Origin of the sequence: Microbacterium sp. (assembly GCF_052102115.1) — a bacterium.
Taxonomy (GTDB): Bacteria; Actinomycetota; Actinomycetes; order Actinomycetales; family Microbacteriaceae; genus Microbacterium.
This window is the reverse complement of record NZ_JBQDVP010000003.1, coordinates 1-54,726: the sequence shown is the minus strand read 5'-3', so window position 1 is coordinate 54,726 and position 54,726 is coordinate 1. Positions and strand designations below refer to the sequence as shown.

At 67.2% G+C, this 54,726-nt stretch carries 58 protein-coding genes, 1 tRNA gene and 2 pseudogenes (1 of these 61 only partly in view); 29 read left to right on the top strand and 32 right to left on the bottom strand.

All coding sequences use genetic code 11. The annotated features are described in order from the left end of the window. The 6 genes from pstA to ACTICP_RS01900 all read right to left on the bottom strand — a co-directional run. On the bottom strand, window positions 1-307 hold the start of the coding sequence (pstA, locus tag ACTICP_RS01925; RefSeq protein WP_441888964.1) for a phosphate ABC transporter permease PstA. The gene continues 782 nt to the left of window position 1, outside the view; only the first 307 of its 1,089 coding nucleotides appear in the window; its start codon is at window positions 305-307; its stop codon lies beyond the left edge, outside the window. A gap of 1 nt (window position 308) precedes the next feature. After that, a complete protein-coding gene (pstC, locus tag ACTICP_RS01920) occupies window positions 309-1,277 on the bottom strand; it encodes a phosphate ABC transporter permease subunit PstC (protein WP_441888962.1) in 969 nt (322 codons plus the stop codon). 150 nt (window positions 1,278-1,427) lie between these two features. Beyond that, window positions 1,428-2,531, bottom strand: coding sequence for a phosphate ABC transporter substrate-binding protein PstS (gene pstS, locus ACTICP_RS01915; RefSeq protein WP_441888960.1), 1,104 nt, complete (start codon window positions 2,529-2,531; stop codon window positions 1,428-1,430). 149 nt (window positions 2,532-2,680) lie between these two features. Beyond that, a complete protein-coding gene (locus ACTICP_RS01910; RefSeq protein ID WP_441888958.1) occupies window positions 2,681-3,643 on the bottom strand; it encodes an NUDIX hydrolase in 963 nt (320 codons plus the stop codon). Then, window positions 3,640-5,805 carry an RNA degradosome polyphosphate kinase gene (locus tag ACTICP_RS01905; protein WP_441889094.1) on the bottom strand — a complete coding sequence of 722 codons (2,166 nt, stop codon included), beginning with the start codon at window positions 5,803-5,805 and terminating at the stop codon, window positions 3,640-3,642. The genes ACTICP_RS01910 and ACTICP_RS01905 overlap by 4 nt, the downstream gene beginning before the upstream one ends. Window positions 5,806-5,857: 52 nt before the next feature. After that, complete coding sequence (locus ACTICP_RS01900) at window positions 5,858-6,541, bottom strand: response regulator transcription factor (protein WP_441888956.1); 684 nt, start codon at window positions 6,539-6,541, stop codon at window positions 5,858-5,860. Between the two features lie 91 nt (window positions 6,542-6,632). Here ACTICP_RS01900 and ACTICP_RS01895 point away from each other — a divergent pair, with 91 nt between their 5' ends. The 4 genes from ACTICP_RS01895 to ACTICP_RS01880 all read left to right on the top strand — a co-directional run bounded on the left by ACTICP_RS01895 (window position 6,633) and on the right by ACTICP_RS01880 (window position 9,562). Then, window positions 6,633-6,923 carry a hypothetical protein gene (locus tag ACTICP_RS01895; RefSeq protein ID WP_441888954.1) on the top strand — a complete coding sequence of 97 codons (291 nt, stop codon included), beginning with the start codon at window positions 6,633-6,635 and terminating at the stop codon, window positions 6,921-6,923. A 153-nt stretch (window positions 6,924-7,076) separates the two neighbouring features. Next, a complete protein-coding gene (locus ACTICP_RS01890) occupies window positions 7,077-7,679 on the top strand; it encodes an FABP family protein (protein ID WP_441888952.1) in 603 nt (200 codons plus the stop codon). Continuing rightward, entirely contained in the window at window positions 7,676-8,809 is a 1,134-nt protein-coding gene (gene ygfZ / locus ACTICP_RS01885) for a CAF17-like 4Fe-4S cluster assembly/insertion protein YgfZ (protein ID WP_441889092.1), read from the top strand. Before ACTICP_RS01890 ends, ygfZ begins: the two co-directional genes overlap by 4 nt. A gap of 9 nt (window positions 8,810-8,818) precedes the next feature. Beyond that, the gene (locus ACTICP_RS01880) at window positions 8,819-9,562 is read left to right on the top strand and encodes a phosphoglyceromutase (RefSeq protein ID WP_441888950.1); all 744 of its coding nucleotides are present in this window, start codon (window positions 8,819-8,821) and stop codon (window positions 9,560-9,562) included. Between the two features lie 62 nt (window positions 9,563-9,624). Here the strand turns inward: ACTICP_RS01880 and phoU are convergent, their stop codons facing one another. Continuing rightward, a complete protein-coding gene (phoU, locus tag ACTICP_RS01875; protein ID WP_441888948.1) occupies window positions 9,625-10,329 on the bottom strand; it encodes a phosphate signaling complex protein PhoU in 705 nt (234 codons plus the stop codon). Between the two features lie 198 nt (window positions 10,330-10,527). On the opposite strand from phoU, the gene ACTICP_RS01870 reads away from it, so the two are divergent. Next, the gene (locus ACTICP_RS01870) at window positions 10,528-11,748 is read left to right on the top strand and encodes a sensor histidine kinase (RefSeq protein ID WP_441888946.1); all 1,221 of its coding nucleotides are present in this window, start codon (window positions 10,528-10,530) and stop codon (window positions 11,746-11,748) included. Then, window positions 11,745-12,428, top strand: a complete 684-nt coding sequence (locus tag ACTICP_RS01865; RefSeq protein ID WP_441888944.1) for a response regulator — start codon at window positions 11,745-11,747, stop codon at window positions 12,426-12,428. Before ACTICP_RS01870 ends, ACTICP_RS01865 begins: the two co-directional genes overlap by 4 nt. 72 nt (window positions 12,429-12,500) lie before the next feature. Here ACTICP_RS01865 and ACTICP_RS01860 read toward each other — a convergent pair whose 3' ends face one another. Next, entirely contained in the window at window positions 12,501-12,998 is a 498-nt protein-coding gene (locus ACTICP_RS01860) for a DNA modification methylase (RefSeq protein ID WP_441888942.1), read from the bottom strand. Window positions 12,999-13,130: 132 nt separating this feature from the next. On the opposite strand from ACTICP_RS01860, the gene ACTICP_RS01855 reads away from it, so the two are divergent. Genes ACTICP_RS01855 through ACTICP_RS01835 form a run of 5 tightly spaced genes read left to right on the top strand, consistent with a single transcriptional unit; the run spans window position 13,131 to window position 17,866 of the window. After that, window positions 13,131-13,613, top strand: a complete 483-nt coding sequence (locus ACTICP_RS01855) for a CarD family transcriptional regulator (RefSeq protein ID WP_441888940.1) — start codon at window positions 13,131-13,133, stop codon at window positions 13,611-13,613. A gap of 9 nt (window positions 13,614-13,622) precedes the next feature. Then, window positions 13,623-14,837, top strand: coding sequence for a 2-C-methyl-D-erythritol 4-phosphate cytidylyltransferase (gene ispD / locus ACTICP_RS01850; RefSeq protein WP_441888938.1), 1,215 nt, complete (start codon window positions 13,623-13,625; stop codon window positions 14,835-14,837). Then, window positions 14,834-16,237: a cysteine--tRNA ligase gene (gene cysS / locus ACTICP_RS01845; protein WP_441888936.1), complete on the top strand. Its 1,404-nt coding sequence runs from the start codon at window positions 14,834-14,836 to the stop codon at window positions 16,235-16,237. Before ispD ends, cysS begins: the two co-directional genes overlap by 4 nt. Next, a complete protein-coding gene (rlmB, locus tag ACTICP_RS01840) occupies window positions 16,230-17,231 on the top strand; it encodes a 23S rRNA (guanosine(2251)-2'-O)-methyltransferase RlmB (RefSeq protein ID WP_441888934.1) in 1,002 nt (333 codons plus the stop codon). The genes cysS and rlmB overlap by 8 nt, the downstream gene beginning before the upstream one ends. Next, complete coding sequence (locus tag ACTICP_RS01835) at window positions 17,228-17,866, top strand: NAD(P)-dependent oxidoreductase (protein WP_441888932.1); 639 nt, start codon at window positions 17,228-17,230, stop codon at window positions 17,864-17,866. The genes rlmB and ACTICP_RS01835 overlap by 4 nt, the downstream gene beginning before the upstream one ends. 86 nt (window positions 17,867-17,952) lie before the next feature. Here ACTICP_RS01835 and ACTICP_RS01830 read toward each other — a convergent pair whose 3' ends face one another. Next, the gene (locus ACTICP_RS01830; RefSeq protein ID WP_441888930.1) at window positions 17,953-19,254 is read right to left on the bottom strand and encodes a DUF4032 domain-containing protein; all 1,302 of its coding nucleotides are present in this window, start codon (window positions 19,252-19,254) and stop codon (window positions 17,953-17,955) included. Window positions 19,255-19,320: 66 nt separating this feature from the next. Continuing rightward, window positions 19,321-20,427, bottom strand: a complete 1,107-nt coding sequence (locus tag ACTICP_RS01825) for an ABC transporter ATP-binding protein (protein ID WP_441888928.1) — start codon at window positions 20,425-20,427, stop codon at window positions 19,321-19,323. Between the two features lie 232 nt (window positions 20,428-20,659). On the opposite strand from ACTICP_RS01825, the gene ACTICP_RS01820 reads away from it, so the two are divergent. Then, complete coding sequence (locus ACTICP_RS01820) at window positions 20,660-21,598, top strand: DsbA family protein (RefSeq protein WP_441888926.1); 939 nt, start codon at window positions 20,660-20,662, stop codon at window positions 21,596-21,598. 42 nt (window positions 21,599-21,640) lie between these two features. After that, window positions 21,641-21,716 (top strand) — tRNA-Thr (locus ACTICP_RS01815). Between the two features lie 18 nt (window positions 21,717-21,734). On the opposite strand, the gene ACTICP_RS01810 is transcribed toward ACTICP_RS01815, so the two are convergent. Then, on the bottom strand, window positions 21,735-22,040 hold the full coding sequence (locus ACTICP_RS01810; RefSeq protein WP_441888924.1) for a hypothetical protein: 306 nt from the start codon (window positions 22,038-22,040) through the stop codon (window positions 21,735-21,737). A 63-nt stretch (window positions 22,041-22,103) separates the two neighbouring features. Here ACTICP_RS01810 and ACTICP_RS01805 point away from each other — a divergent pair, with 63 nt between their 5' ends. Continuing rightward, the gene (locus ACTICP_RS01805) at window positions 22,104-22,823 is read left to right on the top strand and encodes a tyrosine-protein phosphatase (RefSeq protein WP_441888922.1); all 720 of its coding nucleotides are present in this window, start codon (window positions 22,104-22,106) and stop codon (window positions 22,821-22,823) included. Here ACTICP_RS01805 and ACTICP_RS01800 read toward each other — a convergent pair whose 3' ends face one another. Both ACTICP_RS01800 and ACTICP_RS01795 read right to left on the bottom strand, forming a co-directional pair. Next, window positions 22,824-24,125 (bottom strand): cation:proton antiporter, encoded by a 1,302-nt coding sequence (locus ACTICP_RS01800; protein WP_441888920.1) that lies wholly within the window; start codon window positions 24,123-24,125, stop codon window positions 22,824-22,826. 32 nt (window positions 24,126-24,157) lie between these two features. Then, window positions 24,158-24,793, bottom strand: coding sequence for an SOS response-associated peptidase family protein (locus tag ACTICP_RS01795; protein WP_441888918.1), 636 nt, complete (start codon window positions 24,791-24,793; stop codon window positions 24,158-24,160). A gap of 76 nt (window positions 24,794-24,869) precedes the next feature. Here ACTICP_RS01795 and ACTICP_RS01790 point away from each other — a divergent pair, with 76 nt between their 5' ends. After that, window positions 24,870-25,808, top strand: a complete 939-nt coding sequence (locus ACTICP_RS01790) for a DMT family transporter (RefSeq protein ID WP_441888916.1) — start codon at window positions 24,870-24,872, stop codon at window positions 25,806-25,808. 3 nt (window positions 25,809-25,811) lie between these two features. Here the strand turns inward: ACTICP_RS01790 and ACTICP_RS01785 are convergent, their stop codons facing one another. Both ACTICP_RS01785 and msrB read right to left on the bottom strand, forming a co-directional pair. Further along, window positions 25,812-26,357 (bottom strand): nitroreductase family protein, encoded by a 546-nt coding sequence (locus ACTICP_RS01785; RefSeq protein WP_441888914.1) that lies wholly within the window; start codon window positions 26,355-26,357, stop codon window positions 25,812-25,814. Continuing rightward, window positions 26,354-26,764 (bottom strand): peptide-methionine (R)-S-oxide reductase MsrB, encoded by a 411-nt coding sequence (msrB, locus tag ACTICP_RS01780; protein ID WP_441888912.1) that lies wholly within the window; start codon window positions 26,762-26,764, stop codon window positions 26,354-26,356. Before msrB ends, ACTICP_RS01785 begins: the two co-directional genes overlap by 4 nt. A gap of 93 nt (window positions 26,765-26,857) precedes the next feature. Between msrB and ACTICP_RS01775 the strand changes: the two genes are divergently transcribed. The 4 genes from ACTICP_RS01775 to groL all read left to right on the top strand — a co-directional run bounded on the left by ACTICP_RS01775 (window position 26,858) and on the right by groL (window position 30,434). Next, on the top strand, window positions 26,858-27,850 hold the full coding sequence (locus ACTICP_RS01775) for a DUF2332 family protein (RefSeq protein WP_441888910.1): 993 nt from the start codon (window positions 26,858-26,860) through the stop codon (window positions 27,848-27,850). 9 nt (window positions 27,851-27,859) lie between these two features. Further along, entirely contained in the window at window positions 27,860-28,117 is a 258-nt protein-coding gene (locus tag ACTICP_RS01770) for a DUF3263 domain-containing protein (protein WP_441888908.1), read from the top strand. Window positions 28,118-28,126: 9 nt separating this feature from the next. Then, window positions 28,127-28,702, top strand: a complete 576-nt coding sequence (locus ACTICP_RS01765; RefSeq protein WP_441888906.1) for a LytR C-terminal domain-containing protein — start codon at window positions 28,127-28,129, stop codon at window positions 28,700-28,702. A 112-nt stretch (window positions 28,703-28,814) separates the two neighbouring features. Continuing rightward, entirely contained in the window at window positions 28,815-30,434 is a 1,620-nt protein-coding gene (groL, locus tag ACTICP_RS01760) for a chaperonin GroEL (protein WP_441888904.1), read from the top strand. A gap of 70 nt (window positions 30,435-30,504) precedes the next feature. On the opposite strand, the gene ACTICP_RS01755 is transcribed toward groL, so the two are convergent. From ACTICP_RS01755 to ACTICP_RS01730, 6 genes are all read right to left on the bottom strand, one after another. Next, window positions 30,505-30,792: a WXG100 family type VII secretion target gene (locus ACTICP_RS01755; protein ID WP_441888902.1), complete on the bottom strand. Its 288-nt coding sequence runs from the start codon at window positions 30,790-30,792 to the stop codon at window positions 30,505-30,507. Window positions 30,793-30,914: 122 nt separating this feature from the next. After that, entirely contained in the window at window positions 30,915-32,624 is a 1,710-nt protein-coding gene (locus ACTICP_RS01750) for a sensor histidine kinase (protein WP_441888900.1), read from the bottom strand. A gap of 18 nt (window positions 32,625-32,642) precedes the next feature. Then, the gene (locus ACTICP_RS01745; RefSeq protein WP_441888898.1) at window positions 32,643-33,329 is read right to left on the bottom strand and encodes a response regulator transcription factor; all 687 of its coding nucleotides are present in this window, start codon (window positions 33,327-33,329) and stop codon (window positions 32,643-32,645) included. Window positions 33,330-33,473: 144 nt separating this feature from the next. Continuing rightward, window positions 33,474-35,126, bottom strand: a complete 1,653-nt coding sequence (locus tag ACTICP_RS01740) for a DNA repair helicase XPB (RefSeq protein WP_441888896.1) — start codon at window positions 35,124-35,126, stop codon at window positions 33,474-33,476. Window positions 35,127-35,147: 21 nt separating this feature from the next. Then, a complete protein-coding gene (locus ACTICP_RS01735) occupies window positions 35,148-36,932 on the bottom strand; it encodes a helicase-associated domain-containing protein (RefSeq protein WP_441888894.1) in 1,785 nt (594 codons plus the stop codon). Between the two features lies 1 nt (window position 36,933). Next, entirely contained in the window at window positions 36,934-37,209 is a 276-nt protein-coding gene (locus tag ACTICP_RS01730) for a multidrug ABC transporter ATPase (RefSeq protein WP_441888892.1), read from the bottom strand. 94 nt (window positions 37,210-37,303) lie between these two features. Here ACTICP_RS01730 and ACTICP_RS01725 point away from each other — a divergent pair, with 94 nt between their 5' ends. Both ACTICP_RS01725 and ACTICP_RS01720 read left to right on the top strand, forming a co-directional pair. Next, the gene (locus tag ACTICP_RS01725) at window positions 37,304-37,684 is read left to right on the top strand and encodes a cold-shock protein (protein ID WP_441888890.1); all 381 of its coding nucleotides are present in this window, start codon (window positions 37,304-37,306) and stop codon (window positions 37,682-37,684) included. After that, entirely contained in the window at window positions 37,668-38,231 is a 564-nt protein-coding gene (locus ACTICP_RS01720) for a DUF3027 domain-containing protein (protein ID WP_441888888.1), read from the top strand. Before ACTICP_RS01725 ends, ACTICP_RS01720 begins: the two co-directional genes overlap by 17 nt. Window positions 38,232-38,236: 5 nt before the next feature. Here ACTICP_RS01720 and serC read toward each other — a convergent pair whose 3' ends face one another. Continuing rightward, window positions 38,237-39,349 carry a phosphoserine transaminase gene (gene serC / locus ACTICP_RS01715; RefSeq protein WP_441888886.1) on the bottom strand — a complete coding sequence of 371 codons (1,113 nt, stop codon included), beginning with the start codon at window positions 39,347-39,349 and terminating at the stop codon, window positions 38,237-38,239. Window positions 39,350-39,450: 101 nt separating this feature from the next. On the opposite strand from serC, the gene ACTICP_RS01710 reads away from it, so the two are divergent. The 3 genes from ACTICP_RS01710 to ACTICP_RS01700 all read left to right on the top strand — a co-directional run bounded on the left by ACTICP_RS01710 (window position 39,451) and on the right by ACTICP_RS01700 (window position 42,075). Next, window positions 39,451-40,152, top strand: a complete 702-nt coding sequence (locus ACTICP_RS01710) for a metal-dependent transcriptional regulator (protein ID WP_441888884.1) — start codon at window positions 39,451-39,453, stop codon at window positions 40,150-40,152. 355 nt (window positions 40,153-40,507) lie between these two features. Next, a complete protein-coding gene (locus tag ACTICP_RS01705) occupies window positions 40,508-41,254 on the top strand; it encodes a M23 family metallopeptidase (protein ID WP_441888882.1) in 747 nt (248 codons plus the stop codon). Window positions 41,255-41,577: 323 nt separating this feature from the next. After that, entirely contained in the window at window positions 41,578-42,075 is a 498-nt protein-coding gene (locus ACTICP_RS01700) for an HNH endonuclease (RefSeq protein WP_441888880.1), read from the top strand. Window positions 42,076-42,078: 3 nt separating this feature from the next. Here ACTICP_RS01700 and ACTICP_RS01695 read toward each other — a convergent pair whose 3' ends face one another. Then, window positions 42,079-42,693 carry a hypothetical protein gene (locus ACTICP_RS01695; protein WP_441888879.1) on the bottom strand — a complete coding sequence of 205 codons (615 nt, stop codon included), beginning with the start codon at window positions 42,691-42,693 and terminating at the stop codon, window positions 42,079-42,081. A gap of 54 nt (window positions 42,694-42,747) precedes the next feature. Here ACTICP_RS01695 and ACTICP_RS01690 point away from each other — a divergent pair, with 54 nt between their 5' ends. Further along, window positions 42,748-43,203, top strand: a complete 456-nt coding sequence (locus ACTICP_RS01690; RefSeq protein ID WP_441888877.1) for a MarR family winged helix-turn-helix transcriptional regulator — start codon at window positions 42,748-42,750, stop codon at window positions 43,201-43,203. A gap of 167 nt (window positions 43,204-43,370) precedes the next feature. On the opposite strand, the gene ACTICP_RS01685 is transcribed toward ACTICP_RS01690, so the two are convergent. The 3 genes and pseudogenes from ACTICP_RS01685 to ACTICP_RS01675 all read right to left on the bottom strand — a co-directional run. Continuing rightward, window positions 43,371-43,646 carry a hypothetical protein gene (locus tag ACTICP_RS01685; RefSeq protein WP_441888875.1) on the bottom strand — a complete coding sequence of 92 codons (276 nt, stop codon included), beginning with the start codon at window positions 43,644-43,646 and terminating at the stop codon, window positions 43,371-43,373. Between the two features lie 110 nt (window positions 43,647-43,756). Further along, window positions 43,757-44,954 (bottom strand): annotated as a pseudogene (locus tag ACTICP_RS01680) (IS3 family transposase). 69 nt (window positions 44,955-45,023) lie between these two features. Continuing rightward, window positions 45,024-45,221, bottom strand: a pseudogene (locus ACTICP_RS01675) (AAA family ATPase); the annotation flags it as partial. Window positions 45,222-45,274: 53 nt separating this feature from the next. Here ACTICP_RS01675 and ACTICP_RS01670 point away from each other — a divergent pair. Next, window positions 45,275-46,759: a recombinase family protein gene (locus ACTICP_RS01670; protein ID WP_441888873.1), complete on the top strand. Its 1,485-nt coding sequence runs from the start codon at window positions 45,275-45,277 to the stop codon at window positions 46,757-46,759. A 70-nt stretch (window positions 46,760-46,829) separates the two neighbouring features. On the opposite strand, the gene ACTICP_RS01665 is transcribed toward ACTICP_RS01670, so the two are convergent. Beyond that, a complete protein-coding gene (locus ACTICP_RS01665) occupies window positions 46,830-47,042 on the bottom strand; it encodes a hypothetical protein (protein ID WP_441888871.1) in 213 nt (70 codons plus the stop codon). A gap of 968 nt (window positions 47,043-48,010) precedes the next feature. Here ACTICP_RS01665 and ACTICP_RS01660 point away from each other — a divergent pair. From ACTICP_RS01660 to nhaA, 3 genes are all read left to right on the top strand, one after another. Then, complete coding sequence (locus tag ACTICP_RS01660; RefSeq protein WP_441888869.1) at window positions 48,011-49,222, top strand: glycosyltransferase; 1,212 nt, start codon at window positions 48,011-48,013, stop codon at window positions 49,220-49,222. 89 nt (window positions 49,223-49,311) lie between these two features. Continuing rightward, entirely contained in the window at window positions 49,312-49,716 is a 405-nt protein-coding gene (locus ACTICP_RS01655; protein ID WP_441888867.1) for a hypothetical protein, read from the top strand. A 109-nt stretch (window positions 49,717-49,825) separates the two neighbouring features. After that, window positions 49,826-51,169, top strand: a complete 1,344-nt coding sequence (gene nhaA, locus ACTICP_RS01650) for a Na+/H+ antiporter NhaA (RefSeq protein ID WP_441888865.1) — start codon at window positions 49,826-49,828, stop codon at window positions 51,167-51,169. On the opposite strand, the gene ACTICP_RS01645 is transcribed toward nhaA, so the two are convergent. The 5 genes from ACTICP_RS01645 to ACTICP_RS01625 form a co-directional block, all read right to left on the bottom strand. Beyond that, window positions 51,154-51,450 (bottom strand): hypothetical protein, encoded by a 297-nt coding sequence (locus tag ACTICP_RS01645; protein ID WP_441888863.1) that lies wholly within the window; start codon window positions 51,448-51,450, stop codon window positions 51,154-51,156. The genes nhaA and ACTICP_RS01645 overlap by 16 nt on opposite strands. A gap of 217 nt (window positions 51,451-51,667) precedes the next feature. After that, entirely contained in the window at window positions 51,668-52,492 is an 825-nt protein-coding gene (locus ACTICP_RS01640; protein ID WP_441888861.1) for an ABC transporter permease subunit, read from the bottom strand. Continuing rightward, window positions 52,489-53,415, bottom strand: a complete 927-nt coding sequence (locus ACTICP_RS01635) for an ABC transporter ATP-binding protein (protein WP_441888859.1) — start codon at window positions 53,413-53,415, stop codon at window positions 52,489-52,491. The genes ACTICP_RS01640 and ACTICP_RS01635 overlap by 4 nt, the downstream gene beginning before the upstream one ends. Continuing rightward, window positions 53,412-54,125, bottom strand: coding sequence for a TetR/AcrR family transcriptional regulator (locus tag ACTICP_RS01630; protein WP_441888857.1), 714 nt, complete (start codon window positions 54,123-54,125; stop codon window positions 53,412-53,414). The genes ACTICP_RS01635 and ACTICP_RS01630 overlap by 4 nt, the downstream gene beginning before the upstream one ends. A gap of 437 nt (window positions 54,126-54,562) precedes the next feature. Then, window positions 54,563-54,726: winged helix-turn-helix domain-containing protein (locus ACTICP_RS01625; RefSeq protein ID WP_441889090.1), on the bottom strand; the 164-nt coding region annotated here is incomplete at its 5' end.

Sequence of the window (54,726 nt, the reverse complement as noted above, 5' to 3'; positions counted from 1 at the left end):
CCAGCGGCAGCAGCGCGACCACGAAGGCCGCCGACACCAGAGCCGTCATCAGACGGTCGGTGGCGTGACGGCGGCTCTCAGCCACCGTCGAGACGACGAAGATCAGCACCATGTAGAGCACGATGCCGACCACGAGGGTCATCGCGATGTTGAACTCGGCGGGGTCGCGGCCGGTGTTGGCGAAGGTGAAGATCACCGCTGCGATAGCGAAGGAAATGACCAGCAGCGCCCACGGGGCCCACTTGGGCAGGTGGCCCGCGGTGTTCGACGAGGAGGCTGTGTCGGAGGCGATGGCTGTGGTGCTCATGTCAGTTGGCTCCCGAGAACTCGGCGCGGCGCGAGACGATCCAGCGGGCGACGAAGTTGACCGCGAAGGTCACGATGAACAGGATGAGACCCGCAGCGATCAGGGTGTTGACGCCCGAATCGTGCGCCTCGGGGAATCGCAGCGCGATGATCGCGGGGATCGTCGTGGGGTTCTCCGGGTTGAGGAGATTGAAGGTGACGATGCCCAGCGGCGAGAGGACCAGCGTCACCGCCATCGTCTCGCCCAGGGCGCGTCCGAGTCCGAGCATGGCGCCGGAGACCATGCCGCTGCGGGCGAAGGGCAGGACGGCCATGCGGATCATCTCCCAGCGTGTGGCGCCGAGTGCGAGGGCTGCCTCTTCGTGCAGCTTCGGAGTCTGGAGGAAGACCTCGCGGCAGATCGCCGTCATGATCGGCAGGATCATGACGGCCAGGACGAGGGAGGCCGTGAAGATCGTCTTGCCGGTTCCCGATGGCGTGCCGCCGAAGATCGGGATCCAGCCGAGGTTCGTGTTCAACCACTTGTAGAAGGGGACCAGCATCGGCGCGAAGGTGAGGGCGCCCCAGAGGCCGAAGACGACCGAGGGGACGGCGGCGAGCAGGTCGATGACGTAGCCGAGGAGGCCGGCGATCTTGCGCGGCGCGTAGTGCGAGATGAACAGTGCGATGCCGATTGCGAGCGGAGCGGCCACGATCAGTGCGATGGCGCTGGCGTAGAGCGTGCCGAAGACGAACGGCCACACCCAAGTGATGAAGGACTGTCCCTCGAGGATGTGGTTGTCGCTCGTGTCGGGCGCGAAGGCCGGGATCGACTGGACGATGAGGAACACCGCGACGGCGGCCAGGGTAACGAGGATGATGATGCCCGCACCGAGCGCCGTACCGGAGAAGATGCGATCCCCCGGTCGGAGCACTGCCTTGGGCGACGCGGGCGGACGGGCGTTTTCGGGGCCCGTCGTGGTTGTTGTCATCTGAGCGGCTCCACGGTGTTCACAGGACGTTCTGGGCTCTGAGGGATGTATCGGGGCTTTCACGCGGGTGCCCCCGCGGTGCTGGTTCGAACCGGTCGATCAGCGCCGCGGGGGCGTTGGTGACGTTCTCAGCCAGGGCTGAGAGTCAGGTTACTCCGTGACGATCGCGTCGATCGCGGTGACGACCTTCTCGCGCAGGTCGTCCGAGATCGGGGCGCTGCCGGCAGCCTCAGCGGCGGCGTCCTGACCCTCGGCCGATGCAACGTACTCGAAGTACGCCTTGACGAGGGTTGCGACCTCGGCGTCCTCGTACTCGACGCAGCCGATCAGGTACGAGACCAGGGCGATCGGGTAGGCGCCGGCAGGAGCTGCAGCCGGGTCGACAGCGAACGCGAGGTCGTGAGCCTCACGGCCCTCCTCGAGCGGCGAAGCAGCGACGAGCGCCGAAGCAGCCTCTGCCGAGTACGGCACGTACTCGCCCTCGACCTCGATGGCGACCTGTCCGAGGTCACCAGCCTGCGAAGCGTCGGCGAAGCCGATGTAGCCCACGCCGTTGGCGATGGCGTTCACGACACCCGAGGTGCCGTCGGCGGCCTCACCGGTCGAGAGCGGCCACTCGTCGCTGGCCTCGTCGGTCCACACGTCGGGCGCGACAGCCTCGAGGTAGGTGGTGAAGGTCTCCTGCGTGCCGGATGCGTCGGCGCGGTGGACGGGGACGATCGCCTGGTCGGGGAGCTCGACGCCCTCGTTCTGCGAGGCGATGGCCTCGTCGTTCCAGTTGGTGATGTCGCCGGTGAAGATGCTCGCGATGGTCGCACCGTCGAGGTTCAGCTCGTCGATGCCCTCAAGGTTGAAGGCGACGGCGACGGGCGAAATGTAAACGGGAACCTCGACGATGTCGTCCGTGGTGCAGGAACCGAAGCCGCCTGCGGCGAGCTCCTCGGCCTCGAACGCGCGGTCCGAGCCGATGAAGTTGGACGAGCCGGCGAGGAAGTTCTCGCGGCCGGTGCCCGAGCCGGTGGAGGTGTAGTTCACCGTGGCGTCCGGGTTCGCCGTCTGGAAGGCGGCGACCCAGGCCTGCTGAGCGGCTTCCTGCGACGAGGCGCCGGTGGCCTCGATCATGCCGGAGACCGAGGACGAGGTGTCGTCGGTGTTGTCGTCGGGGGCGGCGCCCTCATTCGCGGCACAGCCGACGAGAGCGAGGGCGGCGACGGCGCCGATGGCGCCGAAGCGAGCGATTCGGGAGATCTTCACTGTGGGATCCGTTCGATCGTGGATGGTTGAAGCCCGGTGCAGGGCACACAGCGACGCTAAGCGCGGCGGTTAACGAGACTCTCCCGGGCGGGTAAACAACGGGTGAACGGGAGTCGACCGCTTGGGGCGGTCCTGGCGCTTTGCCCAGGTCACACCTTCGGAACGTGCGTCTCGATCGAGATGATTCCGGAGCCCGGATTCGTTGCGGAGAGGTGGGCCACGGAGAAAGCGCCCACCTCGAGAGCCGAGGCGCTGCCCAGGTACGACCCGTGCATCGTGCCTGTCGCGAGGGCGAGCTCGGACAGGATGCCGGGCAGCACAGGACCGTGGCTGCAGATCACGGCGGGCTTGCCGGAGCGGACGCGTTTGCCGACGACCGCGCGCACATCGGCGACGCCGTCCTCCCAGGCATCCTGACTGATCAGCTCGGTCTGCACCGCGGTGCGATCGAGCGCTCGAACCAGCGGCGTCACCGTCTGCACGCAGCGCACGGCATCGCTGGTGACGACTCTGCGGATCCCGAAGGCGCGCAGCGGCGCCACGATCGCCTCAGCCTGCCGGAGCCCGCGCTCCGTGAGCGGTCGCGTGGCATCCGATCCGTCCCATGCCGAACGCGACACCGCCTTCCCATGCCGCAGCGCGACGACGGGGAAGGTGCGCAGCACACCGTCGGCGACCAGCCGATCGAATTCGTCGAGGATCTCGAGGTCGACCGGATAGCTGAGCTGCTTGCGGGCCTTCTTGAGCCCCACCCACTCCAGGGCCGCGATCTCCTGGTTCGGCACGAACGTGGAGTTGCGGATCGCCTTGTCGGTCGCCTCGGCCGCCCAATAGTGCACCACCTTCTGGCGCCCCGGGCGCATGAAGTAGCGGCTCACCCCGACCGGGACACCGAGGTTCACCCGGATGCCGGTCTCCTCATGCACTTCGCGCACGGCCGTCTGGGCGAGCATCTCGCCCGGATCGACCTTGCCCTTGGGAAGCGTCACATCGCGATACTTCGTGCGGTGGATGAGCAGGATGCGGAGCTTGCCCTCCGTCAGCCGCCACACCACCGCCCCCGCAGCGTAGACCGCCTTGTCGTCGCGCACGACCTGAACCGTCTGGGTCATCGCACCGAGCGGGAACGGCGGCGCCGACGGATCTGGTTCATGGTCCGATCCTGCAGGTCGATGAGGGGCTTGCCGTCAGCATCCACGGCGTGCCGCTCCCATACGCCTTCGGCGCCGAGGTGCCAGGAGCTCGTTCCGTCGTCCTGGGAGAGATCGAAGAAGTCCAGAAGCTGCTGGATGTGATCGGGGTCGGTGACCCGTACCAGCGCTTCGACGCGGCGGTCGAGGTTGCGGTGCATCATGTCGGCGCTGCCGATGTGCACCTGCGGGTCGCCGTTGTTCTCGAACGCGAAGATCCGCGAGTGTTCGAGGTATCGGCCCAGGATGCTGCGCACCGTGATGTTCTCGCTGATGCCGGGCAGGTCCGTCTTGATGCTGCAGATGCCGCGGACCCAGACGTCGACCTTAACGCCCGCCCGACTGGCGCGGTACAGCGCGTCGATGATCTCTTCGTCCACCATCGAGTTGACCTTGATGCGGATGTGCGCCGGCTTCCCGGCATCGGCGTTCTTGCGCTCCTGGTCGATGAGGCGCAATAGCCCCTTGCGCAGGTGCAGGGGAGCCACGAGCAGGCGCTTGAACTTCTTCTCGATCGCGTATCCGCTCAGTTCGTTGAACAGCCGGGTGAGGTCCTTGCCCACCTGGGCGTCGGCGGTGAACAGTCCGAAGTCCTCGTAGATGCGGCTGGTCTTCGGGTTGTAGTTGCCGGTGCCGACGTGCGAGTAATGGCGCAGCTGGCCCTCCTCCTCGCGGATGACGAGGGCGAGCTTGCAGTGCGTCTTCAGCCCCACCAGGCCGTACACGACGTGGACGCCGGCTTTCTCGAGCTTGCGCGCCCAGACGATGTTGTTCGCCTCGTCGAAGCGTGCCTTCACCTCGACCAGGGCGAGCACCTGCTTGCCCGACTCCGCGGCATCGATCAGCGCCTGCACGACTGGGCTGTCACCGGAGGTGCGGTACAGGGTCTGCTTGATGGCGAGCACTTGCGGGTCGCGCGCGGCCTGTTCGAGGAAGGCCTGCACACTCGTTGCGAACGACTCGTAGGGGTGGTGGACCAGTACGTCGCTCTTGCGGATCGCCGCGAAGATGTCGGCGCGGTTGTCGGAACCGGTCGGCTGGAAGGCGACCGGTGTGGTTGGCACGTGCGGCGGATAGCGCAGGTCCGGACGGTCGACCTTCGAGAGGGAGAAGAGCCCGCGCAGGTCGAGCGGGCTCGGCAGCCGGTAGACCTCCTGATCGGTGATGTCGAGCTCTTTGATCAGCAGGTCGAGGGTGACGTCATCCATGTCCTCGGCGATCTCGAGCCGGATCGGCGGACCGAACCGGCGACGCAGCAGCTCGGCCTCGAGCGCCTGGATGAGATTCTCGCTCTCGTCCTCTTCGATGACGACGTCCTCGTTGCGGGTGAGGCGGAAGGCGTGGTGGTCGAGCACCTCCATGCCGGGGAAGAGATCGCCCAGGTGGTTCGAGATCAGATCCTCGAGGGGCAGGTAGCGGGTGGTCTCGCTGGCGCCGGGCACCGCTACCAGGCGCGGCAGCATCGGCGGCACCTTCAGACGCGCGAACTCCTGCCGCCCGGTGCGGGCATTGCGGATGCGGATCGCGAGGTTCAGCGACAGGCCCGAGATGTACGGGAACGGGTGAGCGGGGTCCACCGCGAGAGGCATGAGGACGGGGAACACATGCAGCTGGAAGTACTCGGTGAGTCCGGACTGCTCGGCCTCGGTGAGCTGATCCCAGTCGGTGATCTCGATGCCCGCATCGGCGAGAGCGGGGCGCACCATGTCGGTCCAGGCGGCGGCGTGACGCAGCTGCAGCGCGTGTGCCTCATTCGAGATGTCGGCGAGCACGTCCGACGGCGCGCGGCCGACGTTGGTGGGGACGGCGAGCCCGGTGACGATGCGGCGCTTGAGGCCGGCGACGCGCACCATGAAGAACTCGTCGAGGTTGCTGGCGAAGATCGCCAGGAAGTTCGCGCGCTCCAGCTCCGGCAGCGTGGGATCCTCGGCGAGTTCGAGCACGCGCTGGTTGAACGCCAGCCAGCTGATCTCTCGGTCGTGATAGCGGTGGTCGGGCAGCACCGAGTCCGGAGCCTCGATGGCGTCGAAGTCGTCGTCTTCTGCGTCGCCCAGGCCGGCATCCGTGATTGCGGCATCGATCATGGAGTACATCTTTGCATCGTGAGGTGACGCATGTGTGAACGGCTCGTGCGCGTCACAGCACAGCGGCGCCGATCGCGTCTTCGTCGTACACGTTGAACCGGTAGCCGACGTTGCGCACGGTGCCGATGATCTGCTCCTGGTCACCCAGTTTGGCGCGCAGGCGCCGCACGTGCACGTCGACCGTGCGGGTGCCGCCGAAGTAGTCGTATCCCCACACCTCGCTGAGCAGTTGCTCGCGGGTGAACACGCGCGATGGGTGGGTCGCGAGAAAATGCAGCAGCTGGAATTCCTTGTAGGTGAGATCCAGCGGCCGACCGCGCAGCTTCGCCGAGTACGAGTTCTCGTCGATCGAGATGCCGGATGCCTGAACGCGGCTCGGCTCGGCGGTCGCCTCCGCACGCGCGATCGCCAGGCGGATGCGCGCCTCGGTCTCGGCGGGCCCGGCGTCGGCGAGCAGTACGTCGTCGATGCCCCAGTCCGCAGACACCGCGGCCATGCCTCCCTCGGTCACGACCAGCAGCAACGATGCGCCCGCCCCGCTCGAGCGCAATACACGGCACAGCGACTTCGCGCCGGCGAGGTCGAGCCGCCCGTCGAGGATCAGCACGTCGCTCTCGGGTGCGCCGATCAGCTGCGCCGGTTCGGCAGGTATCCTGCGTACCTCGTGGCTGAGAAGTTCCAGTGCAGGCAGTACCTGCTCCGGGGGAACCGAAGACAGAACCAGGATCGATGCCACGCGCATTCCTTCCGGGCGGCGGATGGCCCGCCCTGGGCGGCGACGAGCATGTCCCCGTGCGCCAATAATAGCGATGGGTGACAATGGAGGCATGTCCGAACCCGCCCTCGCCCCTCGCAACGCCCTCGGCGGAGTCGTCATCGTCTGGGTGGCGGCGCTGATCGCCGCCCTCGCCATCGGCATCTTCGTACCCGAGGAATGGCGCGTGCAGTGGCTGCTGGTCGGTTTCGGCGCCGCTGTGCTGCTCTCCTTCGCGCTGCAGCTCGGCTACGCGCAGACCAAGGGCTTCACCTTCCGGGTCGCGGCCAGCGCGATCGGTGCCCTCCTGCTGCTGGGTGTCGTCTCGGCGGCCTTCGGTCTCGCGGCGCTGATCCCGGCCTGAGGGGTAGAGTGGTGACCATGGATCTCGTCGCCCTCGAATTCTTCTTCATCGGCCTGCTGGGTCTTGCGAGCCTCGCGATCGTCTTCGTCGCAGGCGTCGTGCTGCGGAACCTGTTCCGCGGTCAGCGCTGAACCCGGTCGTCCGGAGCGCATCATGCTCGAACTGCCCACTGACCTCCCCGCCGATCTCGCGCCCCTGAGTTGGCTCATCGGTGTCTGGGAAGGTACTGGCGTCATCGAGTACACGGCCGGCGATCAGCGTTTCGAGGGCGAGTTCACGCACCGCGTGAGCTTCAGCCACGACGGCACCGGTCATCTGAACTACTCCGCGACCGGCTGGCTGGCCGCGCCCGACGGTCAGGAGTCGACACCCCTGGTCTCCGAGACCGGGTACTGGCGGCTTTCGCGCCCCGCGACGGCGGCGGATGCCGGGCCGGCGCTCTTGCCGCCGGCCGAGCAGCAGGCTGCGCGCACCGTCGACGACGTCGAGCAGCTGCGTGCAGCATCCGGTGGGTTCCCCATCGAGGTCTCGCTCGCGCACTCCGATGGCGTCCTCGAGCTGTATCTCGGCGAGATCAATGGGCCGCGCGTCGACATCGCGACCGATGCGATCGTCCGCGGTGCCGGAGGCAAGGACTACGGTGCCGCCAGTCGCATGTACGGCCTCGTCGACGGGCATCTGCTGTGGGCCTGGGACATCGCAGCGCTCGGAGCGGACATGGCCTCGCATGCGTCGGCACGGCTGGCGAAGGTCTGATCGTGTCTGCTCTCCATGACGCTTTCGCGGCGCGGCCGGGTGCCGTGGTCGACGGAGGAACGATCTCGCACTACGGCGATCCGATGCGCGAGCAGCGCCGACTCGCGGCGGGCTCCGCGGTTGCCGTGCTCGGCGATCGCACGGTCATCGAAGTCGCCGGCGACGACCGCCTGACCTGGCTCGATTCGATCACCTCCCAGGATCTGACGACATTGACGGCGGGGCAGAGCACCGAGCTGCTGATCCTCGACCCGCAGGGCCGCGTCGAGCACGCGGCCGGAGTGCTCGAAGACGGCTCGTCCGTGTGGCTGATCTCCGATGGGGCGGATACCGAGGCGCTCGCTGCGTGGCTGCAGCGCATGGTGTTCCGTTCGCGTGTGACGGTGACCGTCCGCGAAGATCTCGCGCTGCTCGGATTCTTCGCCGGCGGGGATGCCGAGGCCGGAGTATCCGCAGCGGCGGCCGCCCCGAACGGAGTCGCCCTGGTGTGGGCAGACCCGTGGCATGCCGTGCAGGCGGGCGGGTATCAGTATTCCGAGGTCGTCGAGCACCCCGGGGCGGAGTATCACTGGCGGGTCGCGATCGTCGAGGCGGATGCCGCGGCATCCGCTCTGTCTGCTTTCGAAGCCGCTGGCCTGATTGCGGCCGAGGCGCTTCGCGTCGCCGCCTGGCGGCCGCGCTGGGGCGGCGAGGTCGATGAGCGCTCGCTCCCGCACGAGTCGGACTGGATCCGCAGCGCCGTCCACCTCAGCAAGGGGTGCTACCGCGGGCAGGAGACCGTCGCCAAGGTGCACAACCTCGGGCACCCGCCGCGGCGGCTGGCCGCCCTGCAGCTCGACGGCAGTGCAGACGTGCTGCCGACGGCGGGCGCTCCGGTGTTCGCCGGGGATGACGAGGTCGGGCACATCACCTCGGTTGCCCGCCATTTCGAGGACGGCCCGATCGCGCTGGCGATCCTGTCGCGCCGAGCACCGACCGGTGACCTCGTCGTCCGCGCCGACGGCGTCGACATCGCGGCCGCGCAGCAGGTGATCGTTCCCGCGGATGCCGGGGCCACCGCCGATGTGCCGCGTCTGACCCGCCTCTCGCGTCGTGCCGAGGGGCAGGATCCCCGCCGCGCCCAGGCATAGACTGGTGCCATGACGCGCACTCTCATCCTGCTCCGCCATGGCCAGAGCGAGTGGAACGAATTGAACCTGTTCACCGGATGGGTGGACGTCCGACTTACCGAGAAGGGCAAAGCAGAGGCCCGCCGCGGCGGTGAACTGCTCGCCGAAGCAGGTCTGCTGCCCGACGTGCTGCACACCTCGGTGCTCAGCCGGGCGATCCAGACGTCCGACATCGCGCTGGACTCCGCCGATCGCCTGTGGATCCCGGTGAAGCGCTCCTGGCGTCTCAACGAGCGCCACTACGGCGCACTGCAGGGCAAGGACAAGGCAGCCACTCTCGAGGAGTTCGGGCCGGAGCAGTTCCAGCTCTGGCGCCGTTCGTTCGACGTTCCGCCGCCGCTGCTGGACGACGACAGCGAGTTCAGCCAGGTCGGCGACCCGCGCTATGACGGCATCGACGGCGAGGTGCCGCGCACCGAATCGCTGAAGATCGTCATCGACCGTCTGCTGCCGTACTGGGACGCCGAGATCGTCCCCGACCTCGCGGCGGGCAAGACGGTGCTTGTCACCGCACACGGCAATTCGCTGCGCGGACTGGTCAAGCACCTTGACGGGATCAGCGACGACGACATCGCCGAGCTGAACATCCCCACCGGCATCCCGCTCGTGTACGAACTCGACGACGACAACGTCCCCACCGGCCCCGGTCGGTACCTGGACCCGGAAGCCGCAGCCGCTGGCGCCGCCGCCGTCGCGTCGCAGGGCAAGAAGTAGCGAAAACGAATGAGGCGGGCGGGGCGTCTGAACGCCCCGCCCGCCTCATTCGTCGGTGCGGGTCAGACCTCGTCGACGTCGCGGCCGTGGAGCTGTGCTGCAGCTGCCGCGATCGCCTCTTCGTCGACGTCCCAGTCACCGGTAGCGAGGTAGACGACCTTCTTGGCGACGGCGACCGCATGGTCGGCGAAGCGCTCGTGGTAGCGGCTGGCGAGGGTGGCGTCGACGGTCGCGGTCGGCTCGCCCTTCCAGTTGTCGCTGAGAACCTTCTCGAACACGCGGGCGTGCAGCTCGTCGACCTCGTCGTCCGCGTTGCGGATGACGTCGGCCAGGCGCAGATCCTGCGTGCGCAGCAGTTCGGAGAGCGTGCGGGACACTTCGACGTCGCGCTCGCCCATCTTCGTGAAGGTGCCCTTCAGGCCCTTCGGGATGGCGCGCTCGGGGAAGCGGAGGCGTGCGAGCTGGGCGATGTGCTCGGCCATGTCGCCCATGCGCTCCAGCGATGCGCTCACCCGCAGTGCGAAGACGACGATGCGCAGGTCGCGCGCGACGGGCTGTTGGCGGGCGAGGACCTCGATAGCGAGTTCGTCGAGGCTGACGGCCAGCTCGTCGATCCGCACGTCGTCCGCGATGACCTCTTCGGCTATCGCGACGTCGCTGTTGGCGAAGGCGCGGGTCGCCTTGTCGATCGCGACCGTGACGAGATCGGTGATCTCGACGAGGCGGGACTGGATCTCCTCGAGGGACTGGTGGAAGACTTCGCGCATGAGAAGCGCAACCTTTCGTTCGGATCTCGGGCGGTTCCGACCGGCCGATGGAGGGCACAGCTGTGTTCGCGAGCCCTCAGTGATTGTCGTCGCCGAAGGTTAACGAATGGTGCCCGTTGTGTGAATACTACTTCGCCCCCGTGCGCGCTGGCGCGGAAACAGGCGGAAGGGGAGGTGAACGGGCTCTACGCTGGAGGCATGACTTCGGGCACTATCGCGCTCATCGCGCTCGCCGTCGGCCTGGTCATCGGCATCGGCCTATCGATGCTGCTCTTCTGGGCGTACCGTGCGCGTGAGAAGGTGACCGAGGCCGCGTCGGCGCGCGTCCCGACCGGAACCGCAGATGTCCTGGACAGCATGGACGATGCGGCATGCGTCGTCGATGCGTCGGGGCTTGTGCTGGCCATCTCGCATGCCGCGACGCGATTCGGCATCGACGTCGGTGCGACGCTCGACCATCAGGAGTTGCGCCAGCTCGTGCGCACCGTCCGATCGACGGGGGCATCGACGACCGAGACCATGCGTCTGACCCGATCGGGTGTCAGCCTGGACCCGCGCCTGGTGTCTGCCCGGGCGAGCGTCCTCGGCGGGCAGCTCACGCTTCTCATCATCCGCGACGTCACCGAGCAGGAGCGGCTCGACCAAGTGCGCCGCGATTTCGTGGCGAACACCAGCCATGAGCTGAAGACGCCGGTCGGCGCGGTGAGTCTGCTCGCCGAGGCCATCGAGTCCGCAGCCGACGACCCGGACCAGGTGCGGGTCTTCGCCTCACGCATCTCGGCGGAGGCGACGCGTCTCGCGCAGCTCACCGGTCGCATCATGAGCCTGTCGCGCCTGCAGGCATCCGACGGCATCGCCGATTTCGGGCCCGTCGCGATTGACGAGGTCATCACCTCGTCGATCGAAGCGCACGCCGTGCAGGCCGATTCCGCGGGTGTCGAGCTGATTCGCGGCGGCGATCGCGGCGTGTTCGTGCGCGGCGATGCGCAGATCCTCGTGGAGGCCATCGGCAACCTCGTTGCAAACGCGATCGTGTACTCGCCGCAGGGTTCGCGTGTGGGCGTGGGCATCAAGGCGGATGGCGGGACGGTGGAGATCGCGGTGTCCGATCAGGGCATCGGTATCACCGAGTCGGACCGGGAGCGCATCTTCGAGCGCTTCTACCGGGCCGATGAGGCGCGTTCCCGCCGCACCGGCGGTACGGGGCTGGGGCTGTCGATCGTCAAGCATGCGACGCAGCGCCACGGCGGAGAGGTGCGCGTCTGGTCCCGTCCCGAGCGCGGATCGACCTTCACGATGGTGCTGCCGCGCATCGAGGCCCCGGTGCCGGAGACCGATAAGAAGACCAAGAAGAAGCGCGCGCGGAAGGCGCTCAAGGCCGCCGCAACTGCGCGCGTCCGGAACGGAGAGAACGCATGACCCGCATCCTTCTCGTCGAGGACGAACCAGACCTCGCCGACCCGCTCGCCTATCTGCTTCGCCGAGAGGGCTACGAAGTCGAGATCGCCGAGGACGGGCCGGGGGCGCTGGCCTCCTTCCGAGAGCAGGGCGCCGACATCGTGCTGCTCGACCTGATGCTCCCCGGGATGCCGGGAACCGAGGTGTGCCGGCAGATCCGCTCGACCTCGGCGGTGCCGATCATCATGCTCACGGCCAAGGATTCCGAGGTCGACATCGTGGTGGGGCTCGAGCTCGGCGCGGACGACTACATCACCAAACCGTATTCGTCGCGCGAACTGCTCGCACGCATGCGGGCTGTGCTGCGTCGAGTGGTGCAGGCCGAGAGCGACCTGGACGAGCGCGTGCTCGAGGGTGGTCGCGTCACCCTCGACATCGACCGGCACACGGTGACGGTCGCCCGCGAAGAGATCAATATGCCGCTGAAGGAGTTCGAGCTGCTCGAGGTGCTCATGCGCAACTCGGGTCGCGTCCTCACCCGTGGTCAGCTCATCGACCGGGTCTGGGGCAGTGACTACTTCGGAGACACCAAGACGCTCGACGTGCACATCAAGCGCATCCGGTCGCGCATCGAGGAGAACCCCGGCGAGCCGGTCATGCTCGTGACCGTGCGTGGTCTCGGATACCGCTTCGAGGGCTGATCAGCAGTACTTCACGCAAGAGGCCGGCACCCAAACGGGAACCGGCCTCTTGCTGTGTCGCGATCGAACTGATCAGTTCCCTTCGAGGGAGATGACGTCAGTCTCTTGCGGGACGAGGTCCGCGTAGTACGGCAGCGTGCCGTCGAGCACAGGGACATCAGCTGTCGCACCGGTCGCAGCACCGGATTGGAAGTACATCTCCACCGTTGCTCCTGGCATGGTGTCGAGGTCGTCGATCCGCATCGGTTCGGCGTTCGCACCGAGGCTCACCGTGTCGCCGGCACCCACGCGGATGGTGATCGGGTCGAGGCCTTCGAGCTCGACGGTGAGCGTCTCGGATCTGTCGGTGTCATTGACGATCGCGGCGATGAGGTTACCGGTCGAGCCGTCTTCGGTAGCGATGATCATCGCGTTGCGGATGTCGAGGGGCCCGTCGGAATCGGGGATGTTCACGCCGTCGGAGGCGGAGTACTTGACCTCGGTGGACTGCGGTGTGATGAACGTGCATCCGGTCGCGCCGAGCAGAACGAGGGCGCTGAGGGCGGCAGACGCTACAAGGCGCGATTTCACGGATCCTCCTGGAGCTGTGGGATTTCCTGTCCATTCTATGGGTAACAGTCACCGTCCACGGGACGCTGCGGGGGCAAACCTTAGCGCATGTTGCCTGTGGTATTCTGGAGGTTGCCGAAAGGACACGATTTTATGCTTTTTGAGGTTGGCGAAACGGTCGTCTATCCGCACCACGGAGCCGCGACGATCATCGAGGTCAAGGATCGCGTCATCAAGGGTGAGACGAAGAAGTATCTGAAGCTCAACGTCACCCAGGGCGACTTGATCATCGAAGTGCCTGCAGAGAACGTCGACCTCGTCGGTGTCCGCGATGTCATCGGTCAGGAGGGGCTCGACAACGTGTTCGAGGTGCTGCGTGCGCCGTTCACCGAAGAGCCCACGAACTGGTCCCGCCGCTACAAGGCAAACCTTGAGAAGCTCGCCTCCGGCGATGTGATCAAGGTCAGCGAGGTCGTCCGCGACCTGTGGCGCCGCGATCAGGACCGCGGTCTCTCCGCGGGTGAGAAGCGGATGCTGGCGAAGGCTCGTCAGATCCTCATCTCCGAACTCGCGCTCGCCGAGAAGTGCGACGAGGAGAAGGCCGGCGCGCTGCTCGACGAGGTCCTCGCGTCCTAGTCTGAGAGTGTGACTCTCCTTCCTGTGCCGACGACGGCGATCATCGTCGTCGCGGCAGGCTCTGGAACGCGCCTGGGCGCGGCCGCACCGAAGGCGTTCGTCGGCATCGACGAACGTTCCGTGCTGCGTCATGCCCTCGACGGCGTCTTCGCCGCATCGCCGGCACAGGTGATCGTCGTCGCGCCTGCGGGGCACGAAGGGGACGCCGAAAGCGAGTTGCGCACGGCCGCCGGTGAACGCACCGACCTCGGTTGTGTCGTCGCCGGCGGCGACAACAGGCAGGATTCGGTCGCTGCGGGTCTGCGGGCTTTGTGGGGGGACATCACCACCGTGCTCGTCCACGACGCCGCCCGTGCCCTGACCCCACCGTCGCAGATCGACGCGGTCGCGGGCGCCGTGACCCCTGACGCCGGCGTGATCCCGGCGCTGCCGGTGGTAAACACGCTCAAGCGCGTCGCGGGCGGCGACATCGTCGAAGCGGTCGACAGGGCCGATCTCGTCGCCGCGCAGACCCCGCAGGGCTTTCCACGGCATCTGCTCGAGGCCGCGTATGCCACCGCACGCGACTCCGGCGTCGAGTACACCGACGACGCCGCGCTGTTCGCCGCGGCCGGTCACTCCGTGGCCCACATCCCGGGCTCCTCGCTGGCGTTCAAGATCACGGTGCCGGCCGACCTGCAGCGCGCCCGCCAGCTGATCTCGGCCGGGCAGCAGCCGACACCGGCGATACGCGTCGGGGTCGGAACCGACGCGCACGGGTACGGCGGCGTAGGGAATCTGTGGCTGGCCGGTATGGAATGGCCGGGGGAGCCGGCGCTGTCCGGACACTCCGACGGCGACGCCGTCGCCCACGCGATCGTCGACGCTCTGCTCGGTGCGTCGGGACTCGGTGACATCGGCGAGCACTTCGGAACATCGCACCCCGAGTACGCCGGAGCGCACGGCGACGTCTTCCTGATGCGCACACGCGAGATCCTCGCCGAGGCCGGATACACGATCGGGAACGTCTCGGTCCAGCTGCAGGCGAACCGTCCGCGCTTCAGCGCACGTCGGGCACAAGCGCAGGCGGCGCTGTCCGCAGCCCTCGGTGGAGCGCCGGTATCGATCACGGCCACCACCACCGATGGGCTCGGATTCATCGGCCGCGGCGAAGGGGTATCGGTCACCGCGGTCGCGCTGGTGGTGCCCCGTTCGCCGACCGGGCAAAGTACGCTGGAGCAGTGACTCTCCGCCTTTACGACACCCGCGCGCAGCAGCTGCGCGACTTCGTGCCTCTCGACCCCGAGAACATCACGATGTACGTGTGCGGAGCGACCGTTCAGTCCGGCCCGCACATCGGCCATGTTCGTGCGGCGCTGAGCTTCGACATCCTGCGCCGCTGGCTCGAGCACCGCTACGGGCGAGTGACGTTCGTGCGCAACGTCACCGACATCGACGACAAGGTGCTTTCGGGGGCGACGGATATCGAGCCGTGGTGGGCGCTGGCGTACCGGATGGAGCAGGAGTTCACCTCGGCGTATGCCGGTATCGGCATTCTTCCTCCCACGTACGAGCCGCGCGCGACGGCATCCATCCCGCAGATGCAGGAGCTGATCTCGCGCCTCATCGAGCGGGGCCATGCGTACCCCGCACCGGACGGATCGGGCGACGTCTACTTCGACGTGCGCTCCTGGCCGGACTACGGTGCGCTCACCCATCAGCAGCTCGACGCCATGGAAGCAACGGAGGACGCCGATCCGCGCGGTAAGCGCAATCCGCAGGACTTCGCTCTGTGGAAGGGTGCCAAACCGGACGAGCCGGCGGATGCTGTGTGGACCTCTCCCTGGGGAGCAGGGCGTCCCGGCTGGCACATCGAGTGCTCCGCGATGTCGAAGCGCTACCTGGGCTCGGAGTTCGACATCCACGGCGGCGGTCTCGACCTGCGGTTCCCGCACCACGAGAACGAACTCGCCCAGTCGACCGCGGCTGGCGACGGCTTCGCGCGCTACTGGGTGCACAACGGCCTCGTGACCGTCGACGGGCAGAAGATGTCCAAGTCGATCGGCAACTTCACCCTTGCCGCCGATGTGCTCGCCGCACACGACCCGCTCGTCGTGCGCTATGCGCTCGCCGCGGCGCACTACCGCTCGAGCCTCGACCTCACCGACTCGTCGTTCACGGAGGCCGAGGCCGCGCTCGGGCGCATCGAGACTTTCCGTCAGCGGGTGCTGCGGGCGGCGGATGCCGACCCTGCAGTGCGTATCCCTGGCGAGATCCCGGAGTCGTTCCGCACGGTGATGGACGACGATCTCGGTGTGCCGCAGGCGCTCGCGGTCGTGCACGACGCCGTGCGTGCGGGCAACTCCGCACTGGATGCCGGCGACACGTCCGCGGCGGTCGCCGCAGCCCGTTCGCTCGCGGCGATGCTCGACGTGCTCGGGCTGGACGGCCCGGTCGCGGCTGCCGCCGGGGGAGCCGAGGCATCCGCTCTCGATGCGCTCGTGCGCACGATGATCGACCAGCGCGCACAGGCGCGCGCCGACAAGGACTGGGCAGCGGCAGATCGCATCCGCGACGCGATCGCCGCCGCAGGAATCACGCTGGAGGATTCTCCGGCCGGAACTCATTGGAGTATTGATGGTTAAGCCAGGACGCCCGGGAGCGGGCAACAGCAAGAAGAAGGGGTCGATCAAGGGCTCCGGCGGCCTCGGTCGCAAGTCGCTCGAGGGCCGCGGCCCGACGCCGAAGGCCGAGGATCGGGCCTGGCATGTCGCCGGCAAGCGCAAGGCGGCGAACGAGCGCTACGCAGCAGCCGGCGGCAAGGGACGCGCCGGGGGCAGGCCGAACACGGGAGGCAACCAGAACAGGTCGTCGAAGCCCAAGGCGGGGGACGACACCGAGAACGTCACCGGCAGGAACTCGGTGCTGGAGGCGCTGCGGGCCAAGATCCCGGCGACGGCGTTCTACATCGCTCAGCGCGTCGAGATGGATGACCGCGTCAAGGAGATGCTGTCGATCGCGACGCACCGCGGCATCCCCGTTCTCGAGGTCACCCGCCAGGAACTCGACCGTATGGCCGGGTTCGACGGCGTGCACCAGGGGGTCGCTCTCAAGGTTCCGCCGTACGAGTACGCCCACCCGCAGGATCTGCTCGAGCAGGTGATCGATCGCGGCGAGGTTCCCCTGTTCATCGCGCTCGACGGCATCACCGATCCGCGTAACCTCGGTGCGATCATCCGCTCGACCGCCGCGTTCGGCGGGCACGGCATCATCCTGCCGCAGCGGCGTTCCGCGGGCGTGAACTCCGCCGCGTGGAAGACGAGCGCCGGGGCTGCCGCGCGCATCCCGGTCGCCATGGCGACGAACCTGACCACGCAGCTGAAGGAGTTCAAGAAGCAGGGCGTGTTCGTGATCGGTCTCGACGGCGGAGGCGACGTGTCGCTGCCCGCGCTCGAGCTCGCCGATCGGCCCGTCGTGGTCGTCGTGGGCTCCGAGGGCAAGGGGCTTTCACGCCTTGTTACCGAGAACTGCGACCAGATCGTCTCCATCCCCATCTCGGCGGCCACGGAGTCGCTCAACGCCGGCATCGCGGCATCCGTCGCGCTGTACCAGATCGCAACAGTGAGGAATCGAGCATGACCCGCATCGCCGTCATCGGAGGAACCGGATACGCCGGATCGAACATCGTCGCCGAAGCGGTATCGCGCGGTCACTCAGTGATCTCGATCGCCCGTTCGATCCCCGCCGAGCGCGTCGAGGGCGCCGTCTACCTCGAGGGCAACATCCTCGACGTGCCCAGCCTGCTCGAGCAGATCGACGAGGCGGATGTCGTCATCCAGGCGCTCTCGCCCCGCGGTGACATGGTCGGCAAGGTGCGGGCCGCGACAGCTGAGCTCGTCGCAGCCCTCCCGGAGCACGTGCGCGTCGGCGTCGTCGGCGGTGCCGGTGGCAGCCTGGTCGCACCCGGCGGCGCGCGTCTGATCGACACGGACTTCCCCGAGGAGATCAAAGACGAAGCCCGCGAGGCGATCGGCGTGCTGGAAGACCTGCAGGCCGACACGAGCGGCCGGGACTGGTTCTTCGTCCACCCCGCCGCCGGCTTCGGCGCGTGGGCACCGGGGGAGCGCACCGGCACGTACCGCGACGGTGGCACGGTGCTGGTCACCGATGACAAGGGCGAGTCCTTCATCTCAGGCCGAGACTTCGGTGTCGCCTTCGTCGACGAGATCGAGAACCCGAAGCACCACCGCGAGAACTTCACCGTCGGCTACTGACCCTGCGAGCCTGCATTCCGCGGACGAAACGCGACGGATTCCGAGGGGTTTCATCCGCGGAATGCAGTTTCACCGTCGGGTATTAGTCACACGAGGTCGCGCCAGTCGACCTCGTCGTCGCCGGCCGCCGGCATCGCGCCGGTCACCACGGGCACGCTCATCGTCTCGGTCGGCGGACCCATGATCGTCGCTTCGTCGCGGCGATGGCGCAGCACGTCGTTGATGTACGAGGTCAGAACCTCGGCGAGCGGGATCGACCTGCCGTGCGCCTGCGACAAATACCATCGGTGCTCGAGCACCTGGTGGAAGACCTCAGCGGGCTCGAGCTTGGCGCGCAGTTCGTAGGGGATCGCCCGGACGACGGGCTCGAAGACGCGCGTGAGCCACTCGTGCGCGAACATCTCCTCGTCGGCCCAATCCTTCGTCGACCGCGCCTGGAACTCATCGAGGTCGTTCAGCAGGCGCCGTGCCTGGTTCTCCTCGACATCGAGCCCGGTGAGGCGGATGAGACGCCGCTGATGGTGACCGGCATCCACGACCTTCGGCTGGATCTGCACGGTCGTGCCGTCGGTGGTGGTCGTCATCGACATCTCATCGATGTCGAAGCCGATGGCGTTCAGGCGCTCCACGCGCTCGGTGATGCGCCACGTCTCGTTCGCCGAGAAGGATTCCTCGGCCGTGAGTGCGGCCCACAGCGAGTGATACGACGACACGATGCCGTCGGCGATGGCCACGGCATCCACCCCGTGCTCGAGTCGGCCGCCGGCAGCGAGATCCATGATCTCGCCGGCGATGTTCGTGCGCGCCAGATCCAGGTCGTACAGGCGCTGACCGTCGGTGAGCCCCTCTTCGTGGAGTTCGCCGGTCTCGGCATCCACCAGGTACGCGGCGAAGGCGCCGGCGTCACGACGGAACAGCGTGTTCGAGAGGGAGACATCACCCCAGTAGAAGCCGACGTTGTGCAGCCGCACCAGCAGCAGCGCGAGCGCGTCGACGAGTCGTGTGGCGGTGTCAGGGCGCAGCACGCGGGTGAACAGCGCCCGGTAGGGCATCGAGAACCGCAGATGCGCCGTCACCAGCACGGCCGGCAGGGGCGTGCCCGCGGCACCCGCCCGCCCGGCGATGACGGCCACGCGATCCACGCACGGCACATCCAGGCGACCGAGGTTGCCGAGCATGTCGTACTCGCGCTGGGCCATCTCGGCCGTGGTCTCCTTGACGGCGACGACACGGCCGGACAGATCCGCGAAGCGTACGAGATGACGTGACAGTCCCTTGGGGAGCGAGACGATCCGCTCCGACGGCCACTTGGCCAGCGGTGTGGACCACGGCAGGGCCAGCAGCTCGGGATCGACCGTGCTGGCGGTGATGCGAAGCGCGTCCTGCATACTGCCTCCGAAAGACGACGCGGCGCGGGTGACCCGAAGGTCGACCCGCGCCGCGCATGGAGCGAATTACGTCGCCGAGACGACCGGCTTGTCGTTCAGACGCTCACCGGACTCGAGGTCGAAGGCGTGCACGTGCCCGGCTGTCGCGGCCAGGGTGACGGTCTCGCCTGCGTTCGGGTGGTTGCGGCCGTCGACGCGCGCGACGATGTCGGTGCGCTTGCCGTCGACGTCGGCGTGACCGTACAGGTAGCCGTCAGCGCCGAGCTCCTCGACGAGGTCGACCGTGATCGAGAGGCCCTTGCCATCGGTGGGGCCGACGGTGATGTCCTCGGGGCGCACGCCGATGGTGACCTGGCTGCCCGTCGCGCGGCCGACGGTGTCGCGGTCGAGCGGGACGACCTCGGTTCCGAACTGAACGCCGCCGTCGGCGAGGTCGGCGGGGAACAGGTTCATGGCGGGCGACCCGATGAAGCCGGCGACGAAGACGTTTTCCGGCTTCTCGTACAGGTCACGCGGCGTTCCGACCTGCTGCAGCAGACCGTCCTTGAGAACGGCGATGCGGTCGCCCATGGTGAGAGCCTCGGTCTGGTCGTGCGTGACGTAGACCGTGGTGACGCCCAGACGGCGCTGCAGGGAGGCGATCTGCGTACGGGTCTGCACGCGCAGCTTGGCATCGAGGTTCGACAGCGGCTCGTCCATGAGGAACACCTGCGGCTGGCGGACGATCGCGCGGCCCATGGCGACGCGCTGACGCTGACCACCCGAGAGCGCCTTCGGCTTGCGCGTGAGGTACTCCTCGAGGTCGAGCAGCTTGGCGGCTTCGAGCACGCGCGCGGCGCGCTCCTCCTTGTTGATGCCGGCGATCTTGAGCGCGAAGCCCATGTTCTCGGCAACAGTCATGTGCGGGTACAGCGCGTAGTTCTGGAAGACCATGGCGATGTCACGGTCCTTCGGCGGCACGTCGGTGACGTCGCGGTCGCCGATCATGATGCGCCCCTCATTGACCTCTTCGAGGCCGGCGAGCATGCGCAGAGAGGTCGACTTGCCGCAGCCGGACGGGCCGACCAGGACGAGGAATTCGCCGTCTGCGACCTCGAGGTTGAGCTTGTCTACGGCCGGACGGGTGCCGCCCGGGTACAGACGCGTTGCGGCGTCGAACGTGACAGTTGCCATTGTTTTCTCCTTCACCGGCAGGTACGTGCCGGACGATCCGTTGTGATGGAAGCGGTGGGGTGAGCCCCGCCGTGGCCCGCCATCGGGCCGATCTCAGTATCGCACGAACATGAGCACCTGGGTATTTCCCAGCCTGTCTGGATACCATCGGAGACGGCCCTGATCGATCAACAGCAGTGGATCGGCGGGCACCGGGGGAGCCCGTCCCCTGTCATGACTTTCAAGAGGAACGATGTCGAGCGACGAAACGCCGAACGTCCCCACCCCTCGCAATTCCCGTGAGGCGGTCCGGGAGAAGGCCCAGCAGGTGCACGCCAAACAGTCGCGTGCGCGCATCATGCGACGGATCATCGTCGGGGCGGTAGCCATCGTCGCCGTTGGCGCCATCGGCACCGCGGTCACGATGGCGGTCACCTCGAGCGTGTCGAAGCCGATGATGAAACCCCAGGGACTCGATGGCGACGGCATCGTGGTACACACCCTCTCGGACGCCGCGATCGAAGAGGTGCCCTCGACGCCGACGCCGGAGGAGACCACCTCCGGCGAAGAGACCGCCGAGCCCACGCCGGCGCCGACGGACTCTGCCGTGGATGTCCACATCTACGTCGACTACCTGTCGCCCGGTTCCGGCGAGTTCGAGGGGGCGAACACACGTCAGCTGGCCGGTTGGATCAACGAGGGTGCCGTCACGGTGACCTACCACCCCGTCGCCATGCTCACCGCGAGCTCCAACGGGACGAAGTACTCGCTCCGTGCTGCCGCTGCGGCCGCCTGCGTCGCGACCCACGCGCCGGATCAGTTCTACGCCTTCAACCATGAGCTGCTCGTCGATCAGCCCGATGTCGACAGCGGCGGGCGCACCGATGTCGAGCTCGCCGATCTCGCCGTGGCCGTCGGCGCTGAATCCCCGAAGGTCGTGCGCTCCTGCGTCGAAGATGAGGACTACGTCGCCTGGGCCAAGGAGGCCACGTCCCGGGCCCTCGCTGGCCCGCTGGAGGGGTCTGACGACCTCATGCTGTCCAGTGCCCCGATGATCGTGGTCAACGGCGAAGCGTACGTCGGGGCGCTCGATGACCCCGCGGAGTTCTCGCAGTTCGTGCTCAACGTCGCCAGTGACACCGAGCCGACGGCGACCCCGACGCCGACGCCGACCGAGACTCCGGCCTCATAGTTTCCGCCTCGCGCCTCCTGCTCGCTAAGCTGGACGGCGTTCGCCGACTTAGCTCAGCTGGTAGAGCACTTGTCTTGTAAACAAGATGTCACGGGTTCGAATCCCGTAGTCGGCTCCATTGTCGCCCCGCGCCCGCTCAGCCGGCGCTCTTCGGCCTCCGCCCGCGGCGTGGACGGCTGTGCCACGCCGCGATCGCCTCCGGTGTCAGATCATCGCGATCCCACAGGTATCCGGACACGTTGCCGATCGGATCGATGAACGCATCACTCGCGGTGGAAGCCTCGCCGGCATCGCGTCGGCGCATCGTCTGTCGCAGGGAGACGGGGGTGACGCCCAGGAGCTCGGCGACCTCATCGATCGTCGCGTAGCGCGCGGCGAAGCGTGCTTCTGCGGTGGCATCGCGCAGTGCGCGCGGACGGGACTTCTCGTCCTCGGACCCCATGATCGCTCCTGACGGTTCGGTGGTCCCACGATAGCGGAGCAGTCCGCCGCTAGCATGGGCGCCATGGACGATGCCGTCACCCGTCTCGACGTGCCGGGAACTTACAACTTCCGCGAGGTCGCGCCGGGCGCGCTGACACCGGGTCTGCTGTACCGGTCGGATGCGCTGCACCGTCTGAATCGTGCCGGACGGCGTCGCATCCGCGAGCTCGGAATCGGCGAGGTGATCGATCTGCGCTCGGTGTTCGACCGCCGCGTCGGCGGACGCGACCGGCTGCGCGGCACCGGCGCGGTGCGCCTCAGCATCCCGATCGATGGTGCGCCCCGCCGTCGGACCGACCTCTCCGGCATCACCCTTTCCGACGTGTACCGGATCATCCTCAGCCGTCATCAGCAGGTGCTCGGACGCGTCATCCGCGAGATCGCCGCGGCCGATGGCCCGGTGCTCGTGCACTGCACGGCGGGCAAGGATCGCACTGGGCTGGTCGTCGCCCTGACGCTGTCTGCTCTGGAGATCGACCGCGACATCATCCTCGCCGACTATGCCGCGACCGCCGCCAATCTGGCAGGCGAGTGGACGCAGCGGATGGTCGGTAAGGCGCGAAGGTTCCGCGTGCACCTCACCGATGACCTGCTCGTCATCCTCGGATCGTCGCCTCCGGAGGTGCTCGCCGGCGCTCTCGACGGGATCGATCGCGAGTACGGCGGCTTCGGCGAATACCTGACCGGCGCGGGAGTGGATGCCGCGGTGCGCGCTGCACTGCGCAAGAAGCTGCTCGGCTGATCAGCCTCCAGTCGCCGAACCCGGAACGGCGACGTCGCCGCGCCCGGCACCCCGGCGCCGCAGCACCAGTGGAGCGACGACGCCGTGCAGCAGGATGCTGCCCATCACCGTCACGACCATGACCGACAGCACGATCGTGCCCTCATGGTCTGGCAGGGCGTTGTACGCGAGAAGCCCGAAGACGATCGAGGCGGTGCCGCGCGGGCCGAGGGCACCGATGAGGACGCGATCCTTCCGCAGCACGCTGCTGCCCATCAGAGACACGTACACCGGCAGCATCCGGATCAGCGTGAGCGCGAGCAGTGCCAGGAGCACGACACCCCAGTCGATGCCCGACGCGAATACGAGCAGGACCGCGCCGCCGAGCATGAACCACACGAAGTTCGCCGCGAGGACGCCCACCTCATCGACCAGCAGCAGCTCGCTGTGGTCGATTCCCGACTCTTCAGAGGATCGAACGCGCGTCAGCCGGTACCCGACGCCGGCGACGAACGCGGCCACGAATCCGTTCGCGGTGAACACCGGCAGATTCGCGATGCCGTAGGCGATGAGGGGGAGCAGTACCATCACGTACCGAGCCCCGACCGCGCTGGCGATATCTTTCCCGCGCGCGATGCGCACGGCGAAACCGATCGTGCAGCCGAGCAGCAGGCCGATCGCGATCGCGAGCAGCGTCGCTGGCACAGCGCCGAGGAATGCTGCGAGGAACTGCTCGAGCGGCTTCTCGATCGCCGAATCCGTCAGCTCATCATCGGGTGTGTGCGAGATCGTCGACCAGAACACCGCGAGTGCCAGGGACATCCCGAACACGGGGGAGATGAGGCCGTCGTTGTAGCCGCTTTCGATGTTGAGGATCTGGCGCGTCCGCGTCGAGATGCCCCGGCCGCGCAGCAGGCGCGTGGCGGGCGCAAAGTCAGTGGGCATGATGACGCACGCGATGACGGCAATGACGAGCAGACCGGTGCTCGGCAGCAGAAACGCTCCGCTGACGAGGGCCAGCATGAGAGACAGGGGTAGGGCGATGAGGACCAGGCGCGCGATCACCTTGCCCTCTTTGCCGAAGACACCGCCCTTGACTTCGGTCGCATCGACGAACAGCAGGATGGCCAGGATGATCTCGACCGACTTCTCGGCGAGCCCGGAATCGATGATCTCGCCGAATTCTTCGACATCCCACGCGACGGTGGCTGCGCCGAGCAGGAGGAGCGCTGCGGGGCCCGCAACGCCCCAGCGCTCGAACCGGTGGGCGATCAGCGACCACACCAGGATCGCCGCGAGGCTGATCAGCACCAGGGAGGACATGGCGCAAGACTATCGATCGCTCAACCGGCTCGTCAGGGACGGGACGATGCCGGTGCCGTACTGATGCGTGCTGCCAATTCGGCCGATGCGATCAGCGCCTCGTCGATGAGCTCACGATCCGGATCGGCGGTGAGCCAGTCGTGGCTCAGGGAGGCGGGGATCAGCACCGGCATCCGGTCATGGACGTCGGCGAGGTGCTCGGGCGCCGGAGCCATCACGACCGAGTAGCACGTCACCCACTCGCCTTCGGGGGTGCGACCGCGCTGAGTCACCGCTGCCATGCCGAACAGCGCCCCGGCGCCAAGCGTGAACTCGTGCCACACCCGTTCGGGCTTGCGCATCTCGTACCAGCCCGTGGTCGGGATGATCGCCCGCGTGCGCAGTTTCGCCGGGCGGTCCTGCAGTCGTTCGGAGCGGGTGTTGATCGAGGGGAACTTCGCCGGCTGACCGTCGACGAGGAACCCCCACCAGGCGGGCTCGAGCGTCACCTGGCCGTTGGCGGGCACGACCAGCGGGTTGAGATTGCGCAGGTTCTTGCCGGTGGGCCGCAGCGTTTCGCCGTCGTTCTGCTGAGCCCAGACGCGCAGTCCTTCGAGGACGTCGGCGTCGGCTTCGGCCAGCAGCTCGGCGTCGGTGAATCTCGGATCGAGTCCGTAGCTTGCGCACATGCCGCCAGAGTACCGCCGGGCACCGACAACGGCGCCGGCACCGGCAAGGCGGACTGCCTCGGGATAGGGTTCTGTGGTGCCCGAGACCCGCCGACTTCCCGTTCCCCTCGCCCTCGGCGGAGCGGTCGCGATCGGGGCGATGACGGCGATCCAGGCCCGGGTGAACGGCGTGCTCGGCGTGCGCATCGACGACGGCATCGTCGCGGGACTCGTCTCATTCGCCGTGGGGCTCGGCATCCTCGTCGTGGTCACCATCGTGGTGCCGTCGGCACGCGCGAGCGCCGGCCGCCTCTGGCGCGGGGTGCGTGGCCGGCGGATCCCCATTTGGATGCTGCTGGGCGGCACCTGCGGCGCGCTCACGGTCTCCACGCAAGGGCTCACCGCCGGACTCCTCGGCGTCTCGCTGTTCACCGTCGGCGTCGTCGCCGGGCAGACTGTGAACGGGCTCCTGCTGGACCGCTTGGGCGTCGGACCCGCCGGAGTCGTCGCGGTGACGCCAGGACGCGTACTCGGCGGGGTGTTCGCCCTCGCCGCGGTGGTGATCTCGCTCAGCGGAGGCGTCTCGGACCAGGCGCCGTGGTGGCTGCTCGTACTGCCGTTCGCAGCCGGCGTCGGCATCGCGTGGCAGTCGGCAGCCAACGGGCGCCTCGCCCAGCGCGTGCAGTCGCCGATGACCGCGACCCTGATGAGCTTCATCGCCGGGACGACCGTGCTGCTTGTCGCGGCGGCGATCAGCATCGCCGTCAGCGGGATGCCGGAGGCGCTGCCGACGGAGCCCTGGCTGTACCTCGGGGGAGTGCTCGGCTTCGCCTACATTCTGCTCGGCGCGACGATCGTCGCGCACACCGGTGTGCTGCTGATGGGACTCGGCGCCGTGCTCGGCCAATTGCTGACCTCGATCATCATCGATCTGCTGTGGCCGGCAACCGCCGGCCCTGCCCTGTGGCAGCTGCTCGCCATGATCGCCGTGGCCATGGCATCGGTGGCCGTCGCGCTGCCCTGGCGGCGGCGCTGAGCGCTAACGCTTCTTCGACGGCATCCGGGTCAGCAGCGCCTCGGCATCCACCGTCTTGCGGCGCCCCGGGCGCTTCTGGGCAGGCTTGCCGCCCACGTACAGCCAGCCGAGCAGCTCTTCGTTCCGCTTCAGACCGTGCGCCTTGGCGACGGCCTTCGACCGGGTGGCTCCGCCGGTGCGCCAGATGACGCCCCAGCCGGCCTCGTCGAGCAGCAGGCTCAGGGTGTGCGCGACGCCGGAGGCGACCGCCTCCTGCTCCCAGCGCGGCACCTTCGAGCTCTTGCGGAAGCTCGCCACCGCCGCGATCAGCAGCGACGCACGCAGCGGCTTGGACGAGGGATGCTTGTCGCCCTCTGCCTTCGCGATGGCCTTCCCCAGGCGCTGTCGATCTTCGCCGCGGAGCTCGATGAGTCGCCATGGGCGCAACGATGAGTGATCGGCGACGCGTCCGGCGGCGGCGACGAGCGGCAGCAGCTCTTCGCGGGTCGGCGCCTCGTCGGTGACCTTGGACCACGACCTCCGCGCGAGCGCGGCGTCGTAGGCGCTCACGCCCCTGGGGCTTCGGGGGTGAAATTCAGCGAGAGCGAGTTCATGCAGTACCGGTCGCCGGTGGGGGTGCCGAAGCCATCAGGGAATACATGGCCGAGGTGCGAGCCGCAGTTCGCGCAGCGGACCTCGGTGCGCTGCATGCCGAGTGTGTTGTCTTCGATCAGCTCGACGGCGTCGGGACGGATCGACTCGTAGAAGCTCGGCCAGCCGCAGCCCGAATCGAACTTCGTGCCGCTCTGGAACAGCTCGGTGCCGCACGCGCCGCAGGTGTACAGCCCGGCACGCGCCTCGTCGAGAAGTTCCCCGGTCCAGGCCCGCTCGGTCGCGGCCTCGCGCAGCACGGCGTACTGCTCATCGCCGAGCTCTTCGCGCCACTCGGCGTCTGTCTTCTTCACGCTGTAGTCCATCAGGCCTCCTGGGCGGTGTCGTGCGACGTCTTCTTCCATTGTCCACCGTGCGCAGGGCGTCGGGGTCATCGTGACGAGAGGCGACAATGAGGTATGACCGATGCCCTGCGCGAGCGTTATGAGCGGTTCGCCCGAGATGAGGCGCCGGGGCGCTCAGCGCTGTACCAGGACTGGGCGGGCGGTGCCGCCAGCGATCCGGACGTCCGACGCGTTCTCGCGCGCATCCCCGAGACGCACCGGCAGCCGCCGCTGGTTTTCGCCGTCACACGGATGCTGGGCGTGCCGCTGACCGGATACGCGAACTGGCGGCGTTTCGTGCTGGACAACGCGGATGCGGTCGTCGAGGAGTGCGCTGCGCGCAGCATCCAGACCAACGAGCCGCTGCGTCTGGCCCCGCTCCTACCCGTGCTCAGCGAGATCGACGGGCCGATCGCGCTGCTCGAGCTCGGGGCATCTGCCGGTCTCTGCCTCTATCCCGACCGGTACTCCTACCGATACGTCGATGCGGACGGGATGCTGCGAGCTGCGCTGGACCCCGTGGACGGACCGTCGCCGGTGGCGCTCACCAGTCGGGTGCGCGGCCGGATGCCAGATCTGCGGATGCCCGAGATCGTCTGGCGGGCGGGCATCGACCTCGCTCCGCTGGATGCCCGCGACCGGTCGGACCGGGCCTGGCTGCGCACGCTGGTGTGGCCCGGCGAGACCGGGCGGGAGGAGCTGATCACCGCGGCGCTGGACGTCGTCGCCGCCGATCCGCCGCTGATGGTGCGCGGCGATGCCGTCCTCGAAGTCGCAGCCGTTGCGGCATCCGCTCCGTCGGACGCGACGCTGGTGATCTCGACGCCCGGCGTGCTCGCTCACATTCCGCGCGTCGAGCGACAGACGCTGATCGAACGCGTGGGCAGCCTGCCGGCACGTTGGCTCACGATCGACGCGCCGCAGTTGCACGATGCGTGGCATCCGCCGGTGGATGCCGATTCCTGGCCGGGGTTCGTCGTGGCACTGGACGGCGATGTGCGCGCCGCCGCCGATCCATTGGGCAGCTGGTGGGAGTGGCGCGCCGCCGCTCGGCCCGAGCACGCCTAATCTGGACGCATGCTCGGAGACCTCACCGATCGCGATCGCGCGATCCTCGCCCTGGAGACGGCCTGGCCGCGCCACGGCGGAGCCAAGGAAGAGGCCATCCGCAGCACCCTCGGAATGAGCCCCGCACGGTATTACCAGCTGCTGGCACGGCTGATCGACACCGAGCAGGCGCTCGAGCACGATCCGCTGCTCGTGAGACGCTTGCGGCGACTGCGTGAGCGCCGCGTCGATCAGCGCGTTGCGCGGATGCGCGGGTTCGCCGGGTAACATCGACGCGTGTCCCAGCCCGTCAAAGACCGATTCGACGACGTCCCCCGTACCTCCGGGCGGGTGGGAGCGCATCGCGCCGAAGCCCCGGGGATGAACGGCTGGGTCGTTCTGCTGTGGTCGTTCGTCGCGGCGCTCGTGCTGATCGTCGTCGGCATCTTTGTCGCCCTGGTGATGATGGGGCGGATCACACTGTTCCCCGCCGCGGATGATACGACCGCGCCGACCCCGGAGCCCACGGGAGTCGTCGACACCTCGTATTCGGTGCTGATCCTCAACGCCACTCCGGAAGAAGGGCTCGATGACCAGCTGCGCGAGACGCTGATCAACGCGCAGTGGCCCGATGACCTGATCAGTTACGGCCCCGCCGGTCAGCAGGACTTCGCTGAGACAACCGTCTACTACGTCGCAGAGGCCGATGAGCTCGCCGCGATCGGGATGGCCGACCTCATCGGCGGGGCGCATGTCGAGCAGAGCGATTTCTATGCGAATCCGAACGATCCCGAGCAGAAGCAGCTCGTCGTCGTCATCGGTCTCGACGACGCGAGCACGCAGCCGGAGCCCGAAGAGACTCCCGCGGAATAGACCTCGCCCGGTGGCTTGCACTCGAGGGGGTCGAGTGCCAGAATGGGCATTAGCACTCTCGTACTGTGAGTGCTAATCAGAACGTCTACGTCCAGGAGGGACGACAAAACTCATGGCAAAGATCATCGCTTTCGATGAGGAGGCTCGCCGCAGCCTCGAGCGCGGCCTGAACATCCTCGCCGACGCCGTCAAGGTGACCCTCGGCCCGCGCGGTCGCAACGTCGTGCTCGAGAAGAAGTGGGGCGCCCCCACGATCACGAACGACGGTGTTTCGATCGCCAAGGAGATCGAGCTGGACGACCCGTACGAGAAGATCGGCGCGGAGCTCGTCAAGGAGGTCGCCAAGAAGACCGACGACGTCGCCGGTGACGGAACCACCACCGCGACCGTCCTCGCTCAGGCGCTCGTCCGCGAGGGCCTGCGCAACGTCGCAGCCGGTGCAGACCCGATCTCGCTCAAGCGCGGCATCGAGAAGGCTGTCACGGCCATCACCGACGAGCTGCTCGCCAGCGCCAAGGACATCGACTCCAAGGAGCAGATCGCGGCCACCGCATCGATCTCCGCCGCTGACACCGAGATCGGCGAGCTCATCGCCGAGGCCATCGACAAGGTCGGCAAGGAAGGCGTCGTCACCGTCGAGGAGTCGCAGACCTTCGGCACCGAGCTCGAGCTCACCGAGGGCATGCGCTTCGACAAGGGCTACCTGAACCCGTACTTCGTCACGGATGCAGACCGTCAGGAGGCCGTGTTCGAGGAACCCTACATCCTCATCGCGAACTCGAAGATCTCGAACATCAAGGATCTTCTCCCGGTCGTCGACAAGGTGATCCAGGACGGCAAGGAGCTCGTCATCATCGCCGAGGACGTCGAGGGCGAAGCGCTCGCGACCCTGGTGCTGAACAAGATCCGCGGCATCTTCAAGTCGGCTGCCGTCAAGGCCCCCGGCTTCGGCGACCGTCGCAAGGCGCAGCTGCAGGACATCGCGATCCTCACCGGTGGTCAGGTCATCACCGAAGAGGTCGGTCTCAAGCTCGAGAACACCACGCTCGACCTTCTGGGCCGTGCCCGCAAGGTCATCATCACCAAGGATGAGACGACCATCGTCGAAGGTGCCGGCGAGGGCGAGCAGATCGAGGGTCGCGTGACCCAGATCCGCCGCGAGATCGAGAACACCGACAGCGACTACGACCGCGAGAAGCTCCAGGAGCGTCTGGCCAAGCTCGCCGGCGGCGTCGCCGTCATCAAGGCGGGGGCAGCGACCGAGGTCGAGCTCAAGGAGCGAAAGCACCGCATCGAGGACGCCGTCCGCAACGCGAAGGCAGCCGTCGAGGAGGGCATCGTCGCCGGTGGTGGCGTCGCGCTCATCCAGTCCGGCAAGACGGCGCTCGACGCTCTCGTGCTCGAGGGCGACGAGGCAACGGGCGCGAACATCGTCCGCGTCGCCATCGAAGCTCCGCTGAAGCAGATCGCCCTCAACGCCGGCCTGGAGCCGGGTGTGGTCGCTGCCAAGGTCTCCGAGCTCCCGGGCGGACAGGGCCTGAACGCTGCGACCGGCGAGTACGTCGACATGTTCGGCGCTGGCATTATCGACCCGGCAAAGGTGACGCGCTCCGCGCTGCAGAACGCCGGCTCGATCGCGGGTCTCTTCCTCACCACTGAGGCCGTCGTCGCCGACAAGCCCGAGAAGAACCCGGCTCCGGCCGGCGACCCCACGGGTGGCATGGACTTCTGAGTCGAACTCAGATCCCCAACAGAAACGCCCCGGCCTCGGCCGGGGCGTTTCTGCGTTCCGATGCGGGGGGTCAGCGGAACAGGCTCGCAGAGTACTGGTCGGCATCCGAATACTGCGTCGCGGCAGAGCCGAGCGCATTGCCGATCGAGTCCAGCACCTGTTCGACATGCAGCTGGGCTGCGGCCCACTGGTCGCTGCAGCCCTGGAACGCCACGGATGCGGCGCCGGTCCAGGACGACTGCAGCTGCGTCAGCTGTGCCTTCAGCGCCTGTGATTCGCTGCGCAGCCGCTCGATCGTGGCTCTGGTCGCACCGTTGGCGGCGAAGACCGCCTCGGTGTCGACGGTGTATACGGACATGGGAACTCCTCTCGTCGGAGTTCACAGGCTAGAAGAGCGCCGCCCGGCCCCAGGCGCCTGAAACCACGATCGGTGGATGATCCGCCCCGGCAGCGCGCTGTGCAGGACGAGTCCACGAAGACTCAGATGTCGTCCAGGTCCAGACGGTCGAGCGGCTGGGTGTCCTCCAGCAGATGCTCGGGCGTCGCCTGTGCCGGTGCGAGCGGCAGCGTCACCGTGAAGGTCGCGCCGCCGCCGGGCGTCTCGTCGACGTGCACCTGACCGTTCAGCGCCGAGACGATGGATGCCACGATGGCGAGCCCGAGACCGGAACCGCCCGTTTCTCTGGCACGTGAGGTATCGGCCCGCCAGAACCGCTCGAAGATCTGCTCGCGGATCTGCGGGGGAATACCATCGCCGTGATCGACGATCGCGATGCTGGCTGTTCCCGCCATTCGATCCGAGTCGACGACGATCTCGATCGGAACGTCCTCCGACGAGAACCGCCGGGCATTGCCGAGCAGGTTCGCGACGACCTGGCGCACCTTGTTCTCCTCGCCGAGGACGATCGGAGGTGTGCGCACCGGGACGTCCTGGGCCTCGCTGAAGTCGATCTGCGGCATCGCTCGTTCGTTCGTGCGCGGTCGGCGCCGCAGCCGTGACAGTGGGCCGGTACGCGGCTTCGGGGCTGGCGGGTCCGCCTTCGGAAGCGCAGGGAGGGGACGCACCAGCGTGTCGGATGCGGCATCCGCCGTCCGATCGATCACCGTGATCCTTCGCCCGGGGGCAGCGGCACGAACATCGAGAGCGGCATCACGGGCGAGCGGTCGCAGATCGAGAGGGTCGACCTGCACCTCGGGCTCCTCGTCGAGGCGCGCCAGGTCCAGCAGATCCTCGACGAGGACGCCCATCCGGATCGCTTCTTTCTCGATGCGCTCCATGGCGCGGGCGGTGTCTTCCTCACCTCGGATGGCGCCCATGCGATACAGCTCGGCGTATCCGCGGACGCTGACCAGGGGAGTGCGCAGCTCGTGGCTGGCGTCGCCGATGAACCGGCGCATGTGCTGCACGGTGCGATCACGCTGCGCGAGGGACTTGTCGATGCGCTCGAGCATGGTGTTGATGGCGAAGTTGAGACGGCCCACCTCGGTGCTGGGTTCGAGGTCGGTGAGGCGCTGGCTGAAATCGCCGGATGCGATGAGCATGGCGGCCGATTCGACCTGTCCGAGGCGGCGGAACGTCAGTGTCACGAGCCCGCGGATGAGCAGGGCGGCGATCAGCAGAGTCACCAGGGCGACGGTGATGTAGACACCGAAGTACTGCCCGATGATGCTGTCAGCCTCGGCGAGAGGGAGAGCGACGTACTGCACGTAGAGCGTGCTGCCGTCGTCACCGGGGACAACTCCGACTGTGCCGCGGAAGTCGTGGCCGTCGGCGCTGCGCAGCGGAATGATCTGACCGTCCAGCGCATGCGCCTGGTCCAGCGGCATGGTCGAGGGGAACGCGGGTGCGGACTCTCCGGTCGCTCCTCCTGCCTGTCCGAGGAATGTGCCGTCTGCGGCATATACGGCGAAGTTGTAGTCCGCCGAGCGTGGGATGTTTTCAGAAGGCGTGAGCCGCTGCGCCCCGTCGACCACCTCGACGTCGAACCAGCGGCTGACCAGGTCGCTCACGGCGAGCGAGGGGAGCTGCGTCTCGATGTTCTGGATCAGCGAGCTGCGCAGCAGCGGAACCGTACCCACTCCGGTGACGACGAGCCCGAGCGCGAGCACGGCCACGGTGACGCCGGTGACCTTGGCGCGCAGGCTGATGCGTCGCCACCAGCCGGTGACCGCGTCAGGCTTCTGTGCCATGCCCGCTCCCTTCGCGGGCTACTTTCCCACCTTCAGCATGTAGCCGAAGCCGCGCTTGGTCTGGATGACGGATTCTTCGGTGAACGGGTCGATCTTTCGCCGCAGATACGAGATGTAGCTCTCGACGATGCCCGCGTCGCCGTTGAAGTCGTACTCCCAGACATGGTCGAGGATCTGCGCCTTCGAGAGCACCCGGTTCGGGTTCAGCATCAGGTAGCGCAACAGCTTGAACTCGGTCGGGCTCAACTCGATCTGCTCTTTGCCGACGAACACATCGTGCGTGTCCTGGTCCATCGACAGCTCACCGGCCCGGATGATCGACTCCTCGTCGGCCTGCATCGTGCGACGCAGGATCGCCTGCACCCGCGCGACGATCTCGTCGAGGGCGAAGGGTTTGGTGACGTAATCGTCACCGCCGGCGTTCAGCCCCTCGATCTTGTCCTGCGTGTCATCCTTCGCCGTCAGGAACAGGATCGGCGCCGTGAAACCTGCACCGCGCAGGCGCTTGGTGACGCTGAATCCGTTCATATCGGGCAGCATGACATCGAGGATGATGAGGTCTGGTTCCTCCTCGAGCACAGCGGAGATGGTGGCGGCGCCGTTCGAGACGGTCTTGACCTGATACCCACCGAAACTCAGACCGGTGGACAGCAGATCGCGGATGTTCGGCTCGTCGTCGACGACCAGGATGCGTGCATCGCTCATGTCCCCATTATGGTGACTTCAGCCATGCGGTGGCTGATTGTCTGTCGGAGCGCCCGGAATGCGGCCGTTTCGATCACGCCGCAGCGAGGGCGTCTGGTGAGGTTTCGACTCGCTGCGCTCGCTCAACCTTGATGCGCGATGCGCTCAAGTCGGCTGCGCCGCCGTGAGCGCATCCGCATCAAGGATCGTGTAGCTGTAGCCCTGTTCTGCGAGGAACCGCTGCCGGTTCTGCGCGTAGTCCTGATCGACCGTGTCGCGGGCGATGAGTGTGTAGAAACTCGCCGTGTGACCGGACTCCTTCGGTCGCAGCAGGCGCCCGAGACGCTGCGCCTCCTCCTGCCGAGATCCGAATGAACCCGACACCTGGATCGCGACGGATGCCTCGGGCAGGTCGATCGAGAAGTTCGCCACCTTCGAGACGACGAGCAGTTCGATCTCCCCCTCGCGGAACTGCTGGTACAGCTCCTCGCGCTCGTCGACCGGCGTGGCGCCGGTGATCTGCGGAGCATCCAGCGCTTCGGAAAGGGTGTCGAGCTGGTCGAGGTACTGCCCGATGACGAGGATGCGCTCGCCGGGATGCTTGGCGATCAGTTCTCGCACGGCCGCGATCTTGGCCGGGGCGGATGCTGCCAGACGATACCGGTCGTCATCGGTCGCTGCGGCGTACTCCAGCCGATCGTCGGCGGGCAGGTCGACGCGGACCTCGAAGCAGGCGGCGGGAGAGATGAACCCCTGCGCTTCGATCTGCTTCCACGGCGCATCGAACCGCTTGGGACCGATGAGGCTGAACACATCGCCCTCACGGCCATCCTCGCGCACCAGCGTTGCGGTGAGGCCGATGCGGCGCCGGGCCTGCAGGTCGGCGGTGAGCTTGAAGACGGGGGCGGGCAGCAGATGCACCTCGTCGTAGATGATGAGGCCCCAGTCCAGAGCATCCAGCAGCGCGAGGTGCGCGTACTCGCCCTTCCGCTTGGCCGTCAGAATCTGGTAGGTCGCGATCGTGACCGGCTTGACCTCTTTGGACTGACCCGAGTACTCGCCGATCTCCTCGGCGGTGAGCGAGGTGCGCTTGAGCAGCTCGTCGCGCCACTGGCGGGCCGAGACGGTGTTGGTGACCAGGATCAGCGTGGTCGTCTTGGTCGCAGCCATCGCCCCGGCGCCGACGATCGTCTTGCCGGCACCGCAGGGGAGCACCACCACGCCGGAGCCATCGTGCGAGAACGCATCGACGGCATCCTGCTGGTAGGGGCGGATGTGCCAGCCGTCCTCGGCGAGTTCGATCTCGTGCGGGGTGCCAGGCGTGTAGCCGGCGAGGTCCTCGGCCGGCCAACCGATCTTCAGCAGTTCCTGTTTGATCTGGCCGCGTGCCCAGGCGTCGATGACGTAGGTGTCGGGGTTCGGACGACCGATGAGCAGCGGTTGGATGCGCTTGTTGTTCGCGACCTGTGTGAGTACGGCCGGGTCGGTCGATCGCAGGATCAGCAGGCCCTCGTCGTCGCGCTCGATGACCAGGCGCCCGTAGCGATCGACCGTCTCGCGCAGATCGACCGAGACGGACGGCGGCACGGGGAACCGTGACCAGCGGTCGAGGACCTCGAGCATGTCATCGGCGGTGTGCCCGGCCGCACGGGCGTTCCACAGCCCCAGCCGGGTGATCCGGTAGGTGTGGATGTGTTCGGGCGCGCGTTCGAGTTCGGCGAAGATCGCCAGCTCGTGGCGGGCGGTCTCGGCGTCCGCGTGCGCGACTTCGAGAAGAACGGTGCGGTCGCTCTGGACGATCAGGGGGCCATCAGACATAGCGGTCCAGTCTAGCGCCGCCTACGCGGCGGACGGGTCGATCACCCGGGCGGATCGGATGCTCTTGACCGGCAGGGTGCGCTCGACGTCGGCGGCGCGGTCCCTCCCGCGCAGGCGCCCGCCGCCCAGGCCGCTCGCCTCGAGCTGGAGCTCGCGCACCGTGCCGTCCGGCATGAGGATCTCCACGGTCAGCACGGCTTTCGAGCGCACAGCCGCTTCAAGCTCGCGGTCGAGCCAGGCGGCGTCCGCATCTGGACCCTGCTGCGCGCGAAGGCGGGCGATCAGTGGGCCGTGGTCGGGCGCGGCCGTCGGGGCAGATGGGGGAGCCGGATTCCGGTCGACGACGAGCGGCTGCCCGTCCGATCCGACGATCATGGCGGGGTAGCGGGCATCGGCCAGCGTCCAATACACGGTGTCTCGGCCGACCCGGGAGCTCAGGCCCGCGGCATCCCGAGTCAGAGCGAGCGGGCGCAGCGACTGGTCGACAGCCATCGCATCGAGCAGCGTGGAATCTGCGCTCGTCACGCGGGTGCGGCCCGAGTCAGCATCTGCGAACACGCGCACCAGCCCGTGGCGCTGACCGGTCTGCATGACGAGGTACTCGAGCGGCTGGGGGATGCCGGTCAGCGATATCTCGCCGAGGAAGTCGAGGATGGACGCCGCCGTCTCGCCCGAGCTGAGCGCGTGTGCGATCGAGTCCGCCGTGAAGCGATACGAGGATGCCTGGGCGGCCGACTCCCGGGTGGCGATGCCGCGCAAGCGCACATCCAATGCGGGCTCGAGGTGGCCGGGAGCGATCGCTGTCAGATCGTTCTGCAGGAAGATCCGGTCGACCTCGGCAGGCAGCAGCTGGGCCAGGGCCCCGGCGTCAGCGGCGTCGCCGCGTCGCAGCGGGACCGCCCACTCCGGCTCGGAGTCGTCGTGTTCGGCACCGTCGTATTCTGCCTCGTCGTGTGCGATCAGGCCCAGCAGCTCGGCCTTGGCGCGGATCGCGGCGCTCCGCTGGTGCCAGGCCGGGTCCCAGGGGTACTGGTACGGCCAGCGCGGCACCGGCAGCCACCCTCCCGTGGCGGTCCGCAGACCGCGCGGGAGTGCGTCGCGGAACGCCTCGACGAGCGCGATCCACCGAGCGGATGCGGACAGTCGCAGCCAGGCGGCCCCGGAAGCGGTGGCGTGCAGCCGTCGGTCGATCGGCGCGAGAAGGCCGGCGTCTGCGGCGATCGCCGCCAGGTCGTCGAGGAGCTCGGCCGGGGTTCCCAGTTCGGCGATGCGACGCTTCTCGCCGGCGGCGAGGCGGCCTCCGGTCAGCAGCGCGAGGGGGGATTCTGCGGCGAGGAGCACGAGGTCGGCGATGGCGGCGACGCTGGTGAAGGCGCGCTCGGCCGCCCGCGCCGCAGCCTGAGGGCGCGCCGCGGAGACCTCGACGTCATCGACGTTCTCGCTGCCCTCCGCGGAGGCGGGTGCGGGGCGCGTTGCGACGGCCTCCGCGACCGGGGGTACGGGCGTGCCGTCCGGGCGCAGCAGCGCCAGAGCGATCAGGGTTTCGACCGCGGCTCGCTGTTCGGCGCCCGTCCTCGCTCCGGGATCGTCGGTGTCGGCCGCCCGCAACAGGGCCGTCGCCTCGGGCAGGGGCAGGCGTGGCAGCATCCGATCGATGGATGCCGGGTCGAGCAGGGCATCGGCGGCATCGAAGAAGTCTGCCCAGGCGACGTCCTGGCGCACGCCGCGCGCGTCGAAGAGCTCGGCGAGCTCCGCGTCGGAGGCGGCGGCCAGCCACATGGCGAGCGGACGGGCGTGCGTGCTCATGTCACGGGCGCTTCGCGGCGCGCCCCTTTCGCACGAAACTCATCACGAGCAGGGCGATGATCATGACGAATGCGGCGGGCAGGCCCCACATCGGGACCGCCGCGACGATGGGCCAGACGCCATCGGCGAAGGCATCCTGGTTCATTCCGGTCGCGCTGCCGATGATGATCGCGAAGAAGCAGGCGACCGAGAGCGCGGCGAGGGTCAGCGCGGTGAACGCGAGGATGCGGTCCCATTGACCGACCGGCGCCTCTGGTCCGGGATTCTGCGTGCTCATCCGTCTCAGCCTAGCCCCTGGAACACCGCTAAGCTGGGGGAGTCGGCGCACGAGCGCGCCCGCATTTCGGCACCATCACACAGCGAGGTTCTCCATGCCCACCGGCAAGGTCAGGTTCTACGACGACGAGAAGGGGTTCGGCTTCATCGCCAGCGATGACGGCCAGGACGTCTTCCTGCACGCCTCTTCCCTGCCCGAAGGCGCCGCGGTCAAGTCCGGTTCGCGCGTGGAGTTCGGCGTCGCCGACGGAAAGCGCGGACTGCAGGCGCTCTCCGTGCGCGTGCTCGAGGCGCCCGTCAGTCTTGCGAAGAGCAAGCGCAAGTCTGCCGACGACATGGCGGTGATCATCGAAGACCTCGTGAAGCTCCTCGATGGCATCGGCGGCGACCTGCGCCGCGGACGTTACCCCTCCAGCAGTCACGGCCGCAAGATCGCTGCCGTCCTCCGCAAGGTGGCCGATGACCTCGACGCCTGAGCCACCGGCGGAAGCCGATGATCGCCTGACCGGCGCGCACGACCTCGCGCTCGCCGCTCTGCAGGAGATCACGCCTGCCTCCACGATCGGACCAGCCGCCGGGTACATCGCCGAAGACGATGGCTCGGTGTCGCTGCGCTTCGAGAATCGCCTCGCGGGCTACCCCGGCTGGTACTGGACCGTCACTGTCGCGCGGGTCGAGGACGCCGAGCCCACCGTGCTTGAGGTCGAGTTGCTGCCGAACGAGGGGGCGCTGCTCGCTCCCGACTGGGTGCCGTGGGCTGAACGGCTCGCCGAGTACCGGGCGCACCAGGCCGAACTCGCCGAGCAGGCCGCGGCCGTTGCTGCCGAGGGCGGGGACGGCGAGTCGTCCGGGGCATCCGACGATGAAGCATCCGATGCTGACGAGGACGACCTCGACGATGATGACCTCGAGGACGGCGAACTCGCCGACTCGCGCGTGCTGCACGCCGGCGATCTCGACGGGGTCGACATCGATGAGCTCGACGATTCCGCCGAAGATCCTGACGAGGACGAGGACGAGTAACCCGCTCAGGCTCCGGTGTTCTCCAGCACGTAGTCGATCGAGCGGATGAGCTGGCGCACGTCGTCGGGCTCGATCGAGACGAACGTCGCGATGCGCAGCTGATTGCGGCCGAGCTTGCGGTACGGCTCGGTGTCGACGATGCCGTTGGCGCGCAGCGTCTTGGCGATGCCAGCGGCGTCGATGCTCTCGTCGAAGTCGATCGTGACGACGACGGGGGACCGGTGCGACGGCTCCGCGACGAACGGGGCCGCGATGTCGGATGCTTCGGCCCAGTCATACAGTGCCTGCGATGACTCCGCCGTGCGCGCTCCGGCCCAGGCGAGTCCGCCGTTGTCGTTGATCCACTGCAGCTGGGTGTCCAGCAGGTGGAGCGTGGCGAGGGCGGGCGTGTTCAGCGTCTGGTTCAGACGCGAGTTGTCGACCGCGTTCTTCAGGCTGAGGAACTCCGGGATGTACCGATCGGATGCCGCGATCCGTTCGATCCGTTCGATGGCCGCCGGCGATGCGGCGGCGAACCACAATCCGCCGTCGGACCCGAGGTTCTTCTGCGGTGCGAAGTAGTAGACGTCGGCCTGCGTGACGTCGAAGTCGATGCCGCCGGCGGCGCTGGTCGCGTCGATCACGGTCAGAGCACCGTCTGCGGCGACGCGCTGCACGGGAGCCGCCACACCGGTCGAGGTCTCGTTGTGCGGCCACGCGTAGACATCGATGCCCTCGACGATCTCGGGAGCGGTGAGTGAGCCGGGCTCCGCCGTGCGCACATCGGGGGCCTCGAGCCACGGGGCGCCGGCCGCCTTGGCGAACTTGCCGCCGAACTCGCCGAAGGTGAGGTTCTGGCTGCGACGTTCGATGAGACCGAAGGCCGCAGCATCCCAGAACGCCGTCGACCCGCCGTTGCCGACCAGGATCTCGTAGCCCTCGGGAATGCGGAGCAGCGTCGCGAGCCGGTCGCGGACGCTGCCGACGAGGTTCTTCACGGGAGCCTGACGGTGCGACGTGCCCAGGATGCTGGCGCCAGCGGTGACCAGCGCCTCCAGCTGCGCCGGGCGCACCTTCGATGGGCCGCAGCCGAAGCGGCCGTCGATGGGCAGGAGGTCACGGGGAATCTCGATCGCCATGGGTCGATTCTAGGGGCGCGCCCGCGCTGTCCTTCGCACTGTGACCACCGCCGATGTCGGTGGGGGAATGTAGGCTTGCCTAAGAGACCCCGGAGGGCCAGATGACCGACTTGATCGACACGACGGAGATGTATCTCCGCACCATCCTCGAACTCGAGGAGGAGAACATCGTGCCGCTGCGCGCGCGCATTTCGGAGCGCCTCGGCCACTCGGGTCCCACCGTCTCGCAGACGGTCGGCCGGATGGAGCGCGACGGCCTCGTCGTCGTCTCTGAGGACCGCAGGCTCGAGCTGACCGAGTCCGGGCGTCGCAAGGCCGTCGACGTGATGCGCAAGCACCGGCTCGCCGAGCGTCTGCTGTCTGACGTGATCGGTCTGGACTGGGCGTTCGTGCATGAAGAGGCCTGCCGCTGGGAGCATGTGATGAGCGAACAGGTCGAGCGTCGCCTCGTCGAACTGCTCGGTCACCCGACCGAGTCGCCGTACGGCAACCCGATCCCCGGCCTCGATCAGCTCGGTGACATGCCCGCCCGCATGTTCGACGAGGGCGTCGTGGGTCTGGTGCAGAAGCTGAACGATGCCGGTGAGCCGATCGAGGGCACGGTGCGCCGTCTCGCCGAACCCGCGCAGGTCGACCCGGAGTTGCTGCAGCAGCTCCGTGAGGCCGGCGTCGTGCCGGGCGCGCACGGCAACTATCGCTACAACGAGGGCTACGTGCTGATCCAGATGGACGGCACCGACGAGGGTCTGGAACTGCCCGTCGAGCTCGCATCGCACGTCTTTCTCGTCGGGGAAGCGGCCTGACTCGACGGGCGGAAGATGCCACAGCATCCGCTCTCGGAAGATTGCCAGCATGTCAGGGTGACAGGATCGTTATGTTCCGGTAACCTCGGACAGGTCGCCGACGAAGAAGCCCGTTGGTGGCGAACCCCGTGAAGGCTGCCTCACCGGCTCGTCGTCCTCACGGTCACATCGCACAAAGTGCCCCGAGCAAGTGCCACGAGAAGCAGAGTGCCGACGAGCCAGCGCACCCGAGCGCCGAGGCGCAGGAGGAATACCTTTGGCCGCAGACATCGAACCGACCACGACATCTGAACAGACCCCGAAGCGTCGTCGACCGATTGCGCCGCGCGACGCGGCACGCAAGATGATTCGGCCGATGCGATCCATCGCCATCTTCGGTGCGGTCGGTGCCCTGGTCGCAGCCGTCGCCCTTCCCGCCTATGCCGCATCGTCGACGCCGGTCGATGCCACTGCGACCCTGCAACAGGTGGCTGAAGACGACGCGCAGTCCCTCGTCGTGGCGTCCGCAGCCACGAAAGCTCCGCTCGACCGCTCGACCTACTCCGCGACGACGCCCGAGGAGATCGAGGAGAAGAAGGCAGAAGAGGCCGCTGAGAAGGCGGCCGCTGCCGCTGCCGCTGCGGCAGCCGCAGTTCCCGAGTCAACTGGTGGTGGCGGCATCGACGTCGGCGACTACGCACTGGTCTCTCCCGGTTCCGGCGAGGTTCGGTACCCGCTTCCCCAGGGCTCCTACACGCAGGGCCGCACCACCGTTGGGCCCGACAGCGGCGGCCACCAGGGTGCCGACATGCTTGCACCGGCGGGGACGCCGATCTACGCGGCGGCCGCTGGTGTCGTTCGCAATTCGCAGGAGAGCCTCGGTGGGTATGGGGTCGGCATCATCATCGATCACGTCGTCGGCGGTCAGAGCGTGTCGACGACGTACGGTCACATGACGTACGGAACCCGCCAGGTCGAGGTCGGCGAGACCGTGTCCGCCGGGCAGCTCATCGGAGCTGTCGGCAGCACCGGCAGCTCCACGGCGAATCACCTCCACTTCGAGGTGCACGTGAACGGCAGCGTTCTCGAGCCATACGCGTGGCTCGCCGCCAACGCCGGCTGATCCGGCACCCGTCTCCGCGAGCGACACGCGCCGGAGTGTTCACCGGTCGTTTCGTGATACGTCGGCCGGATGGGTTAGCCTGAACCCGTCGTCGCACGGACGGGAGAAGCCGATGGAACGTATACCGAGCATCCGCACCATGGATGCCCTCGGTCGTTACGTCCTTCGGCATTGCCCGCAGGGATGCACTGAGCTTGACGTGTGTCAAAGGCGTCGCCCATAGGGCGGCGTCTTTCTTCGTTTCTGCGGGTCGTTTCCGTCCATGTGACGTCGTGTGAGTCGAGAGTGCCGGGAAGCCGTCCCGGCGGATCGAGAGGATGACGATGCGCACACTTGTTCTGAACGCCGGGTACGAGCCGCTCGCGGTGGTGTCCTTCAAACGAGCCCTGGTGCTCGTGATGAACGACAAGGCCACTGTGATCGAACGTGTCGTGGATGACCCGGTCTGGGCCGCGGCCGCCTCCTATGATCGGCCGGCCGTCATCATCCTGTCGAGATACGTTCGCCTGCCGCTGAGCAGACGGGTGCCGGTCACCAGACGCGGGGTGCTGCGCCGGGATAACCACCGCTGCGGCTACTGCGGCAAGTCGGCATCCACCGTCGATCACGTGCTTCCGCGCTCGCGCGGGGGAGCGGACTCCTGGGAGAACCTGGTCGCCTGCTGCCTGCGCTGCAACAACGTCAAGGGCGACCGCACACCGCAGGAGATGCACTGGCAGTTGCGCTTCATGCCGCGACCGCCCAGCGGCGGACGCTGGACGGTGCGCGGTACCGAACGCAGCGACCCGTGCTGGGAGCCGTACCTCGCGCTCGCCGCGTGACGCTCATCCGTCCCGTCGTGAGCGACTGCTCCGCACGAGCTGCATGATCACGATGACGGCACCGACGGTGCCGGCGAGCATCGCGATGGTCATTCCGGCGAACTTGAGCACGGCGAACCCCGAGTGCGTGATCGCCAGGGCATCGGCGAAGCCCGTGGGATCGGCGAGCATGACGAAGCTGACAACGTTCTCCAGCGCGTCGCTCAGCGCTCCGGTGATCGCGGCGACGACCGTCGTGTAGCCGATCGTGCGCCCGAGCCGTCCGCTCGTCAGTCGCACGATCAGCAGCCCGCCCAGCACGCCGAACGCCGCGACGCACGCCATGAAGATGAAATCGAACTGCTGCACCTGGGCGAAGGCCTCGAGCGTGCCCAGTTGCGCGAGTTCTGCCCAGTGTCCCTTCACCGCGGTGCCGGAGAACGTCGTCTGGCCTTCGAAGAACGTCACCGGGTATCCGGTGGCGTCGTAGCGATTCTGCAGTTCGCCGTTCACCCCCATCATCAGGGCGAGCGCGAGTACGACCAGGACGGAATGGAGCCACAGCGGGAACACCCGCCATCGTGACGTGGAGAGCGGGCGAGCGGATGCTGTCGGACGAACGGCTTCGATGTGAGACATGAGCTTTCCTAACATTCCAAGGAATATTTACGGATTGAGCCTATAGTCCTAGGAATGAACATGCAACAGCACCTGCAGGCTGGACTCGTGAGGCAGCTGGGGATTCTCAGCCAGCTGTTCCAATCGCGAGCGGCGTCGCTGCTGTCACCGCTCGGCCTCTCGTACTCGCAGATGGCGCTCCTCACCCACTTGGAGGCGAATCCGGAGGGGGCGACGATCACCCAGCTCGCGCAGGCGATCGACATCCAGCAGCCCGGAGTGTCGAAGGCCGTCGCGCGTCTGGAAGACATCGATGCGGTGTCGACCGAGCGCGAGCCCGGCAGCCCGCGCGGCAAGCGCGTGCACCTCAGCGCCACCGGGCGCGAACTCCTCGCCTCGATCCGCGAGGCCCTCACCCCTGCCGTCGACGCCTGGTTCGGAGACTCCAGCGATGCGGAGCTGCAGGATCTGCTTCAGCGGATGCAGACGCTCTCGCAGCGGATCGCCGAGCAGGAATCACCGGGCGCGTAGAGCCGTCTGCTAGCGCCTCGGTGAGGACGTGCTCCTGGCTGGACAAAGTTACAAACTCGCGCCGCCCTCTGAGATCCTTGATTTATCGGGCAAAAGCGGGAATTGAGATGGTTCGCATGGCGGGCGAGATTGGGGTCGTTCTGGATTCTCGGGGCCGTGTTTCCCGATCAGTTGAGAAAGCTCCAACCTCGTACACTCCAGGGTTCGTCCTCCTTCTGCGGCGCGAGTACGAGTCTGGTAGGGCTGCCCGAGACATCGCTGAAGAATACAATCTCGACCGGGCGGTCATGATGAAGCATCTCCGCAGGTCTGGGGTCCGGATCCGCAATCAGGGCCTCACCGCCGAACAGGCAGTGCGTGCCGCTGAGATGTATCTGTCGGGCCTGACGTTGGCCAAGGTCGGCGCGCACTTCGGCGTCGCGCAGGGCACCGTGCGTCGTCATCTGCTTCTTCGTGGCGTGAGATTTCGGCCAGCTCTGGTCAAAGCTCAACCGTCCACATAGATCAGCTCGACGCCACTGGGGACTGCTGCACGGATAGGTGACGGTTCTAGTCACGCCGCCAGTGCGACGGTCGTGTTCATGATGGCTTCGAACTCGATCGGCGTCAAACGCCCGAGCGAAGCCTGCCGGCGACGCCGGTGATAGGTCCGTTCGATCCAGGTCACGATCGCGATGCGTAGCTGCTCACGAGTCGTCCAGGAGCGGCGGTCGAGGACGTTCTTCTGCAACAGGGCGAAGAACGATTCCATCGCGGCGTTGTCTCCGCACGAGGCCACTCGGCCCATCGATCCGACCAGGCGGTGTCGGGTCAGAGCACGCAAGAACTTCCTGCTTCGAAATTGGCTTGGCTGCCTCGGTCGCTGTGAACCACGCAGCCGGCGACGTCGCCACGCATCTGAACAGCGTTCTCGAGCGCTCGGACGGCCAGGCTTGACTTCATCCGCGAGTCGATCGAGTACCCGACGATCTTGTTCCCGAACACATCCTTGATCGCGCAGAGGTAGAGCTTGCCCTCTGCGGTCTTGTGCTCGGTGATATCGGTCAGCCAGAGCCGGTTCGGACCGTCCGCGATGAACTCGTGTCTGACCCTTCCGTTCTCATCAGTGACGGTGCAGAGATCGTCATGGACGGCTGGGCCGGGTTTCTTGCCGTTGCGGCCGCGCTTCTTCCCGAACACGCTCCACCAACCGTTGGCCGAGGTGATCTTCCACGCCGTCTGATCCGACATCGGCTCACCCTCCTCACGGGCCTGGTCCGCGAGGAGCCTGTGCCCGAACTCGGGGTCATCCCGATGCGCGTCGAACAGAGCATTCGCACGATAAGCCTCGATCAATTCCGCATCGGAGACACGATCCTGCAGCCACCGGTAGTACGGCTGGCGGGAGAGCTTGAGAACCCGGCACGTCACCGTGACGGGGATCCCGTCAGCGGCGAGCTCTGTCACGAGCGGGTAGAACCTTTTCCCGGCAGATTTGCCTGCGACAGATACGCTGCCGCCCGCCGGAGAATCTCGTTCTCCTGCTCGAGGAGCCGGTTGCGCTTGCGCAGCTCTCGCACCTCGTCGCTCTCCGAGCGCGTCACACCGGGTTGCTCGCCATCCTCAATACGAGCCTGACGCATCCATTTGTCGAGCGTCCCGACATGAACACCGAAGTCCTTCGCGATCTGCGCGAGCGTGACCTCCGGATCACGCTGCTGCGCGACACGAACCACGTCGTCACGGAACTCCTTGGGAAACGGCTTGGGCATGATGACATCCTTCCAGGCCAGCCCTCCGGGCTAGCCACCTCAGATGTCACCTATCCGTGCAGCAGTCCCGATGACGAGCTGACCACGCATGAGGTTCCAGTTGCCGTGGCGGTGTTCGTGGAGCCACTTCGCTGTGTTCTCCGTCGCTACCCCCAAATCACCGGCCAGGACGTCGGCTGCTGCAGCCGACGGCGCGAGTCCGATGACTGAGCCTTTGCCGTGGCGTCTTTCCCATGCCGTGTGGAGGGCTTGCATGGTGGTGGTTTTGTCGACGTGTCGGGTTTGACCGGCGTACCTACCAGGCAACAAGGGAGGTCGTCATGGACGGCACAACAGCAAGCAACGGCGTGGAGCAGGTCGTGGTGTACCTGCGCATCTCCGAAGATCGTACCGGCGCGGAGGCCGGAGTCGAGCGGCAACGGCAGGACTGCCTAGAGATGTGCGCGAGGCTCGGGATCACCGATCCGGCGATCTTTATGGACAACGACATCTCCGCGTACTCGGGCAAGAAGCGCCCCGGCTACTTGGAGCTGTTGGAGCGGGTGAAGCTGGGGCCGTCGCGGATCGTGGCGTGGCATGTGGACCGGCTCTACCGTCGCCCCCGCGAGCTGGAAGACCTCATCGACCTCGTGGAAACACACCCGATCCGCATCGAGACCGTCAAGGGCGGCGCGTTCGACCTCAACACCCACGAAGGGCGGTTGATGGCGCGGCAGCTGGTCGCGATCGCTTCCTACGAGTCAGGCCACAAAGCAGACCGCATCCGGCGCGCGAACCAGCAGAAGGCCGAGCGCGGTGACTGGCACGGCGGCGCGAAGTACGGGTACGGCATCGGAGGCGTCCTCATCCCCGAAGAAGCCGCCGTGATCCGGGAGATGGCTGACCGGTTCCTGGCAGGTCAGTCGGTGCGGCAGATCACGAGGTGGCTCAACCGTGACGGCGGGCCGGTGCCGCCGTCGAAGGGGAAGAGTCGGTTGAACGTGTGGCACGAGAGCACGGTCGGGTCGATCCTGTGCTCGGCCAGGATCTCCGGGCAACGCGCTTACGAACCGGCGTCGAAGACGACCGCGACGTGGGAACGACGTGACCGGGCGATCCTGGGGCCGGGGAACTGGGAGGCGATCATCACCCCGGAGGAGACAGCGCGTATCCGGGCGGTGTTCAACCACCCCGACCGGCGCGTGGGCCGCTCATCCAAAAGCCTCCTCGCGGGGCTGATCACCTGCGCCAAATGCGGCAACACCCTTGTCTCCTCAGGGCTCCACCGGGGTGAGACGTCGATCGGGAAGCGACGCTTCTACCGCTGCCTCCCCCTCCCCGGCAGGCCCGAGCGTGGCGGACTCGTCGTGACCGCACACGGCATCGAAACCCTCGTGAGTGAGGCGATGATCACACGCCTCGCCGCGACCACCCTGCCTGCCGCCGCACCGGGTGAGGATGCGGGAGTCAGTGCGGCGATGGAGCAGATCACCGCCGCGAGGCAGCGCATGGAGGACATGGCCCGCGACTACGGAGCCGGGCTGCTCTCCCGCACCGAACTCCACGCCGCGAAGACCGCCGCCACCGCAACCATCACCAACGCCGAACTCGTCCTCGGGCGTAACGCGAAGTCCTCCGCGCTCAAGGGCATCCCCATCGGAGACGAACAGGCACTCCGGCACGCGTGGGATGAGGAGTGGTCGATCCCGCAGAAACGCGCGATCATCGCCGCACTGATCGACACCCTCATCGTCAAACCCGCAGAACCCGGCAAACGCGGGGCCAGGTTCCGGCCCGAACGCGTAGACCTCACCTTCAAAGCCTGAGCTATGAGCACGACCGTCAGGCGCAGGAGAATCGGAGCTCCTGCGCCTGACGGTCGCACCTACCAGGGGTTCAAGTGTCGGAGCGGGTGAGGACGCGCAGCTTCGACAGCGCCACCGGATCGGTGACCGCGAACGACACCCCCGACCTCACGCACGCCTCCCGAGTGAACGCCTCCACGTCGAAGCCCGGCGGGAGGTTCCCCGGTGCCTGCGCGGTGCGGCGGGATGGGGTCCGTACCTGTCTCGTAGACGTGCCGTGTGTGGTGTCTGTGATCGTGTCCATACCCAGTAGGTGCGGAACCCAAACCACAACATCTAGTATTCACGGCTATCTTGAGCTACTATATGTGCTCACGCAACTCAATCAGGGACCACGCGGCGGTTGAGAATCCCAACCACCAAGCCCGGCAACATGCCGGATCGCGGCAAGCTGCGCGGTGGTGTTGATTCAACACCACCGACGGCACTCCCATCCGGTTCACCGCAGAACGGATTTTCCCAGATGAGACGGTGGTGCCGAATCGGCACCCCCGCAGCAACCCGTACCTTGCACACGCCCCGCATGCGGGGCGTCCTGTTTTCAGGCACGCTCGGGCTCAGCATGAGCACATCGTCTCCTTCCCGACGACTCAGAGGTGTCGTCACTGGGATAGGTACGGAGCCCATCCGGTTCACCTGCGCCACGACGGCCGGCTCGGTCCGCAAGCCAGCGCGTTGCGGTGTCGCCGTAACGGGCGATTCACCGACGTGGGAGTTGAACTGCCCTGTTCGCCTTCGCGCACGGAATCGTGAATCAACATTCCGCCGAATGATTCCGCAGTTTCTTCGAAGGTCACCTGTGGACTACTCCACGCCGACACACGCTCCTACGCGGTCCCTAGCGCATGAGCAAGCACATGAAATGTGTAGTAGCTGCCGCCGAGCTACGTCTTCGGTTCAGCATCCCTTACGCCGTTAGCTGCGCTCTGCCGCCCGAATGATTGTTCATTCCGCCGAGCCAATCAGACGGCGGTGCTTCGAGATTCTTGGGCGCTGTTGGCGTAGGCTGGCGGGCGGCGCGTCGGGAAGTCTGGTCGACATCGGCGCCGGCCTGTCGGGTCGGCGGTACGACCAGAGGAGACCCATGACCTGCAAGGCGGTTGCCGAGGCGCAGTGCATCCGCGCATCAATCCCGCGGATGCGCGAATGCGCTGGCATTTCGGCACCTCGGAGAGAACAGCGATGGCTGAGGCACTGGTAGGGGGCCGGCCGATGCGCTTTCTCCTAGCGACGGCTGGCAGCCGCGGTGATGTGGAGCCCTTCTTCTCACTGGCGTCAGTGCTGCGTGAAGCGGGGCACGTCGTGCGGGTCGCTGCGCCCGATGACCCGGACACGGGGAGCGATGTTGATTCGGTGAGTCTCGGGGTGAGCTTCGCTGACCTCGGGCGGGTTGTTGCCGATGTCAGCGGGATGCGAGCGTTTCGTGAGCACATCCGTCCGGCGATGCGCACGATCCTGGGCCGCGCGATGGATGAGGCTGTCAACTGGCGACCGGATGTGATTGTTGCCCACCCCAAGCTCCTCACGGTGCCCATCGTGGCCGAGCACCTGGGGGTCCCGTATCTCACGGTCGAGCTGACCCCGGTGTTGAGTCCGACGGGCGAGTTCCCTGCCGCCGGGGTGCTAAACCACTCCCTCGGATCGGCGATCAACCGGCTCAGCTATCGAGCCGCCGCCGTGGGCGAGCGCATGTTCAGGGCAGACATCCGCACGGCGCGGCAGCGCCTTGGCCTCTCCGGCTCGCAGAACCTCTTTCCGCCGGCGGGGTCGCTGGTCGCGGTGAGCCCGACGTTGCTGCCGCGTCCTGCGGACTGGCCGACCACCACCCATCTCACGGGCGACTGGCCACGCCAGCCGTCGCCCGAGGGCAACCTGGATGCGGCGGTGCGGGACTTCGCCGCCAGCGACGCTCCGTTTCTGTATGCCGGGTTCGGGTCGATGCGCGGCGGGGACGCCGCGACACGCGCCGAAGCGATCGTCGACGGCGGACGGCGGGCAGGGCTCCGGGTTCTGCTGGCGACGGGCTGGGGTGGCTTGGAACCCCCGCAGCGGTGTTTGGGGGGCGACGTGCTGGTCGTGTCGGCAGTGCCGCACGCCGCGGTGCTCCCTCACGCGGCGGTCGCGATCCACCACGGTGGGGCCGGCACTGTCCACGCTGCCGCTCGCGCCGGAACCCCGTCAGTGCTGGTCCCGTTCCTCGCGGACCAGCCGTTCTGGGCTCGGCTCCTGCACCGATCCGGGCTCACCGGCCCGCCACTTGATCGAGACCGCCTCACCGCGGACCGTGTCCAGGCGGCGATCGCGGACGCGGTCGACCGTCGGCCAGCCGTCGACCGTGTTGCCGAGAAGATGCGAGCCGAAAACGGCCCGGCGACAGCAGCCGCCGTCATCACCCGGATCGCGGCTGGCACGGGTGCGTCATGACCGGCGCCGTCCTGCTCCTGGGCGAGCCGCTCCTCCCACCGCCCGTCTGCAAACCTGCGCGGTCAGAGCCGGCCCGAACGATCGTGTGGGTGAGCGACCTCCGCGACACGGCCGGCAGACGCGCCGAACGGGCGGCGTTGAAGACCGCGGCACACGCGGCATTCGAAGCGTGCCGAGCCCGCCCGAACCTGCGTCACCTGCTCCTGGCCTACCGGGCCGACCCCGCCATAAGCCCGGCTCTGCACCGTCTTGCGCGGGCCGTCGCGACCCGGCTGCATACGGAGATCGAACTACGGGCGGGCCGTGACGTCGACGTCGTTCTCCTCGACGTCTCCGGCCTGGACGAGTCTGTCCCGGACGACCAGGAACTCCTGCGGGAACGGCTGGAGGAGCTGTCGCGGCAACCGGCCGGGCTCGCTGGTGCTGCTGCTCTTGACTGGAGTGAGATCCGTAACGAGAGCATCCGTCACGTGGCGAGCAGCGAGTACATCTGAGCGGCCATGTCCAGGATGACGTGAGACGCGGCGCGGTAGGCTGGGTGTGGCGCGTCGGGAAGCCTGGTCGACACATTCTGTCTCTTGTCGACCCTGATCGGATCCGCCTATGACTTCTCGTCGCCCTGCCCGCCGCACGCCGGAGCGTGCCACATTCCCCGCCCGCGGGACCTATGCCGAGGCCCGGCGCATCGGTTCCCTGCTGCGCAAGGAGACGGTCGGCGGTGCGCTGCTCGTGCTCATGGCCGCGGTCGGCATCGTGTGGGCGAACTCGCCCTGGGCGGACGGGTACTTCGCGCTGCGGGACTTCGAGATTGGGTACGAGCCGTGGCACCTGCAACTGAGCCTGGGCGCGTGGGCGGCGGATGGGCTGTTGGCGATCTTCTTCTTCCTGGTCGGTCTCGAACTCAAACGAGAGTTCGTCGCCGGCGACCTGCGCCGTTTCTCCACCGCGATCGTCCCCGTCGCGGCCGCGGCCGGCGGCGTGGCCGTGCCGGCGCTGTTCTACCTCGCGATCGTCGGGCAGGACCCGGCGCTGGTGCACGGGTGGGCGATCCCGACCGCGACCGACATCGCGTTCGCGGTCGCGGTGCTCGCTCTGATCGGCTCGCACCTGCCGAGCCCGCTGCGGATCTTCCTCCTCACCCTCGCCGTCGTGGACGACCTCATCGCGATCACGATCATCGCGGTCTTCTACACCGACACGATCGATATCATCCCACTGCTGCTGGGCCTGCTCACGATCGCGGTGTATGCGGTGCTCGCCCAGCGGTATCGCCAGTTCTTCCACCTCAAGCCCGCCGCAGCGTGGCTGATCCTGCTGCCCATCGGCGTCATCGCCTGGGCATTCGTCCACGCCGGAGGCATCCACGCCACCATCGCCGGGGTGCTGCTCGGCTTCACCATCCCTGTCCTTCACCGCCGCCGCGACCACGTCCCCGACACGGAGCCGGGACTGGCGGAGGTGTTCGAGCACCGGTTCCGGCCGCTGTCGGCCGGGTTCGCGGTCCCCGTGTTCGCGTTCTTCTCCGCCGGGGTCGCCCTCGGCGGCATCGACGGGTTCCTCTCTGCGCTGACCGACCCGGTCACGATCGGCATTGTTCTCGCGCTGGTCGTGGGCAAACCGGTCGGCATCGTGGCGGTTACCTGGCTGACCACCCGCATCCGTGGTATCCGCCTCGACCCGGCCCTGCGATGGATTGACCTGGTCGGGGTCGGTCTGCTCGCGGGTATCGGGTTTACCGTGTCGTTGCTGGTCACCGAACTCAGCTTCACCGCGACCGATCCGCACCACGACCATGCCAAGGTCGCGATCCTGCTCGCCTCCGTGCTCGCCGCCGCGATCGCGTCGATCCTGCTCACCAGCCGAAACCGCCGCTACCGCCGGATCGCGCAGGCCGAAGCAGTCGACGAGGACGGCGATGGCATCCCCGACGTCTACCAGCGCCCATAGAACACACCGGCCCCACGTGTCAGCGGTCGAGCTGACGCATGCCAGCCTGCGAACGCGAGCGCGACGACCCCGGGGAGGGCGAGCTGCACCGGCGCGACTGCGGCACCGTGCGACATTGCCCACAGCGTGGGCGCAGCCAGCGGCATCCAGCTCCCAGTGCCGGTGAGAGCACCGACCTGCGCGATCACGACGAGCGCGATCGCGCCGCCGGCCGCAGCCGGCAGGGAGCGCGTGAGGGTCGCGATCCACGCCGCCGGGACGGCGATGCCCGCCGACAGCATCCACGGCCGCCTCAACGATACCCATCGGTTGTTGTAGGCCTCCGCTGGTGAAAACCACCGAGCCGCCGCGCACGATATGGATCGTGATGCGGTCATGGGCGAGCGGATTGATGGGTCGGCGCGAGGCTGTCTGATGCGCGATAAACGGCCTTACACGGGGAGGGCTGAGCTGGCAAAGGAGGGAAACCATGAGTCACGGCCACGCTCATTAGAGCGGCTACCCCAGTACGTCGCGGCGGGACAGCGCCCAGGCGGTAGTGCCCATGAGTAACGCTGTCAGGCTCCATAGCAGGCCCAGACCTCCCCAGTCGAAGCCGTCCGCGAGCGGGGTGTTGCCGAATGCCCAGTGGTAAGGCGAAACGTTAGACAGCCAGGCGAGGCCGTCGTTGGTGGCTCCGATGGCATCGAGGACGTAGCCGAGGAGGGCGATCCCGGCTCCTACTCCGATCGCCCAGGATCGCCGCCCGGTGAGGGCGCCGAGCGCGAGGGCGGCGAGACCGGAGAGGAGGCTGAGACTTGTCCAGGCCAGTGTGACGGCGAGAAGGTTCGTGGCTGATAGGGCGAGTTCTGCGGGGGCGTTCACTACGAGGATCAGCAGGAATGCCACCACACCGAGGGCGAGCCCTTTGACGATGAGTGCCGCCGCGCTTTCAAGTGCGTATTGTGCGCGTCCCACCGCGTGCGCGAGGGTGAGTTCGAGTCGTCCGGTCTCTTCCGAGCCTGCAATGAAAGCAGTGCCCCAGGAAATGCTGGCGATAGCTGCGAGGACGAAGCCAAGAAGACCGAAGAAGGATGCTTGCGTGTAGCCCGCTCCGGTCGTGACCTGATCGAATCCGAGGGTGTTCACCAGCTCAGTGGGAAGGCTACCGATCAGCTGCGTCAGCGCGGGCGATTGCAGAGAGGGGAACAACGGAAGGTACAGGCCGATCACAGCCGCGATGCCGAGCGACCAGCCGAGTTGCCCCCGCCAGCCGTCCAACAGTTGTCGGGAGAAGATCGGGGCCTCGGGCCTGGAGGTTCGTGTGATCGTCGCCGTGGTCAACTGGTGCCGTCCGTTCGGGCGTACAGATCGAGGATCGACTCTTCGAGGTCGGGTTCTTCGATGGTCAGGTCGCGCACGGTGAACTGCGCCAGCGCCTTCACGACCGTGTCGGCCTCCCCTCGGATGGTGGCCTTCACTCTCACCAGCTCGCCCGCCGCGGCCGACTCCGCGTCGAGGTCATCCAGCATCGGCAACGCGGAGAGCACCGCCCGCGCCGCGTCGGCCGTGGTGTCTGCGAGCACGACGCTCATGCGGGCGGAGCTGGAGAGTCGCAGAGCCGACACATCACCCTGGGCGACGATCCTGCCGGCGGCGAGCACAGCCACGTCATCGGCGGTGTGTTGAATCTCCGTCAGGATATGTGAACTCAGCAGAATCGACTGGCCCGCCTCACGCGCCTCACGCACCATCGCCAAGAACTCGCGCTGCACCAGGGGATCGAGACCGCTGGTCGGCTCGTCGAGAATCAACAACTCGGGTCGATGCATGAACGCCTGAACCAAACCCAGTTTCTGCCGGTTCCCTTTCGACAACGCACGCACTGGGCGGCTCAAGTCAAGCCCCAAACGCTCAGCCAAGCCTTCGATCGTGCCCGGCTTGACCGGACCGCTGATCTGAGCCAGGTGATGCAAGAGCGCGCCGCCTCGGATACGCTCTGACAGCTTCAGCTCGCCGGGAAGGTAACCGATACGACGGCGCAGCGCTGTACTGGCGCGGCGCGGCGCGACACCGAGCACGCTCAGCTCCCCAGCGGTGGGGCGGATGACGTCGACGAGCATCCGCAACACTGTCGTCTTGCCTGCACCGTTCGGCCCTATCAGTCCGAACACCGAACCTTGTTCGACGCGCAGGCCGATGCCATCGACGGCGAGGTGCTTACCGTATTTCTTCTGCAGTTCGCGTGTCTCAATGACGGCGGTCATACGTCACCCTCTCCCTCGTCCGAGTCAGTGTTGCTCTGCCCTGCAAGAGCGTTTCGAGCCGTTTCAAGCAGCCCAGTGTCGGCGTAGAGACCCTCCGTCAGGATCTCGAGAGTCGGGACCGTGAGTCGCGCCGCACCCTCAGCAGAGAACAGGTCAGACCCCAAGACTTGCGCGAAGCGATCACGCATCATGAACTGCGCAAGACCGAACACGGTGACCAGCATCGCAGTCGCCTCGGGATCAGACGCAGGCCTGATCGAACCCGACTCACGCCCTTCAGACAAGTTCTGCTCAGTGCGCGCTACCAGCCGGGAGAACAGCTCATCACCGGCCTTTCCTGGTTCGACAAGCAGGCGAGCGATGTAGTTGAACTTCGCCCCTGCACTCGCCGCTTCAACCAGAAGCGCCCGGACCACATCCGGGGAGGGCGCCCTCACCGACGCGAATCGCTCATCGAGCAGTTTGGCCATGACATGCTCATCGCAGACGCGCTTCAACTCGTCCTTTGAACCGTAATGATGAATCACCAGACCAGGACTGACCCCGGCGGCCTCCGCGATCGCCTTCACGCTCGTCTTGTCGAACCCGGCAGCGGCGAACAGCTCGATCGCCGCATCGCGGATACGAGCACGCCCCGTCAGGTCAGAGGCCCCGGATGCTGACTGCACATTTAGCAGACTATATGGGCATTTAGCGTTTACCAAGCCCATACCTCTCGCGTGACCGCCTGCCAAGCCTCGACAGGCAAGGAACGGCCCCAGATAAGACTTCCGCTCTGGTACGCACGGAACATGTAGTCCGTCTACCGGACTGCGGAAGCAAAGATGGGTGCGCTTGTACCGGACCGCATGTTGCTATCGGTCAACCGAGGCGGCACATGGCGTGTGAACTACCGCCGTGAGCCGTGAGGGGAATCACCTTCCCACGGAAGGACGTGACCGACCCTGTTTCTGCCCGTGTTTGCAGCGATCTCGCGTGCGTCGCGGAGAGTCTCGTCGTCAGCGTTGGTTGCCAGGATGTTGCCACGTTTCCGCCCTGCGGAAGCGGTCGATCCTGGTGCACTGAACGCTGGTCGAGCGTGGCGAGAGACGGCGATTGGGGGCCGATGGTGTTTGAGCATACTCATCGTCGCGGGACGTCCTGAAAGTCAGGTGGTCATGCCGTCGAGACGGTAGCCCATGCCGGGCTCGGTCAGGAGATGCACCGGGCTTGTGGGGTCTTCTTCGAGCTTGCGTCGCAATTGGGAGACGTAGAGACGGAGGTAGCCGGTGTCTTCGGCGTGTTCGGTGCCCCAGATGGTGGTGAGGATGG

Excerpts from the sequence above, each read along its gene's own strand:
- pstC (WP_441888962.1), bottom strand. The coding sequence starts at position 1,277 with ATGACAACAACCACGACGGGCCCCGAAAACGCCCGTCCGCCCGCGTCG.
- ACTICP_RS01910 (WP_441888958.1), bottom strand. The coding sequence starts at position 3,643 with ATGACCCAGACGGTTCAGGTCGTGCGCGACGACAAGGCGGTCTACGCT.
- ACTICP_RS01905 (WP_441889094.1), bottom strand. The coding sequence starts at position 5,805 with ATGATCGATGCCGCAATCACGGATGCCGGCCTGGGCGACGCAGAAGAC.
- ACTICP_RS01895 (WP_441888954.1), top strand. The coding sequence starts at position 6,633 with ATGTCCGAACCCGCCCTCGCCCCTCGCAACGCCCTCGGCGGAGTCGTC.
- ACTICP_RS01890 (WP_441888952.1), top strand. The coding sequence starts at position 7,077 with ATGCTCGAACTGCCCACTGACCTCCCCGCCGATCTCGCGCCCCTGAGT.
- ACTICP_RS01880 (WP_441888950.1), top strand. The coding sequence starts at position 8,819 with ATGACGCGCACTCTCATCCTGCTCCGCCATGGCCAGAGCGAGTGGAAC.
- phoU (WP_441888948.1), bottom strand. The coding sequence starts at position 10,329 with ATGCGCGAAGTCTTCCACCAGTCCCTCGAGGAGATCCAGTCCCGCCTC.
- ACTICP_RS01870 (WP_441888946.1), top strand. The coding sequence starts at position 10,528 with ATGACTTCGGGCACTATCGCGCTCATCGCGCTCGCCGTCGGCCTGGTC.
- ACTICP_RS01865 (WP_441888944.1), top strand. The coding sequence starts at position 11,745 with ATGACCCGCATCCTTCTCGTCGAGGACGAACCAGACCTCGCCGACCCG.
- ACTICP_RS01855 (WP_441888940.1), top strand. The coding sequence starts at position 13,131 with ATGCTTTTTGAGGTTGGCGAAACGGTCGTCTATCCGCACCACGGAGCC.
- rlmB (WP_441888934.1), top strand. The coding sequence starts at position 16,230 with ATGGTTAAGCCAGGACGCCCGGGAGCGGGCAACAGCAAGAAGAAGGGG.
- ACTICP_RS01835 (WP_441888932.1), top strand. The coding sequence starts at position 17,228 with ATGACCCGCATCGCCGTCATCGGAGGAACCGGATACGCCGGATCGAAC.
- ACTICP_RS01830 (WP_441888930.1), bottom strand. The coding sequence starts at position 19,254 with ATGCAGGACGCGCTTCGCATCACCGCCAGCACGGTCGATCCCGAGCTG.
- ACTICP_RS01825 (WP_441888928.1), bottom strand. The coding sequence starts at position 20,427 with ATGGCAACTGTCACGTTCGACGCCGCAACGCGTCTGTACCCGGGCGGC.
- ACTICP_RS01820 (WP_441888926.1), top strand. The coding sequence starts at position 20,660 with ATGTCGAGCGACGAAACGCCGAACGTCCCCACCCCTCGCAATTCCCGT.
- ACTICP_RS01810 (WP_441888924.1), bottom strand. The coding sequence starts at position 22,040 with ATGGGGTCCGAGGACGAGAAGTCCCGTCCGCGCGCACTGCGCGATGCC.
- ACTICP_RS01805 (WP_441888922.1), top strand. The coding sequence starts at position 22,104 with ATGGACGATGCCGTCACCCGTCTCGACGTGCCGGGAACTTACAACTTC.
- ACTICP_RS01800 (WP_441888920.1), bottom strand. The coding sequence starts at position 24,125 with ATGTCCTCCCTGGTGCTGATCAGCCTCGCGGCGATCCTGGTGTGGTCG.
- ACTICP_RS01795 (WP_441888918.1), bottom strand. The coding sequence starts at position 24,793 with ATGTGCGCAAGCTACGGACTCGATCCGAGATTCACCGACGCCGAGCTG.
- msrB (WP_441888912.1), bottom strand. The coding sequence starts at position 26,764 with ATGGACTACAGCGTGAAGAAGACAGACGCCGAGTGGCGCGAAGAGCTC.
- ACTICP_RS01775 (WP_441888910.1), top strand. The coding sequence starts at position 26,858 with ATGACCGATGCCCTGCGCGAGCGTTATGAGCGGTTCGCCCGAGATGAG.
- ACTICP_RS01770 (WP_441888908.1), top strand. The coding sequence starts at position 27,860 with ATGCTCGGAGACCTCACCGATCGCGATCGCGCGATCCTCGCCCTGGAG.
- groL (WP_441888904.1), top strand. The coding sequence starts at position 28,815 with ATGGCAAAGATCATCGCTTTCGATGAGGAGGCTCGCCGCAGCCTCGAG.
- ACTICP_RS01755 (WP_441888902.1), bottom strand. The coding sequence starts at position 30,792 with ATGTCCGTATACACCGTCGACACCGAGGCGGTCTTCGCCGCCAACGGT.
- ACTICP_RS01750 (WP_441888900.1), bottom strand. The coding sequence starts at position 32,624 with ATGGCACAGAAGCCTGACGCGGTCACCGGCTGGTGGCGACGCATCAGC.
- ACTICP_RS01745 (WP_441888898.1), bottom strand. The coding sequence starts at position 33,329 with ATGAGCGATGCACGCATCCTGGTCGTCGACGACGAGCCGAACATCCGC.
- ACTICP_RS01740 (WP_441888896.1), bottom strand. The coding sequence starts at position 35,126 with ATGTCTGATGGCCCCCTGATCGTCCAGAGCGACCGCACCGTTCTTCTC.
- ACTICP_RS01735 (WP_441888894.1), bottom strand. The coding sequence starts at position 36,932 with ATGAGCACGCACGCCCGTCCGCTCGCCATGTGGCTGGCCGCCGCCTCC.
- ACTICP_RS01730 (WP_441888892.1), bottom strand. The coding sequence starts at position 37,209 with ATGAGCACGCAGAATCCCGGACCAGAGGCGCCGGTCGGTCAATGGGAC.
- ACTICP_RS01725 (WP_441888890.1), top strand. The coding sequence starts at position 37,304 with ATGCCCACCGGCAAGGTCAGGTTCTACGACGACGAGAAGGGGTTCGGC.
- ACTICP_RS01720 (WP_441888888.1), top strand. The coding sequence starts at position 37,668 with ATGACCTCGACGCCTGAGCCACCGGCGGAAGCCGATGATCGCCTGACC.
- serC (WP_441888886.1), bottom strand. The coding sequence starts at position 39,349 with ATGGCGATCGAGATTCCCCGTGACCTCCTGCCCATCGACGGCCGCTTC.
- ACTICP_RS01710 (WP_441888884.1), top strand. The coding sequence starts at position 39,451 with ATGACCGACTTGATCGACACGACGGAGATGTATCTCCGCACCATCCTC.
- ACTICP_RS01705 (WP_441888882.1), top strand. The coding sequence starts at position 40,508 with ATGCGATCCATCGCCATCTTCGGTGCGGTCGGTGCCCTGGTCGCAGCC.
- ACTICP_RS01700 (WP_441888880.1), top strand. The coding sequence starts at position 41,578 with ATGCGCACACTTGTTCTGAACGCCGGGTACGAGCCGCTCGCGGTGGTG.
- ACTICP_RS01695 (WP_441888879.1), bottom strand. The coding sequence starts at position 42,693 with ATGTCTCACATCGAAGCCGTTCGTCCGACAGCATCCGCTCGCCCGCTC.
- ACTICP_RS01690 (WP_441888877.1), top strand. The coding sequence starts at position 42,748 with ATGAACATGCAACAGCACCTGCAGGCTGGACTCGTGAGGCAGCTGGGG.
- ACTICP_RS01685 (WP_441888875.1), bottom strand. The coding sequence starts at position 43,646 with ATGACGACGCACGGTGCCCTGCGCGACGCCGAAGTGCGCGCCGACCTT.
- ACTICP_RS01670 (WP_441888873.1), top strand. The coding sequence starts at position 45,275 with ATGGACGGCACAACAGCAAGCAACGGCGTGGAGCAGGTCGTGGTGTAC.
- ACTICP_RS01665 (WP_441888871.1), bottom strand. The coding sequence starts at position 47,042 with ATGGACACGATCACAGACACCACACACGGCACGTCTACGAGACAGGTA.
- ACTICP_RS01660 (WP_441888869.1), top strand. The coding sequence starts at position 48,011 with ATGCGCTTTCTCCTAGCGACGGCTGGCAGCCGCGGTGATGTGGAGCCC.
- nhaA (WP_441888865.1), top strand. The coding sequence starts at position 49,826 with ATGACTTCTCGTCGCCCTGCCCGCCGCACGCCGGAGCGTGCCACATTC.
- ACTICP_RS01645 (WP_441888863.1), bottom strand. The coding sequence starts at position 51,450 with ATGCTGTCGGCGGGCATCGCCGTCCCGGCGGCGTGGATCGCGACCCTC.
- ACTICP_RS01635 (WP_441888859.1), bottom strand. The coding sequence starts at position 53,415 with ATGACCGCCGTCATTGAGACACGCGAACTGCAGAAGAAATACGGTAAG.
- ACTICP_RS01630 (WP_441888857.1), bottom strand. The coding sequence starts at position 54,125 with ATGGGCTTGGTAAACGCTAAATGCCCATATAGTCTGCTAAATGTGCAG.